Origin of the sequence: Streptomyces zaehneri (genome assembly GCF_032248645.1) — a bacterium.
In the GTDB taxonomy this organism is placed as follows: Bacteria; Actinomycetota; Actinomycetes; order Streptomycetales; family Streptomycetaceae; genus Streptomyces; species Streptomyces coriariae.
Genome location: NZ_JASTTJ010000038.1, coordinates 1 through 50,381, shown reverse-complemented (window position 1 = coordinate 50,381; position 50,381 = coordinate 1). Strand labels below are relative to the sequence as shown.

Annotated in this window: 37 protein-coding genes and 2 pseudogenes; 23 read left to right on the top strand and 16 right to left on the bottom strand. The window is 72.1% G+C overall.

What is annotated here, in order from left to right; genetic code table 11:
• Nucleotides 1-689: 689 nt before the first annotated feature.
• From QQM72_RS38535 to QQM72_RS38500, 8 genes and pseudogenes are all read left to right on the top strand, one after another.
• Nucleotides 690-947: a pentapeptide repeat-containing protein gene (locus QQM72_RS38535; protein ID WP_314225470.1), complete on the top strand. Its 258-nt coding sequence runs from the start codon at nt 690-692 to the stop codon at nt 945-947.
• A gap of 736 nt (nt 948-1,683) precedes the next feature.
• Nucleotides 1,684-2,841, top strand: a complete 1,158-nt coding sequence (locus QQM72_RS38530; RefSeq protein ID WP_399080204.1) for an inositol-3-phosphate synthase — start codon at nt 1,684-1,686, stop codon at nt 2,839-2,841.
• A complete protein-coding gene (locus QQM72_RS38525; RefSeq protein ID WP_314225469.1) occupies nt 2,838-3,941 on the top strand; it encodes an SCO3242 family prenyltransferase in 1,104 nt (367 codons plus the stop codon). Before QQM72_RS38530 ends, QQM72_RS38525 begins: the two co-directional genes overlap by 4 nt.
• Nucleotides 3,938-4,777 (top strand): annotated as a pseudogene (locus tag QQM72_RS38520) (sugar phosphate isomerase/epimerase family protein); the annotation flags it as partial. The gene QQM72_RS38525 and the pseudogene QQM72_RS38520, both read left to right, overlap by 4 nt.
• Nucleotides 4,778-5,108: 331 nt before the next feature.
• Complete coding sequence (locus QQM72_RS38515) at nt 5,109-5,870, top strand: EboA domain-containing protein (protein ID WP_314225468.1); 762 nt, start codon at nt 5,109-5,111, stop codon at nt 5,868-5,870.
• Nucleotides 5,870-6,718, top strand: a complete 849-nt coding sequence (locus QQM72_RS38510) for a TatD family hydrolase (protein WP_314225467.1) — start codon at nt 5,870-5,872, stop codon at nt 6,716-6,718. Before QQM72_RS38515 ends, QQM72_RS38510 begins: the two co-directional genes overlap by 1 nt.
• Before the next feature lie 3 nt (nt 6,719-6,721).
• Complete coding sequence (gene eboE / locus QQM72_RS38505) at nt 6,722-7,891, top strand: metabolite traffic protein EboE (protein ID WP_314225466.1); 1,170 nt, start codon at nt 6,722-6,724, stop codon at nt 7,889-7,891.
• Nucleotides 7,888-9,270 carry a nucleotide pyrophosphatase/phosphodiesterase family protein gene (locus tag QQM72_RS38500; protein ID WP_314225465.1) on the top strand — a complete coding sequence of 461 codons (1,383 nt, stop codon included), beginning with the start codon at nt 7,888-7,890 and terminating at the stop codon, nt 9,268-9,270. The genes eboE and QQM72_RS38500 overlap by 4 nt, the downstream gene beginning before the upstream one ends.
• A 49-nt stretch (nt 9,271-9,319) precedes the next feature.
• Here the strand turns inward: QQM72_RS38500 and QQM72_RS38495 are convergent, their stop codons facing one another.
• The 4 genes from QQM72_RS38495 to QQM72_RS38480 form a co-directional block, all read right to left on the bottom strand.
• Complete coding sequence (locus tag QQM72_RS38495) at nt 9,320-9,631, bottom strand: STAS domain-containing protein (RefSeq protein WP_314225464.1); 312 nt, start codon at nt 9,629-9,631, stop codon at nt 9,320-9,322.
• The gene (locus tag QQM72_RS38490; protein ID WP_314225473.1) at nt 9,631-13,599 is read right to left on the bottom strand and encodes a SpoIIE family protein phosphatase; all 3,969 of its coding nucleotides are present in this window, start codon (nt 13,597-13,599) and stop codon (nt 9,631-9,633) included. The genes QQM72_RS38495 and QQM72_RS38490 overlap by 1 nt, the downstream gene beginning before the upstream one ends.
• Nucleotides 13,600-14,205: 606 nt before the next feature.
• A complete protein-coding gene (gene glpK / locus QQM72_RS38485) occupies nt 14,206-15,723 on the bottom strand; it encodes a glycerol kinase GlpK (RefSeq protein ID WP_314225463.1) in 1,518 nt (505 codons plus the stop codon).
• 24 nt (nt 15,724-15,747) lie between these two features.
• Nucleotides 15,748-16,593, bottom strand: a complete 846-nt coding sequence (locus QQM72_RS38480; protein ID WP_314225462.1) for an MIP/aquaporin family protein — start codon at nt 16,591-16,593, stop codon at nt 15,748-15,750.
• Between the two features lie 482 nt (nt 16,594-17,075).
• Between QQM72_RS38480 and QQM72_RS38475 the strand changes: the two genes are divergently transcribed.
• Nucleotides 17,076-17,642 carry a DUF4760 domain-containing protein gene (locus QQM72_RS38475; RefSeq protein ID WP_314225461.1) on the top strand — a complete coding sequence of 189 codons (567 nt, stop codon included), beginning with the start codon at nt 17,076-17,078 and terminating at the stop codon, nt 17,640-17,642.
• Nucleotides 17,643-17,991: 349 nt separating this feature from the next.
• Nucleotides 17,992-18,282, top strand: a complete 291-nt coding sequence (locus tag QQM72_RS38470) for a hypothetical protein (RefSeq protein WP_314225460.1) — start codon at nt 17,992-17,994, stop codon at nt 18,280-18,282.
• Nucleotides 18,283-18,375: 93 nt separating this feature from the next.
• Here the strand turns inward: QQM72_RS38470 and QQM72_RS38465 are convergent, their stop codons facing one another.
• From QQM72_RS38465 to QQM72_RS38435, 7 genes are all read right to left on the bottom strand, one after another.
• Nucleotides 18,376-18,549 (bottom strand): hypothetical protein, encoded by a 174-nt coding sequence (locus QQM72_RS38465; RefSeq protein WP_314225459.1) that lies wholly within the window; start codon nt 18,547-18,549, stop codon nt 18,376-18,378.
• Nucleotides 18,550-18,800: 251 nt separating this feature from the next.
• Nucleotides 18,801-22,196, bottom strand: a complete 3,396-nt coding sequence (locus QQM72_RS38460; protein ID WP_314225458.1) for a hypothetical protein — start codon at nt 22,194-22,196, stop codon at nt 18,801-18,803.
• A 340-nt stretch (nt 22,197-22,536) separates the two neighbouring features.
• A complete protein-coding gene (locus QQM72_RS38455; protein WP_314225457.1) occupies nt 22,537-23,688 on the bottom strand; it encodes a PP2C family protein-serine/threonine phosphatase in 1,152 nt (383 codons plus the stop codon).
• 174 nt (nt 23,689-23,862) lie between these two features.
• Complete coding sequence (locus QQM72_RS38450) at nt 23,863-24,798, bottom strand: alpha/beta hydrolase family protein (protein WP_314225456.1); 936 nt, start codon at nt 24,796-24,798, stop codon at nt 23,863-23,865.
• 223 nt (nt 24,799-25,021) lie between these two features.
• Nucleotides 25,022-25,633, bottom strand: coding sequence for an acetoacetate decarboxylase family protein (locus tag QQM72_RS38445; RefSeq protein WP_314225472.1), 612 nt, complete (start codon nt 25,631-25,633; stop codon nt 25,022-25,024).
• On the bottom strand, nt 25,633-27,342 hold the full coding sequence (locus QQM72_RS38440; RefSeq protein WP_314225455.1) for a GMC family oxidoreductase: 1,710 nt from the start codon (nt 27,340-27,342) through the stop codon (nt 25,633-25,635). The genes QQM72_RS38445 and QQM72_RS38440 overlap by 1 nt, the downstream gene beginning before the upstream one ends.
• Nucleotides 27,339-27,992 carry a TetR/AcrR family transcriptional regulator gene (locus QQM72_RS38435; RefSeq protein WP_314225454.1) on the bottom strand — a complete coding sequence of 218 codons (654 nt, stop codon included), beginning with the start codon at nt 27,990-27,992 and terminating at the stop codon, nt 27,339-27,341. Before QQM72_RS38435 ends, QQM72_RS38440 begins: the two co-directional genes overlap by 4 nt.
• 189 nt (nt 27,993-28,181) lie before the next feature.
• Here QQM72_RS38435 and QQM72_RS38430 point away from each other — a divergent pair, with 189 nt between their 5' ends.
• Nucleotides 28,182-29,495: a flavin-containing monooxygenase gene (locus QQM72_RS38430; protein WP_314225453.1), complete on the top strand. Its 1,314-nt coding sequence runs from the start codon at nt 28,182-28,184 to the stop codon at nt 29,493-29,495.
• Between the two features lie 309 nt (nt 29,496-29,804).
• Here QQM72_RS38430 and QQM72_RS38425 read toward each other — a convergent pair whose 3' ends face one another.
• Nucleotides 29,805-31,856 carry a PA14 domain-containing protein gene (locus QQM72_RS38425; RefSeq protein ID WP_314225452.1) on the bottom strand — a complete coding sequence of 684 codons (2,052 nt, stop codon included), beginning with the start codon at nt 31,854-31,856 and terminating at the stop codon, nt 29,805-29,807.
• 342 nt (nt 31,857-32,198) lie between these two features.
• The gene (locus QQM72_RS38420) at nt 32,199-33,113 is read right to left on the bottom strand and encodes a LysR family transcriptional regulator (protein WP_314225451.1); all 915 of its coding nucleotides are present in this window, start codon (nt 33,111-33,113) and stop codon (nt 32,199-32,201) included.
• 25 nt (nt 33,114-33,138) lie between these two features.
• Here QQM72_RS38420 and QQM72_RS38415 point away from each other — a divergent pair.
• Both QQM72_RS38415 and QQM72_RS38410 read left to right on the top strand, forming a co-directional pair.
• Nucleotides 33,139-33,996: pseudogene (locus QQM72_RS38415) on the top strand (inositol monophosphatase family protein); the annotation flags it as partial.
• A complete protein-coding gene (locus tag QQM72_RS38410) occupies nt 33,902-34,741 on the top strand; it encodes an NAD(P)-binding domain-containing protein (RefSeq protein WP_399080192.1) in 840 nt (279 codons plus the stop codon). The pseudogene QQM72_RS38415 and the gene QQM72_RS38410, both read left to right, overlap by 95 nt.
• 192 nt (nt 34,742-34,933) lie before the next feature.
• On the opposite strand, the gene QQM72_RS38405 is transcribed toward QQM72_RS38410, so the two are convergent.
• Nucleotides 34,934-37,267: a M4 family metallopeptidase gene (locus tag QQM72_RS38405; protein WP_314225448.1), complete on the bottom strand. Its 2,334-nt coding sequence runs from the start codon at nt 37,265-37,267 to the stop codon at nt 34,934-34,936.
• A 985-nt stretch (nt 37,268-38,252) separates the two neighbouring features.
• On the opposite strand from QQM72_RS38405, the gene QQM72_RS38400 reads away from it, so the two are divergent.
• The 7 genes from QQM72_RS38400 (at nt 38,253) to QQM72_RS38370 (ending at nt 43,867) form a co-directional block, all read left to right on the top strand.
• Nucleotides 38,253-39,836, top strand: a complete 1,584-nt coding sequence (locus QQM72_RS38400; protein ID WP_314225447.1) for an ATP-binding protein — start codon at nt 38,253-38,255, stop codon at nt 39,834-39,836.
• Complete coding sequence (locus QQM72_RS38395) at nt 39,833-40,240, top strand: roadblock/LC7 domain-containing protein (protein WP_020126464.1); 408 nt, start codon at nt 39,833-39,835, stop codon at nt 40,238-40,240. Before QQM72_RS38400 ends, QQM72_RS38395 begins: the two co-directional genes overlap by 4 nt.
• Complete coding sequence (locus QQM72_RS38390; protein WP_314225445.1) at nt 40,237-40,584, top strand: DUF742 domain-containing protein; 348 nt, start codon at nt 40,237-40,239, stop codon at nt 40,582-40,584. Before QQM72_RS38395 ends, QQM72_RS38390 begins: the two co-directional genes overlap by 4 nt.
• The gene (locus tag QQM72_RS38385; protein ID WP_399080187.1) at nt 40,565-41,191 is read left to right on the top strand and encodes an ATP/GTP-binding protein; all 627 of its coding nucleotides are present in this window, start codon (nt 40,565-40,567) and stop codon (nt 41,189-41,191) included. Before QQM72_RS38390 ends, QQM72_RS38385 begins: the two co-directional genes overlap by 20 nt.
• Nucleotides 41,188-42,405 (top strand): cytochrome P450, encoded by a 1,218-nt coding sequence (locus QQM72_RS38380; protein ID WP_314225444.1) that lies wholly within the window; start codon nt 41,188-41,190, stop codon nt 42,403-42,405. Before QQM72_RS38385 ends, QQM72_RS38380 begins: the two co-directional genes overlap by 4 nt.
• 2 nt (nt 42,406-42,407) lie before the next feature.
• Nucleotides 42,408-43,643, top strand: a complete 1,236-nt coding sequence (locus tag QQM72_RS38375; protein WP_314225443.1) for a cytochrome P450 family protein — start codon at nt 42,408-42,410, stop codon at nt 43,641-43,643.
• A 62-nt stretch (nt 43,644-43,705) separates the two neighbouring features.
• Entirely contained in the window at nt 43,706-43,867 is a 162-nt protein-coding gene (locus QQM72_RS38370) for a hypothetical protein (RefSeq protein ID WP_314225442.1), read from the top strand.
• Here the strand turns inward: QQM72_RS38370 and QQM72_RS38365 are convergent.
• Nucleotides 43,864-44,409: a GNAT family N-acetyltransferase gene (locus QQM72_RS38365; protein WP_314225441.1), complete on the bottom strand. Its 546-nt coding sequence runs from the start codon at nt 44,407-44,409 to the stop codon at nt 43,864-43,866. The two genes, QQM72_RS38370 and QQM72_RS38365, sit on opposite strands and share 4 nt — an antisense overlap.
• A gap of 455 nt (nt 44,410-44,864) precedes the next feature.
• On the opposite strand from QQM72_RS38365, the gene QQM72_RS38360 reads away from it, so the two are divergent.
• From QQM72_RS38360 to QQM72_RS38350, 3 genes are all read left to right on the top strand, one after another.
• Nucleotides 44,865-45,818: a Ppx/GppA phosphatase family protein gene (locus QQM72_RS38360; RefSeq protein ID WP_314225439.1), complete on the top strand. Its 954-nt coding sequence runs from the start codon at nt 44,865-44,867 to the stop codon at nt 45,816-45,818.
• A gap of 264 nt (nt 45,819-46,082) precedes the next feature.
• Nucleotides 46,083-46,442, top strand: coding sequence for a BTAD domain-containing putative transcriptional regulator (locus QQM72_RS38355; RefSeq protein WP_314225437.1), 360 nt, complete (start codon nt 46,083-46,085; stop codon nt 46,440-46,442).
• Between the two features lie 246 nt (nt 46,443-46,688).
• Entirely contained in the window at nt 46,689-47,873 is a 1,185-nt protein-coding gene (locus tag QQM72_RS38350) for a type III polyketide synthase (RefSeq protein WP_314225435.1), read from the top strand.
• Nucleotides 47,874-47,928: 55 nt separating this feature from the next.
• Here QQM72_RS38350 and QQM72_RS38345 read toward each other — a convergent pair whose 3' ends face one another.
• Nucleotides 47,929-50,091 carry an ATP-binding SpoIIE family protein phosphatase gene (locus QQM72_RS38345; RefSeq protein WP_314225434.1) on the bottom strand — a complete coding sequence of 721 codons (2,163 nt, stop codon included), beginning with the start codon at nt 50,089-50,091 and terminating at the stop codon, nt 47,929-47,931.
• Nucleotides 50,092-50,381: the final 290 nt, after the last annotated feature.

Genomic DNA, 50,381 nt, shown 5'->3' with positions numbered 1-50,381 from the left:
GGCCGACGCTTCGCGCCGACGGGTGGTGAGGTCGGGTTCGGGGCGGCTCGGGTGCCCCGCGGCGGCCCAGCCCGCCGTGTCCGGGACACCGGCGTGTCGCGCGGCGCGAGAACCTCCGGGGCGGGGCGGGGTGGTCGGTGTGCGCGGACCACCGCGGCCGCGCCGCACTCGGCGGCCGGCCACCGATCAGCCGTGTCGACAACCCTGCGGGTCAATACAGCCGGCCGGTTCGCGCCCGAGCGCCCGGACTCTCCCGGGTCCGGTGAGTCCTGGCGGCGATCACGGTGTTGCCGGTCGGAACCGCCCGATGCTCACCGCTGCTCAGGTGATGGAGCCAGGACATGCCGGATCAGCGCTCCCTGCTGGGCTTGACGTAGCGGCTCGGTCGGTGTCGTCGTCGGGCAGGGCCGCACCCCTGCGCGGCGCGCCCGGAACAGACGCGGACTCCGGTTCCGGTGCGGACGGCTCACCCGCACAGGTGATGCTGTAGTTCGTGATACCGAACGTTGGTCGACTCTTCGGCAAGCAGGGATGATAGACGCCCGAACGAGTCGGTCAACACCCTTCGTGCCGTGATTTCAGCGGATCACTGTCAACTCGATCGTCGGTCGGGCACCGGGTGACCGCGGCCGTGCTGGCCGGGGCGGCGGGGCCGGCCGTGCTGGGCGCGGTGCTCGTCCTCCTGCCGGGTGTGGTGGTCGACCACGACCTCGCCGGGGCGAGCCCTGCGCCTGGCCGACCTGCGCGGCTCCGACCTGAGCACGGCCGACCTTCACCAGGCCCGTCTCACCGGCGCGTTGGCCAGCGGGCACACGCGCTGGCCGGCTGGATTCGACCACTCGGCCGCGGGCGTCGTCGTCACCGAGGATCCCGGCCCCGAACCTCCGCCGCTGCTCCAGCCTCCGGGGATCACGACACGGCACCCGCGGCTGCGGTCCCTGCCGTGACCGAGGCCCGGACGCGGGTGTGTCCGGTGGAGTTCGCCGACCGGGTGTCATGGGGTGCGGAGGATTTCCTTTCCGTTGAATTCGGCGTCGAGTGCACCTTGGAACTCTTGTGTGCATTACCTCTCCGTACCGTTTGTGTGGTGCGTGGCGGTCGCCGAGTGGTTCTCCAGCGGTATTCCAGCAAGGCCCCGGAAGGGAACCGGACCGAAGCCCGGCGTGGCATGTGCGAGCTGGTGACGGGCGCGGACGTGGGGCGGGCGGATGGGGGCTGACGCTGTCGGCCGTTTCGGGCCATGGCGGCGGAATGGGGGAGTCCGGCCCGCCGTCGTGGTGAGGACCCCCCTCGTCGCGGGGCCGCCGCGGCCCGATCGCGGGCGGGGCGGCTTCCCGTCCGGGCTGTCCGAGGCCGGAAAGCGCTCGCCCTTCGGGCCGCTGCCGTCGTGTCAGGTCGCCACGGGTTCAGGCGTCGCCCGGCCTTCGGCGGACTGCCGGGCGGACTTGAATTCTCCTGGAGAGCTGGTCCACGAAGGCCCGGGGTGAGCGGGCCGAGCCCTGCGTTCCGTAAGGCACGCGGTCTAGCATGCCGCGAAATGCCACGTATTCCGGCACCCGCTCGCGAACTCATTCTCCGACTTTCCGCCGCCCTCTTTACGTGGCGGCGTGCCGAGAGTGCTGCGTGGTCTGTGTCCCGGGTGGTTCTCGTTTGTCGTCGCTGACGTAGTTTCGGGAGGTTGTCGTGTCTGAGTTCGCCGAGTCGCCCGCTGCTGGCGCCGCTGCTGTCGGCGGTGGGGCGGGGGGTACGGGTGTCTGGTTGGTCGGGGCGCGTGGGTCGGTCGCCACGACGGTGATCGCGGGGTGTGCCGGGCTGGTGGCGGGGCTGTATCCGGCCACGGGGTTGGTCACGGAGACCGAGGAGTTCGCCGCTGCGGGGCTGCCCGCGTTGTCGTCTCTGGTGTTCGGCGGGCATGACACGGTGGACTGGCCGTTGGTCAAGCGTGCCGAGGTGCTGGGGGAGCAGGGCGTGCTGCCGTACGGGCTGGTGCGCGCGGTGCGTGGTGAACTCGCCGCGGCCGACGAGGAGATACGGCCGGGAGGACCGGCGGCGGGTGACGACCGCGGTGACGAGGAGCTGACAGCCGCGTTCGCCGCGGACATCGAGGGTTTCACCCGGCGCCGGGGGCTCGCGCGGACGGTGGTGGTCAACGTCGCTTCCACCGAGCCGGTCCCGGTTGCGGACGGGCGGCTGCCGGCGAGCTCCCTGTATGCCGCGGCGGCGCTGCGGACGGGTTGTGCGTACGTGAACTTCACCCCCTCGACGGGAGTGGGGCATCCGGCGCTGGAGGAGTTGCGCGGGCGGGCGGGCGTGCCGTGGGCGGGCCGGGACGGCAAGACCGGGCAGACCTTGTTGCGGGCGGTGCTGGCGCCGATGTTCCGCCAGCGTGCCCTGGGCGTGCGGGCATGGTCGGGGACGAACCTGCTGGGCGGCGGAGATGGGGCGGCGCTGGCCGATCCGGCGGCGGCCGCGGCGAAGAACGCCGGCAAGAACCGGGTCCTCGAGGACAACCTGGGCGCGCTGCCCGAGGGGGAGGTGCACATCGACGAGGTGCCCGCCCTGGGCGAGTGGAAGACCGCCTGGGACCATGTGGCCTTCGAGGGGTTCCTCGGCTCGCGGATGGTGCTCCAGACGATCTGGCAGGGCTGCGACTCGGCGCTGGCCGCACCGCTCGTGCTCGACCTGGCCCGGCTGACCGCCCGCGCGCAGGAGGCGGGGATCACCGGGGGTCTCGCGGAGCTGGGCTTCTACTTCAAGGATCCCGACGGCGGCTCCGCGGCGCTGGCCGAACAGTACGACGCCCTGGTCGCGTTCGCCGCACGGCTGGCGGACGCCCGATGAGCGAGCTCCGGGACTGGGCCGAACTGCTGCGGGTATCGGCGCTGTTCACCGTTCCCGGGGACGCGCTGGCGGGGGCTGCGGCGACCGGCCGGCGTCCGGGTGCCGCCACCGCTCTGGCCGCCGGTGCCTCGCTGTGCCTGTACGAGGCGGGGATGGCCCTCAACGACTGGGCCGACCGGGACGAGGACGCCGCCGAGCGTCCACACCGGCCTGTTCCCTCGGGCCGTATAGCTCCCGGGCAGGCGCTGGCGGCGGCCGCCGTGCTGACGGGCGCGGGCCTGGGTCTGGGCTTCGCCGCGGGCCGGCCCACCGGATGGTGCGCGACGGCTCTCGCGGGCACCGTCTGGGCCTACGACCTGAGGTTGAAGCACACTGCGGCGGGCCCGGCGGCGATGGCCTCGGCCCGCGGACTGGACCTGCTCATGGGCGCCGTGGCCACCGCCGGACCGCGCACGGCCCGGCAGAGCCCGTCCGCCGGACGCTCGCCGGCAGGCTCCTCCGCGGACGCCACGGTGGCTGCCCCGGCGGGCAGCGGGGCAGGCGTCCTGGCGCGTCTCTCCAGCGCCGCGGTGGGCGCCTGGGCGGGCCCGTCGGCGGGTGGTACCGCCGGGGCGGTCCGCCGAGCGCTGCTGCCCGCTGCCGTGCTCGGCGCGCACACCTACGCGCTCACCACCGTCTCGCGGGCCGAGACGCGGGGCGGTGCGCGGGGCGGACCGCTCGCCGCGCTCGGTGTGACGGCCGTCCTCGGCGCCCTGGTCGGCACCGACGGGCAGCCCGGCCCGGCCGCCCGATGGCGCCGGAGCGGGCGCGCCGGTGAACCCGGCCCGCCCGGTGCACCGGGTGTACTGGGCACGCCGGGCGGGCTCGGCCGGGCAGTTCTGGCCGGTGGCTATGCGGTCACGGCCGGACGGCCCTTGGTGCATGCCGTGCTCAATCCGTCGCCGCAGCTGACCCAGCGGGCCGTGGGCGGCGGAATCCGTGCGCTGATCCCGCTCCAGGCGGCTCTCGCGGCACGCTCCGGCTCGCCCGTCTCCGCCGCGCTGCTCGCCGGGCTCGTGCCGGTGGCACGCCGGCTGGCCCGGAAGGTGAGCCCCACATGAGTGTCCGTCTGGGCTACGGCACGAACGGCCTGACCGATCTGCGGCTCGACGACGCCCTGGGGGTACTGGCCGAACTCGGCTACGACGGCGTCGGGCTGACGCTGGACCACATGCACCTCGACCCGCTGGGCCCCGGCCTGGCCGGGCGCGTCGCGCGGGTCGCCGACCGGCTCGGCGCGCTCGGCCTGTCCGTCACGGTCGAGACCGGGGGCCGCTACGTCCTCGACCCCCGCCGCAAGCACGGTCCCACCCTGCTGGACGCGGAGCCCGAGGGGCGGGCCGCGCGGAGTGCGCTGCTGATCACCGCCGTGCAGGTCGCCGCGGACCTCGGCGCTCACGCGGTGCACTGTTTCAGCGGTGTCCGTCCCGCGGGCACGGGCGAGGACGCCGCCTGGGAACTGCTCGGCGCTTCCCTGGCCCCGGTCCTGGACGCCGCGGCGCAGGCGGGCGTTCCGCTGGCCATCGAGCCGGAGCCCGGTCACCTGCTGGAGACGCTCGCCGGTTTCCACCGGCTGCGCGGGCAGCTCGACGACCATCCGCTGCTCGGTCTCACGCTCGACATCGGCCACTGCCAGTGCCTGGAGCCGCTGCCGCCGGCGGACTGTGTCACCGCGGCGGGACCCTGGCTGCGGCACGTGCAGATCGAGGACATGCGCCGGGGCGTGCACGAACATCTGCCCTTCGGCGACGGCGAGATCGACTTCCCGCCCGTCCTGGCCGCGCTGGACGCCACCGGATACCAGGGGCTGACCGTGGTCGAGCTGCCCCGCCACTCCCACGCCGGCCCCGAACTCGCACGCTCCTCCATGGCGTTCCTCCGCACCCGGCTCGCCGCACTCGAGAAACGGCCCCCCGCCGTCGGCCCGACGCCCACCGGCCCGACGCCCACCGCGCCCTCCACCGACAGCGCCTACGCCTCGGCACTCGCCGTCGTGGTCCCGACCTCCCTTGGCCGCAGCTCTGTTGGGATGACCTCCGCAGCGTCGCCCGGCCCGTCCGTCGCGTCGCTCAGCCCGTCTGCCGCGTTGCCCGGCCCGCCAGCCGCACCACCGTCCGCCGCACCACCGTCCGTCGTGCGTCCGGCCGCGAGCGCGGGCGCTGTTCCCGGTCCGGCTTCCGCCGCGCTCCCCACCGTCTCCCCGCCGCCGTCCGCGTAAGGAAACCCGCATGTCGGTCATCCGAGAGGAACTGTCCGCCCGCCTCGGCTCCGAGGCCGCCGCCTGGCTCGACGGCGCGCTCGCCGACGCACGCGCCGCCGCGCCCCCCGACCAGGACCTTGCCGAGCCTTACACAAGGGACACGGCGTCTCCCGACCAGGTCACCGCCGATCCTCCCGCGAGGGATACCCCGTCCCCCGACGCCCTGGCCTCCGAGCCCCCCGCCGGAAAGGCCGTGCCGCCCGCCCGGGACGCCATGTCGCGCCGGGGCGTGCCCGCGTGGGAGCTGCGGTTCGCCGCGGCGGGCCGGGTGTGCGCAGGCCCGGAGGCGGCGGAGGCGGCCCGGGTGCTGCTGCTGCGCACCGCCCGCCCGGACGCGGCCGCCGTGGCCCGCCTCTACGACCACGGCAGCGGCGCCGAACGCCGCGCCGTCCTGCTCGCCCTGCCGGACCTGCCCCTCACGCCCGGCCAGGGTGTGGCGCTGGTCGAGGACGCGCTGCGCGCCAACGACACCCGGCTCGTGGCGGCGGCCGTCGGCCCCTATGCCGCCGCCCACCTCCCCACCCACGCCTGGCGGCACGCCGTACTGAAGTGCCTGTTCACCCAGGTACCGCTGGCCGCCGTGGCCGGGCTCGCCGACCGGGCCCGCGGTGACGGCGAACTCGCCCGCATGCTGGCCGACTTCGCCGCGGAGCGCACCGCCGCCGCCCGGCCCGTCCCCGACGACCTGCACCACGCCCTCGCTCTCGCCCTCGCCGCCAAGGAAGCCTGATGCGCATCTTCGACCCGCACATCCACATGACCTCGCGCACCACCGACGACTACCGGGCGATGCACGAAGCCGGGGTGCGCGCGGTGGTCGAACCCTCCTTCTGGCTCGGCCAGCCGCGCACCTCGCCGGAGAGCTTCCTCGACTACTTCGACGCGCTGCTGGGCTTCGAACCCTTCCGCGCCGCCCAGTACGGCATCGCCCACCACTGCACCATCGGCCTCAACCCCAAGGAGGCCAACGACCCGCGCTGCCGGCCCGTCCTGGAGGAGCTGCCGCGCTACCTCGTCAAGGACGGTGTCGTGGCGGTCGGCGAGATCGGCTACGACTCGATGACGGCGGCCGAGGACACCGCCCTCGCCGCCCAGCTCGAACTCGCCGCCGAACACGCCCTGCCCGCCCTGGTGCACACCCCGCACCGCGACAAGCTCGCCGGACTGCGCCGCACCCTGGACGCCGTGGCCGAGTCCCGACTGCCCGCCGAGCGGGTCCTGCTCGACCACCTCAACGAGACGACCGTGAAGGAGGCCAAGGACTCCGGAGCCTGGCTGGGCTTCTCCGTCTACCCGGACACCAAGATGGACGAGCACCGCATGGTCGCCGTCCTCGACGAGTACGGACTCGACCGGGTGCTCGTCAACTCCGCCGCGGACTGGGGCAACAGCGACCCGCTGAAGACCCGCAAGGTCGCCGACGCGATGCTCGCCGCGGGCTTCGGCGAGGACGACGTGGACCAGGTGCTGTGGCGCAACCCCGTCGCGTTCTACGGGCTCAGCGGCCGCCTCGTCCTCGAGCCCGCCGCACCGGCGGCCCTGCACGAGGGCAACTCCCTGCTCCGCGGCGGAGAGTGAACCGTGCGCTTCAGCCACCCCGACGGCTCGACCGTCCACCTCGCCTACTGCACCAACGTCCACCCCGCCGAAACCCTCGACGGGGTCATCGCCCAGCTCGGCGCCCACTGCGAACCGGTCCGGCGCCGACTGGGCGTCGAACGCCTGGGCATTGGACTGTGGTTGGCCCGCGACGCCGTCCGCGCCCTCACCGCGGACCCGGCCGCACCGGGCAGGCTGCGCACCGAACTCGACCGGCGAGGCCTGGAAGTGGTCACCCTCAACGGTTTCCCCTACGAGGGCTTCGGCGCGGAAGAGGTCAAGTACCGGGTCTACCGGCCCGACTGGGGCGACCCGGAGCGGCTCGCGTACACCACCGACCTGGCCCGGCTGCTGGCCGCTCTGCTGCCCGACGACGTCACCGAGGGCACCATCTCCACCCTTCCGCTGGCCTGGCGCACCGCCTACGACGAAAGTGCCGCACACCGCGCCCACAGCGCGCTGAACGAACTCGCCGGCCGCCTGGACGACCTGTACGAAGCCACCGGACGCCAGATCCGCATCGCCCTGGAGCCGGAACCGGGCTGCGTGGTGGAGTCCACCGCCGACGCGCTCACCCCGCTCGCCGCACTGCCCGCCGACCGCATCGGGCTGTGCCTGGACACCTGCCACCTCGCCACCGGCTTCGAGGAGCCCGTCGGCGCGCTGGCCGCCCTGGACCGGGCCGGCATCACGGTGTTCAAGACCCAGCTGTCCGCGGCCCTGCACGCCGCCGACCCCCGCGACCCGGCCGTACGCGCGGCGCTCGCGGCCTTCGACGAACCGCGCTTCCTGCACCAGACCCGGGCCCACGTCCTCGGGACCCTGCACGGCACCGACGACCTCGGCCAGGCACTGACCGAGGGCGCGCTGCCGGACACCGTGCCCTGGCGCGCCCACTTCCACGTCCCGCTGCACGCGCCCCCCGCCCCACCGCTGACCTCCACCCTGGACGTGCTGCGCGACACCCTGAGCGTCCTGCTCGGCGGCCCGCACCCGCGCACCCGCCACCTCGAGGTCGAGACCTACACCTGGCAGGCCCTGCCCGCCCGCTCCCGCCCCACCACCGACGCAGCCCTCGCCGACGGCATCGCCGCCGAACTCCGCCTCGCGGCCGACCTGCTGGCCGACCTCGGACTCAAGGAGCAGCAGTGACCACCAGCCCCACCCCCCTGCTCGTCCTGGATGTGGTGGGCCTGACCCCCGCGCTCCTGGACCACATGCCCCATCTCAAGGCGCTGGCGGGCCGCGGTTCGCAGGCCGAGCTGGGCACGGTGCTGCCGGCTGTCACCTGCGCCGCGCAGTCCACCTTCCTCACCGGCACGCTTCCCGCGGAGCACGGCATCGTGGGCAACGGCTGGTACTTCCGCGAGCTCGGCGACGTCCTGCTGTGGCGTCAGCACAACGCTCTCGTGGCCGGCGACAAGCTGTGGGACGCAGCCCGGCGGGCGTACCCCGGTTACACGGTCGCCAACATCTGCTGGTGGTACGCCATGGGCGCCGACACCGACTACACCGTCACCCCCCGGCCGATCTACTACGCCGACGGCCGCAAGGAGCCCGACTGCTACACCCGCCCCGCGGCCCTGCACGACGAACTCACCGAGAAGCTCGGCACCTTCCCCCTCTTCCACTTCTGGGGACCGGGCGCGGACCTGGTCTCCAGCCGGTGGATCGTCGACGCGACCCGCCACATCCTGCTCACCCGCAATCCCGACCTGACCCTGTGCTACGTGCCCCACCTGGACTACGACCTCCAGCGCTTCGGCCCCCGCGACCCGCGCTCGCTCAAGGCCGCCGCCGACCTCGACACCGAACTGGCCCCGCTGCTGGAGGAGGCGGTGGCCCAGGGCCGTACGGTCGTCGTGCTGTCCGAGTACGGCATCAGCGAGGTGAGCAGGCCCGTCGACATCAACCGCGCTCTGCGCCGTGCGGGCCTGCTCGAGGTGCACACCCAGGACGGCATGGAGTATCTCGACCCGATGGCGTCCCGTGCCTTCGCGGTCGCCGATCACCAGCTGGCCCACGTCTACGTGCGCCGTCCCGAGGACCTGCCCCGCGTGCGGGAGGTGCTGGAGGGACTGCCCGGTGTCGGTGAACTCCTCGGTGACGAGGGCAAGAAGAGCCACGGTCTGGACCACCCGCGCTCCGGCGAACTCGTCGCCGTGGCGGAGCCGGACGCCTGGTTCACGTACTACTACTGGCTCGACGACGCCCGCGCGCCCGACTTCGCGCAACTGGTGGAGATCCATCGCAAGCCCGGCTACGACCCGGCCGAGCTGTTCATGGATCCGCTCGACCCGTACGTGAAGGTCAAGGCGGCGGGCGCGCTGGCCCGCAAGAAGCTCGGCCTGCGCTACCGCATGGCGGTGGTCCCGCTGGATCCCTCCCCGGTGCGCGGCAGCCACGGCAGGCTGCCGCAGAGTGCCGAGGAGGGTCCCGTGCTGCTGTGTTCACGCCCCGGTCAGGTCGCCGGCTCTCTTGCCGCGACGGAGGTCAAGCCCTTGCTGCTGCGACTGGCGGGCATCGGCTGACCGCTGAAACCCGGGGCCGCGCACGTCGGCCGTCCGGCCCCCGCCGCCTTCAAGCGGTGGCGGGGCCGCCCGACCGCGAGGGCCGGATCGTGACGAGACGGGCGAGGCCGGAAACCGACAGGACCCGTTCGAGCAGCGGGCCGGCGATGAGTTCGATGCGGTCGGCGTGGGCGAACAGGACGCCGAGACCCGCGCTGTCGAGGTACTCCACATCCGTCAGGTCGACGACGACCTGCCCCGGTACGCCGTCGATCGCGTCGGCGAGGGTCCCGCTGTTGCTCATGTCGATCTCGCCCGCGACGGTCAGCAGGGTGCCGCCTTCGGGGTGTCCGCCCTGCGTGAGGGTCAGCTGAGTGGGCATCACAGGATCCTCGTGTGCATCTCGACGGTGGTGCCCAGTGGGCCGGGACTGATGGTCACATGGTGCGACAGAGCCTTCATGATGCTGATCCCCCGGCCCCGGTGGGGTGAGCCGGCCGGATCGCCTGGCTTCCAGATTCCGCTGTCCGCCACGATCACCCGGACGGTGTCGGAGAAGGCGTCGGCGTGCAGGCGGATGGTCCCGTCGGGGGAGGCCCGGTGGCCGTGTTCCACGGCGTTGGCACAGGCCTCACCGGCGGCGATCAGCACGTCCTGTGCCGTTCGCCGGGGCAGGTCGCACCGGGTGAGCCACTCGCGCAAGGTGTGACGCGCGACGGCGAGCTGGCCGGACTCCGCCGGGAACGAGAACCGCAGCGGGCCCGGATGCCGGTAGAGCAGGAGGGCCACGTCGTCGTCGTAGCCGCCGGCGGGCGCCAGCTCGGACATGAGAAGGTCGGCCAGTTCACGGGCGGCGAGGTCGCGGCCGTCCCGCAGCACCTCGCCGGCCCGGGCGATACCCACGTCCAGCGACTGCCGCCGCCGCTCGACGAGACCGTCGGTGTAGACCAGGAGCGAGGAGCGGGCGGGGAGCGGACAGACGTGCTCGGGGCGTTCGTGGGAGGGACGGATGCCGAGAGGGAGCGCGTGTCCGCCTTCGAGCAGGTGGGTGCCGCCGTCCGGGAGAGCGAGGACGCTCGGCGGATGGCCGGCGCTCGAGTAGGTCAGGTTTCCCGTCCGAGGGTCGAGAACGCCGCAGAAGACGGTCGTGCACATGGCGCCGGGAATGCCCTTGGCGAAGTGGTCGAGAGCCATGAGTGTGCTGGCGGGCCCGAGATCCTGGAGGAACAGGGCACGGCAGGCACTGCGCAGCTGGCCCATCACGGTGGCCGCCTGCAGGCCGCGTCCGACGCAGTCGCCGACCACGATGCCGATCCGGTCGTCCGGCAGCGCTATGACGTCGTACCAGTCGCCGCCGATCTCCAGCGGCGGGGTGGCCGGCTCGTAGCGCGCCGCGAAGCCCTCGGGCAGCAGGGAGGGGCCGAGGATCGCGCGCTGGAGGGCGAGAGCGGTCTCGCGCTGCTGGTCGATCTGGTGGGCACGGGTGAGCGCCTGGGCCAGATGTCCGCCGAGCAGCGCCAGCAGCAGTTCGTCCTCGCGGCCGAAGCGGCGCGCCGGCTCCAGCTCGATCCACAGGGCCATCGGGCCCTCGGGGTGTTCGAGCAGGATCCCGGCCCCGCTCTCGCCGACGACGGGGGTGAGCAGGGGGTGGTTCTGCAGGTCGCTGATGGCCTGCCGGCGCTCGGCCGGGATGTCCTGCCAGGTCAGTGGGCGGGTGGCGGTGAGGTGCGGGTGGCCGTCCGTGGTGAAGACCGCCGACAGGACGTGTTCGGCGTGCCACAGCTCCCCGAGTCGGTCCAGAGCCACCGTGAGCGCCTGGTGGAGTCCGGCCGTCTCGGCGAGGCGGGTGCTGAGAGAGGCGAGGGCGCTCTCGCGCTGGACGGCATGCCGTTCGGCCGTGACGTCGCGGAACGTCCCCACGATCATCCGGCGTCCGCTGTCGGGATCGCGGGCGTCGTTGAAGGCGGCTCTGACGTACAGCCGGTGCCCGTCCCGGTGGGTGAGGGGAAGGGTGTGGTTGCCGTGGCCGTGGGTGAGCAGGTGGGCGAAGGCGTCGGCCACCGTCCGGTGGGCCCCGGGGTCGGTCGTGGCATCCGGCCACCAGGGGTGCTCCGGTGCGTAGGGCAACCCGTCGGGGCCGTGGCCGAGCATGGTGGCGAACGCGGCGTTGACCTCGAGGACGGTGCCGGTGTCGTCCATGACGAGCAGGGCTTCCTGGAGCGAGTCCACCAGGGCGGCGCGCCACCGTACGTGGTGGGTGCGCAGCCGTGCCAGTTCCACGTTGGCGCGCACCCGGGCCAGCAGTTCGGCCGCCGCGAAGGGCTTGACGAGGTAGTCGTCCGCGCCCGCCGACAGTCCCTCGATGGACGCCTCCTGGCCCGCCCGGGCGGAGAGCAGCAGAACGGGGACCGAGGCGGTCCGGGTGTCCGATCGCAGGGCGCCGACCAGGGCGAGGCCGTCCATCAGCGGCATCATCACATCGCTGACTATCAGGTCCGGAGCCTCGGAGCGTGCGGCGGTCAGGGCCGCCAGACCGTCGCTCACCGCGTCGGCGCGGTAGCCGGCGCCGGTGAGGATGCGGACCAGGTACTCGCGCATGTCGGCGTTGTCGTCGGCCACCAGGACGCGTGCGCGCACGGCCGATCCGGAGGCGGTGGAAGGGGACGAGTCGTCGTGCGTCGCCCTGTCCCGCAGGGCGGTGCCGCTGCCGGCCGGGAGCCAGCGCAGGGCCTCCTGCACGTAGGGGACGGCGCCGGCCGACGCGGGGCGGGTCCGGGACGACTCGTGGACGGAGTCCGCGGGCAGGTGCGCGGACCCGAACGGCAGCCGGACGGTGAAACACGTACCCCGGTCCGGGGTGCTGTCCGCCGTGATGGTGCCGCCGTGCAGCAGGACCAGTTCCCGGACGAGGGCCAGGCCGATGCCGCTGCCCTCGTGGGAGCGGGCACGGACGCCGCTGATGCGGTGGAAGCGTTCGAACAGGTGCGGCATCTCGTGCGCCGCGATGCCGACGCCGGTGTCGGAGACCGTCACCACCGCCGCGTCGTCCTCCTCACGGACCGTAACGCGGAGAGAACCGTCGAAGGTGAACTTGAGCGCGTTGCTCAGCAGGTTCAGCATCACCTTCTCCCACATGTCCTGGTCGACGTGGACCGGCCGGTCCAGCGGGGGGCAGTCGACGACGAGGTCGAGGCCGGCCCGGTCGACGGCGGACCGGAAGACGCTGGTGAGTTCGGCGGTCAGCGCGGCCAGCTCCACCGGTTCGTAGCAGGCCTGGACCCGGCCGGCTTCGATGCGGGAGAAGTCCAGCAGGGTGTTGACCAGTTTCCCCAGGCGCAGTGCGTTGCGGTGGATCGCGTCCAGTTCCTGGCGCACCTCCACGTCGGCGTCCGCGAGCTGCCTCTGCAATTCCTCGACCGGCCCGGAGATCAGCGCGAGAGGGGTGCGGAACTCGTGGCTGATGTTGGAGAAGAACGTGGTCTTCGCACGGTCGAGTTCGGCCAGTTCCTCCGCTCGCCGCTGCTGCGCACGGTAACTGCGGGCGGAGGCGATCCCCGCGGCGAGGTATCCGGCGACGAGTTCGACGAACCCCCGGTGCTCGTCGTCGAGGGCACGGTATCTGTTCAGCGCGGCGACGAGGAACCCGTGAGGGGCGCCGCCCGGTTGCACCAGCGGTACGACCAGGGCCTGTTCGGGCGGCTGTGCCCAGGCGCCGGCGGGCAGGCCGCCGAAGAGGTCGGCGTCCAGCGGCACGCACACGGACGCGCCGTCCGCGAGGGCTGCCACGGGCCATGGGCCGGAGTCCTTCGGCGACAGCAGTTCCGCAGCCGCCGGGCGGTCCGTCGGCCATCCCGTCGTGCAGGCCAGACGGGGGCCGTCCTCGTGCAGGAGGTAGGTGAGGGTGAACGGCAGGTCCGCGAGGTTGCGTTCGAGCTGACGGCCGAGGAAGGCGAGCGTCTCCGCCTCCGTACGTACGACACTGGGGTCGGAGCCCAGATCGCGCAGGGTCGCCATCCGGCGTGCGCCCACGACGCGTTGGGTCTCCTCGCTGACGACACACAGCATGCCCACCACGGCGCCCGCGTCGTCTCGCAGCGGGCTGTAGGAGAACGTGTGGTAGGTCTCCTCCCGGTATCCGGACCGCTCCAGGAACAGCAGCAGCGCCTCGTCCCATGTCGCTTCGCCCGAGGCGAGGACGTGGTCGATACGGGGGCCGACGTCGGACCAGATCTCCGACCAGACCTCGCGGGCCGGGCGCCCCAGTGCCCACGGGTACTTGCGCCCCAGTGTGTTGCGGCGGTAGGCGGCGTTGCAGAGGAACGTGAGATCCGGCCCCCAGGCCATCCACATGGAAAAGCGCGACGACAGCAGGATGCGTACCGCCGTCAGCAGGCTCTGGGACCACTCGGCCGGCGGTCCGAGGGAAGTGGACGCCCAGTCGACGGTGGCGAGGTCGTCGCCGATGTCCGGATCGGCGGCGAAGGCCTCCGTCCAGTCGGCTCTGCCCGGATCATCCACACCTCTGTCCGCGTACGCCACCTGATACCCGCTTCTCGTCTGTGATCGCTTCGCAAGCCGCACACGACCCGTACCGAAGCCGTGCCGGCTTCCCCTGCTGATCCTTGTTGCCACTACACCGCGTTTGTCCCCCAGGACGCCGACAAATCTATTCCGCCAGGTCGGCGGATCCGGATGCATCGCCGATTTCCGATCAACGTCCGTTCGTTCCGTGGCCTGCGCGGCACGGTCGGGAGCGGCCTACGGCGCGGTGCGTGGACGTCGCGCAGGCCAGGACCGCCGACGGCACCGGGCTCCGGATAGGGGACTGCGTCGGGCTCCGGATACGGGACTGCACCGGAGCCGACGACCAGAAGCGGAGCAAGGGCTGAGAAGACGGCAAGGAGACGGCGAAAGGGGCGGACCCTCGGGTCCGCCCCTTTCGCCGTCTTCCTCGGGCTACTCGACCTTGGCCCAGTCGAGCGTGCGTTCCACCGCCTTCTTCCAGCCCGCGTACCCTTCGGTGCGCTGGTCGTCCGACCACTGGGGCTCCCAGCGCTTGGACTCCTGCCAGTGGGTGCGCAGCTCGTCGGTGTCGCGCCAGAAGCCGGTGGCCAGACCCGCCGCGTAGGCGGCGCCGAGCGCGGTGGTCTCGGCGACGACCGGACGGCTGACCGGTACGCCGAGGACGTCGGCCTGGATCTGCATGCACAGGTCGTTGGCCGTGACGCCGCCGTCGACCTTGAGCACGTCGAGGTGGACTCCGGAGTCCTGCTCCATGGCCTCGACCACGTCGCGGCTCTGGTAGCAGATGGACTCCAGGGTCGCCCGGGCCAGGTGGCCGTTGTCGTTGTAGCGGGCCAGACCGACGATCGCGCCGCGGGCGTCGGAGCGCCAGTACGGAGCGAACAGGCCCGAGAAGGCGGGAACGAAGTACATCCCGCCGTTGTCCTCGACGGTGCGCGCCAGCGTCTCGCTCTCCGCCGCGTTCTTGATGATCTTCATCTGGTCGCGCAGCCACTGCACCGCCGACCCGGTGACGGCGATGGAGCCCTCCAGGGCGTAGATCGCCGGGCTGTCGCCGAACTGGTACGCCACGGTGGTCAGCAGACCGTGCTGCGAACGGACCAGCTCCGTACCGGTGTTGAGGACCAGGAAGTTGCCCGTGCCGTAGGTGTTCTTGGCCTCGCCCGGCGCGTAGCAGACCTGTCCCACGGTGGCCGCCTGCTGGTCGCCGAGCACCCCCGTGATGGGGATGGCGGCGCGCAGTGGCCGGGAGGAGCGGGTCACCCCGAACGCCTCGCGGTGGGAGGACGGGTTGATGGTGGGAAGCATCTGCCGGGGGATGCCGAAGAAGCCCAGCAGCTCGTCGTCCCAGTCGAGGGTCTCCAGGTCCATCAGCATGGTGCGGCTGGCGTTGGTCACGTCGGTGGCGTGGACGCCGCCGTCGGGGCCGCCGGTCAGGTTCCACAGCACCCAGGCGTCCGTGTTGCCGAACAGGGCGTGCCCCTGTTCCGCCGCCTGGCGGACACCGTCGACGTTCTCCAGGATCCACTGGATCTTGCCGCCGGAGAAGTAGGTCGCCGGCGGCAGCCCCGCCTTGCGGCGGATGACGTCGCCCTGGCCCGAGCGTTCCAGGGCCGCCGCGATGGAGTCGGTGCGGGTGTCCTGCCAGACGATGGCGTTGTAGTAGGGACGCCCGTTGCGCGGGTCCCACACGACGGTGGTCTCCCGCTGGTTGGTGATGCCGATCGCGGCCAGATCCTCGGGGGAGAGGTTGCCGTGTCGCAGCGCGTTCTGCATCACCGAGTTGGTGCGCTCCCAGATCTCCACCGGGTCGTGCTCGACCCACCCTGAGCGCGGAAGGATCTGGGCGTGCTCCAGCTGGTGCTTCGCCACCTCGTTGCCGGAGTGGTCGAAGATCATGAATCGGGTGCTGGTGGTGCCTTGGTCCACCGCGCCCACGAAGTCAGCCATGGGTTGCCGCCTCTGCTGTGGGTGTCATTCCTCGGGGGCCGGAACTCGGCCGGGAGGCTCGGGCTCCGCCGTCGGCAGGAACCGACCGATGAAGGCCTTGTAGATGCCCGCACCGAGCAGGCCGCCGATCAGGGGACCGACGATCGGCACCCAGAAGTAGAGATTCCCGTACTGATCTCGCCATGCTGTGCCGTAGCCCGTGATGAAGCTCGCCAACCGGGGCCCGAAGTCACGTGCCGGGTTGATCGCGTAACCCGCGTTGGTGCCCCACGCCATACCGATGGCCACGACGATCAGACCGACGATGAACGGGGCCAGATTGGCACCCGGCGGCGTGTTCAGCAGGTCCGTGACCGCCAGGATCAGCAGGAGCAGGATGGCCGTGCCGATGACCTGGTCACGGAACGCGCCCCACTCGTGGACCGGCAGGTTCGGGTTGCCGTTGGCGGGGAGCGTGGAGAACACGCCCTGCGTCTTGATGGTGTGCCCGGGGTCGGCCTTCGCCAGTGCCTCGGTGTAGTTCCACCGCACGATGAGGGCCGCCACGAAGGCTCCCGCGGTCTGGGCCAGCGCGTAGGGCGCCACCTTGCTCCACGGGAAGCCCTTGAACGTGGCCAGGGCGACCGTCACCGCCGGATTGAGATGGGCGCCGCTCAGTCGCGCCGCGACGTAGACACCCAGGGTGACGCCAAGGCCCCAGGCCCAGGCGATGCTGTCGTGGTTTCCGAGTCCTCCCGGCGGCGTCGTGAGCGCTCCACCGGCGACCACCTGGGCCACCACGCCACAGCCGAAGAGAATGAGGACCATCGTGCCGACGAACTCGGCCGACACTTCGCCGACCAACCCCAACCTTTTGAATCGCTCAGCCATGGAAGCCCGCTTCCCGCCGGCGCTGAGCCGGCACGTCGACTGCTCGAGCTCTCCCGGACAACAGCATAGGGCGATCATGGACCAAGCGCACAAATAGGGCATCTCTCTGTTTTCTGGCCTTCCTGTCACCGTGGGTGCGGCACCGTCGGTGACGGACCGATCGTCATCCGTGATCGGCCCGTAGCCGACGGTGCCGACAGTGGCGGAACGCCCCGCCGAGGGCCGACGACCTGCCTGGCGAAAGCGCGCAGGAAGGATCGACCCGTCCGGCCGTCCGCCCGTCCGGCCGTCCGCCCGTCCGGCCGGCCGTCCGTACGGCCCGCCGACGGCGATGTCGCGCGTCCGACAGCAACCGAGTCGGTCCGAACGCGTCCGGACTCGAGATGATCTCTTGGGTGGCGAAGTCCGGCACAGTATGACGAAAAGACTCCGAACGTGCTCATCCCGCCTGTCGGCGGCGGCTCAGGCATAGCGTTGCCCGGATGCTCAAGGCTTTCCTGGTCAACGTCCTTCCGGTGGTCATCGCGGTGACCGCCATCGCCGTTCCCACCTGGCTCGGCGTGCGGCAGACCCGCGTCAGCCGGCAGGCGAACAACATCCAGCCCATGATCGATCTGCTCGCCGAGTTCCGGTCGGCCGCATTCCACGACCAACACGACTACGTGTGTGCCCGACTCCAGCAGGAGCACGCCGCGGACGCCGGGGTGCGTGGGCTTCCGCACGACGCCAAAGCGGCCTTCTGCAACGTCGTGTACTACTACCAGACGCTCGCCAACCTGACCGTCTTCAGGATCGTCGACGAGAAGGTGTTCCTGCCGCTCCTGCGGCACCGGATCGTCAGCGTCTGGCAGGCGGCCCGGCCCTACGTGGAACGGGAACGCGAACTGCGAGGCAGTGACGGCTCCTACCTGTCGGCGTTGGAGGAACTCGCCTCCCGGACGGCCGAGCTGCCGCACACGTACCTCCGTGACCGCATCGCGGACAGCCGGTCCGGCCGACGGTGGTGGACGCGGCGGCTCCGCTGGGGTCGTTCGCGCCGGACCGCCTGAGACCGGGCGGGCGTTCGCCGGCCTGCGGGGGCGGGTGATCGGTTCGAACGGCAGCCGCGTGCGTTGCCGTCGGCACCCGACGGGACGCGTCTTCCGGCTCCGGCGCTCGTGCCGGTGCTGTCGGGCCGGGGCGGCGGTGCATGTGCGGTGATCGGGGCGACCATTTCCGACTACCCGTCAGCCTCCGCTGACAGCAGCGCCGTCATCGGGACCCAGGACGTGCGTGCTCTGCTCGCCTAGCCGAGGCTGTCGGCTCGTGGGGGGAGCATTTCCTGCGGCCATGTGCCCCTGTGAAGCTGAGGAGTTGCTGATTTCGTGGGTACGCGCGTGACTGTTTATGATCTTGGTCATGTCTGTGCAGAGCTTTGACAAGAACCTCTCCCGTAAGCAGAGACTTCAGGAGAAGCAGCGCCGTCAGCTGGCGGTGGTGGACACCGTGGACAAGGCCGAGACCAAGGTCCGCAAGGCAGAGGTCGAACTGGCGTTGGCTGTCACCGAGGCGGTGCAGGTGTTCGGCGACGAGCAGTCCGCGTCCGAGGGGCTCGACATGCCGGTCGAAGTGATCCGGCGCTTCCTCGGCATGGCCCAGGACGAAGCGTCCAGTGTCGACAACGTCGTCGAAGTCGCCGACAAGACCTGAGGTCGGTCTTCGATAGCCCCGAACGGTCACGGTCGTACGGGCCGCACGGGCCGCACGGGCCGCGCGGCCGTCTGGACGCGTGAGCCAGGGCCGTCAATGCATCGGCGCGAGGATGTATCGGTCGAAGTGGTTGATCTGATCGCTCGTCGTGGGGCTGGTGGCCTGCCGCTGCCCCGGACTCGGCAGACGTGTGCGCGCGGCCAGGCGGCGCAGGGCGGCGACGGCGCCTTCGTCGAGTTGCGCCCCGCTGTAGCCGATGTACGCCACAACACCGGTGCGTCGGCAGTGAGGTGCGGACCGCCGTCGGCGCGCTGAGCACCAGGCGTCGGCCGATGGCCCGAGCCACGAGCCCGACGAGTGCTTCGGCTCCCACGACCAGAGGGAGCGGGAAGTCGAGCTCGAAGCGTCCGCCGACGTCGTGACCCGCGTCGCAGTATGCGCGCGCCCAGACGGTCAGCGACCAGGCGACGCAGCCCGTAGCAGCGCGGAGCCGGGCCGGGCGGCCCGGTGCTCAGCGGTCATTCGTTTGCCGTCATGGTTCTGTACGCCTCGTGGCGTACGTCGGGGTTCCTGTGCCTGCGGAGCAGGCGCAGCAGTGACCGCCACTCCTCGGGCCAGTCGAGCGGGCCGCCCGTTCCCTTCGCGAGGCCGACCGCCAGCAGGCCCGTCGCGGTGCCGCCGTCGCGGGCGAACCGGTCGGCCACGGTCAGCAGGGTCGCGGCGCGCTGCGGAACAGCGCGATACGCCGAGGACGACCGCAACCGGTCGGACGTGTCGACCGCGACGGTCGTCCCCGCGCCTTCGAGAGCGTCCGCGAGGTTCCGCAGTCGTTCGGGCAGCGCGGACGGCTCCACGGTGCGATCGACCAACTGAGCGAGCAGGTGGGCGCGTTCGGCGATCAGAAGGGGTTCCGACGCCAACTGCTCCGCGACCGCTTCGAGCAACTCGGGTCGCACTTCGTCGACGTAGCCGAACGAGGTCAGGTTCCGGAGCCGCTGGAGGGCCGGCAGGTCCCGGCCCTCCAGCGCGTCACAGCCGCCCTGCGTCGTGCGCATCGCCGTCAGCAACTCGGCCACCGCGCCGTGGAACATGCTGCCCGGCGCGGCCCCGCCCACGGGATGCGGCAGCTCGGACACGGCCAGATCGCGAATCACCCACCCTGCGAACTGCCAGTGCGTACGCTCGCCGAGGTCGCAGACGGTACGAGTGATACGGACGGCAAGTTCGGTCGAGTAGCGGCACCACACCCCCATGGCGCGCAGCAGGGCATAGCCGCCTCCGAAGCCCTCCGTGAGCGCGAGCGACGTGTCGTACGCCGCGACGACCACCGCGGCGTAGGCGCGGCGGTGCGGCTCGGCCAACTCCCAGGGGGTGACGGCCAGGAGGGCTTCGTGCACGGGCTGGGCGTCGTCGCGCGCGACGTCCTCGAGCAGGTGCCAGGCCTCGGGCTCGCCGAGCAGTGGCGGCAGTGCGCGGACGACGGCGGCCCGCACGTCGGGGTGGCGGTCGGGAGCCTGGAAGGCGCTCGCCAGCAGGGACACCGCCCGCCGGGGCGGCAGGAAGCTTGCGGCGAGGCGTACGGCCTCCTTGCGTGAGGTGACCTTCGCGGGCCGCTCCCCGGTGAGCAACGCGCCCAGGGAGAGCGCGAGTTCGGATGGAGCGGTGAAACGGGCGGCGCGGGACGCCGCGTACACGGCTACCCGGGCCCGGTCGCTGCCCGCCTGTTCCAGCAGAGCCGGCAGAGTGTCCTGGGGCCGGTCGGTCCAGGGCAGGGCGCCGAGCGCGGCCTCGGCGACGACCACCTCCGGGTCGTCCTTGTGCGCGAGCGCCAGCGCCCGCCCGAACTCGGGCACCGGGGCCGCGGCCCGGATCAGGGCGGCCCGCTCGTCGAGCGCAAGGGCATCGTCCGCGACCGCCTCTCCGGCCAGCAGTACGGCCGCGCGCTGCTGGCGGGGCAGCCAGCGGTCGCCGTCGCCGAGGTCCGGCAGCGGGCGCCGAGCCCCGTGCACCAGGAATCGCCCGTAGGGCGCAGACGCGTCGAGCAGGGAGTCGAGCAGATCCGTGCGCCGCCGGGTCAGCACCCGCCGTACGGGAGGGAGGACCACCGACGACGGTTCGAGCGCGACGATCCTGGCGACCCGTTCGCCGCGGGTCGCCGGTGCGTCCAGCCACAGTTCGGCCGCCGCCCGGAACGTCTCGTCGTCGCCGCGTTCCAGGGCTGTGACCAGCCTCGCCTGGAGCTCGGGCAGCCGCCGGGCGCGTGGTCCCAGTGCGGCGGCCAGGCCCAGCAGCAGCCGGAAGTCGGCCCGGTCGGCCCCGGCGTCGAGCCAGGGGCGCAGGGCCTCGAACACCTGGTGTTCCTGGCCCCGCCGCAGGACGCGGTGCAACGGGCCGAAGTCGGGTACGCCGACGCGGCTCGTGATGCGCTCCAGGGTGCGCAGCGCCCAGTGCCGCAGGTCCGACGCCTCCTTGGTGGCGTGCTCGACGAGCAGACGTACGGCGAGGGTGCGCAGCGCCCTCAGGGTGCCGGCGGATGTGTCCCGTGCCTCGAGTGCGCCGGCGGCGATCACGTCCAGCAGCGGGACGTCGTCGGCGGCGAAGAGCCGCGGGTGCGTGTCGGCGAGCGCGCCGAGCGCCTCGGCGCGTACCGGGTCCCGTTCGTTGCGCAGCCGGCGTCCCGCCGTGGTCAGCAGCTCGGTGATCGCCTCCCGGCTGCCGTCCCGGGCGGCGCAGGCCACGAACAGCGGCCAGGCGTTGGCCCGGTCGTCGGCGTCGGACCGTCCGATCGCCGCGAGCAGCGCGGGACGTGCCTCGTCGATCGGGCCGTGGGCGAGGGTGTCCAGGTCGTCCCACCAGTAGCCGGTGCCGTCGAACTCGGCCGCCGCACGCCGGACTTCCGCCCAGCGGCGCTCGCGCGGCAGCAGGCCGAGGACGCTCAGCGCCGGATCCCGCTGCGTCCCTCCGTCGGCGATCGCGTCCACGAACGCTGGGCGCAGGCCGGGCGCGAGGGCCTTCACCAGGGCGGTGAAGTGGTCGCCGCGGTTCAGCCAGTGACGGCCCAGCGCGGTCAGCGCCGCGGGATCGGCCCGCACGAGCCGGTGCATCACTCCGGGCGGCGGTGTCGGTTCATGGCGCTGTTGGCGGCGGTCGGGGGAGGTGATCCAGCGGATCACCCGTTCGGCGTCGACGGTGGCGAGGGGGCCGAGTCCGTTGTTCAGCGCGGGCGGCAGACTGCCGGGACCGTGCCGCTCCAGCAGGCTCAGAACCCGTTCGGGGCGCAGCGGCGCGAGTGCCGCGACCGTGGTGGCGTGCAGGCGCCACCAGTCGTCCCGCTGCTGTCCGCCTGCCCGGTCGGCCAGGGTCTGCTCGGCGTGGTCCAGCACCGGATCGGGATGCCGGCACGCGAGCCGCGTCCAGCCGTCGACGGCGTGTGCCAGCCCCGGCAACTCCCGCGCCACGAAAGCGGGAGAGCAGGCCGGCAGCAGCCGCGCTGCCTCGGCGTCGCCCCATTCCGCGCGCAGTCGCACCACCAGCCGCTCGGCGAGCGCGGTGCGGCCTCCCGCGGCGAGCAGCCGGGCCAGCCGCTGCCGCAGGACGGCCGGCGCGTCGTCGAACGCCGCCTCCACCGCCCGGTCCGGTACGGGCAGGTCACGTGCGCCGCGCCGCGCGTACCCGGCGACGACCGGGTCCGGATCGGCCAGCCGCTCCGCCAGGAACCCCGCGTCCCGTCCGACGAGGGCAGCCAACGCCGCGAGCCGCCGCTCGTACGGTCCGCGCCCGTCCAGCTCGGTCAGCAGCGGGGCGAGCGTCCCGTCGTCCGCAAGGCTGCGTGCGGTCCGTGCCGTCAGGGTCAGGCGTGCGGGGAACGGCAGCGGTGCGAGGGCGGAGAGCAGTTGCTCCGCGTTGATCGGCATCCGCCGATTGTGCCCGGCAGCAGGTATTCACGCGATCGAATAAGGGGGCCCGCAGGCTACGGCCGTGGCCGGCAGGCCCTTCGTGATCCTGCTGCCCCGGGAGCCGACGCCACGACGGCGTCTGCGCACGCCGCCCACTCCTGAGACACCTCCGGGTCCGGTCCCACGCATCTGCCCCGAGCACCGGCCCCGGCCGGCGTCCAGCAGGCGACCGGCACGCCTCAGATGTCGTCAACGCCACGTCGTCGAGGGCTGTTTCCCTCGCCGTAAGGGCGTTCGAGGCGTCGGCACCGGATACGACAGGACCGCCACTTCGTACGAGGCAGCTGCCGGTCCCGCGTCATTCCTGCTCCGGGGAGGATCGGTGGGAGGACGGACCCTGGTGCTCCTGAGCCGGGAGGTGCCGGCAGCGCACGGCGAGGGCCGCGATGTCGTCGTCGAGCCTTCCGCCGGCATAGCGGAGCAAGTCCTTGCGAAGCTCGGTCAGCAGCTCACGGGGCGGGGCCGCGCGGTGTCGGCTCATCCACTCCGGCAGCGGGAAGAACGTGCCGCTGCGGTCGCGGGTTTCCGTCACGCCGTCGGTGTAGAGCAGCATCTGATCGCCGGGGACGAAGGCGACGGTGTCCACGTGGTAGTGGTCGCCGAGCAGCGCCGCGAGATTGAGGGGTGTGGAGGGGCGGGTGGGCTCGAGCACGTGGATTTCGCCGCTCTGCACGAACACCGGTGGCGGATGACCGCAGTTGAGGACCTTGACGTGCCCGCCGCCGTGGGGGATCTCGGTGATCAGGGCGGTGGCGAAGTGCTCCTGCTGATCGTCGGCGGGGATCGCGGCGCTGTAGCGGGTCATGGTGATCTGAAGGCGACGGACCAGCCCCTTCAGGTCGGGCTGGTCGTACGCGTTCTCGCGGAAACAGTTGATCACTGCCGCGGCCGCCCCCACCGCTGACAGCCCCTTGCCGCGTACGTCGCCGATGAGCAGGCGGACGCCGTACGGTGTGTCGGCCACCTCGTAGAAGTCGCCACCGATCCGGGCCTGCTCCTGGGCCGCCCGGTACAGCGACTCGATCTCGAGGCCCTGGACAAGGTGCGGCAGCGGGCGGAGCAGCACCTTCTGGGCCGCGTCTGCGACGAGCCGGACCTGGAAGAGTGTCTCCTCGCGCTGGAGCCGGAGATGGCTCGCGTAGGCGGCCGCCAAGGTGACCGCAGCGATCGCGGCGACCGTGTACGGCGTCCCCAGATCGGAGTAGACGAAGCTGATGCCGATCATGATCAGAAGGCAGAACGCCCCCAGCAGGACCGTCGGGAGCACGGGCCACAGCGCGGCTGCGAGGGCGGGTGCCGCGGGCAGGAGGCGGCTGAAGGCGATCTCTCGCGGAGTGGAGAAGGCCAGGCCGGCGATGACGACGGTGACGAGCACCGGTGACAGCAGTACGGCCTGCCGCTGGCCGCCGTAGGGACGGTGGCGGCGCCGGAGCTGCACTGGCCTGATCACAATTCCGATCTTATCGGGACGAAGTGAGTGACGAACGGATCCGCCACTCTGCGATCACCCTTGGTCGGGCCCGGCCGAACCACGATCAGGCTGCCGGGGAAGGGGAACGGCACGCGCTGCGTGGCCGTGCGGGCAGCCGTGAAGCCCTCTGCGGCCGCCCGCACGACGACGTGCTCAGGGCTTGGCGGTGTACACGACACCGGCCAGGCTCTGGGCCGCGGAGCCCCACACCTGGTCGTACAGGGAGGAGTCGACGCCGAGTGTGTAGAGGAGCCAGGCGGTCGTGACGCCGTAGGTCAGTTTGAGCTGGGCGGCCCGGGTGATGGTTCCGCTGTCGCAGCCGATGCCCGAGCTGTCCTCGAATCCGCAGTGGAACCCACCGGTGATGACGCGCAGTTGGGTGGCGGCCGGCTTGGCGTCGTACATCTTCTGCTGGTTGCCGGCGACACCGGCGATGCTGTCGGCGCTACCGCCGACGTACTGGACGGGGATGCCCAGCGCGCCGGAAGCGCTGACGGCGGACGGGTTCGTCTCCGCGGCCGCGAGGGTGGAGACGGACCTCACGGCCGGGTTCCGGCTCGCGGCGACCAGTGCCGCGCCCCCGCCCATCGAGTGCCCCGAGACGGCGAGCCGGCTGGTGCTGACCGCGCCGGCGAACCGTGAGCCGGTGGTGCTGTTCTGGGTGGTGAGCCAGGTGAGTGCCGCGTTCAGGTCGTCGGCGAACGCCGAATGGCTCGGGAACAGGCCGCCCTGGGACTTGGGTGCGACGGTGATGACTCCCCAGGAGGCGTAGTGCTTGAGCAGGCTCTCGTACTGGGTGATCGCCTGGAAGAAGCCGTGCCCGAAGGCGAGGCCGGGGTGGGCGCCGGAGGCGACCGGCGCGTTCGCCCCGGCCGTCGTGCCGGGGTACCAGACGCGTGCGCTGTACGAGCGGCCCGAGGCCGAGACCGTGAGATCCGTGTAGGCGACGGGGAACGACCCTGTGGTGGAGGGGTCCGCCGCGCGCACCGAGGCCGACGCCTCCGACGCCTGGGCGGCTGGTGCGAGGGTGAAGGCGGCTGCCGCGGTCAGCAGCAGCGCGGTCATGGACCGCAGGAGTATACGGAACACGAGATCACCTTTTCTGTGGGGAGGAAGCAGTGATTTCCGGTGGTACGTCTCCGTGCTGTCCGGGCGTTCTCCGGCCGTGGGCCGGAGGTTCTCGCCGCCGCGGGCACGCCCGTGGAGCCCGAGCGGTGGATCGGGGGGAGTGCACCGAGCTGAACCGGGGTGCGAGTCCTGGAGCCGGTGGCCGTGGTGGAACGCGACCGCGGCTCCCCGTCGCGGGTGACGCTCAGCCGCCGAAGCGCAGGGTGAAGTCGCGCAGCGTGAGGCTGACCAAGGGGGCACGGCGGCCGAGTGCGCCGAGCCGGCTGTCAGCCGGCGCCGTCCACTCGGCACGCGTCAGGCGCACGGCGGCGCTGCCGCGGACCCGGCTGGTCTTGATCCGGCCGTTCAGCGTCTGCGCCAGCCTGAAGGCCACCGGCCAGCGGCCGGGAAGGCTTCCCCGCTCGGTGTACCGGCCGGCCGCGAGCGTGCCTCGGCCCGTCTTGGCGGCGCACGAAATGCCGTCCGACCGCTGGACCTCGAAGATCGACATCTCCTTGGGGATGCCCCACAGCGCGCGACCGCCGGCCATGGAGGTCTCGCTGTCGACCCAGATGTCGGTGATGCATACGCGGGGCCGCGCTCCGTCCCGCACCAGCACCGCCCGTAGCAGTTCGTTGTAGTGCAGGACGCTGTCGTTCTCGTAGACGACCCAGGCCGCGCCGACCAGGCCGCGGCCGGCGACGGTGAGGTGGCGCGTGCCGGGCGCGCCGGGGGGAAGTTCCGCGCGCGGCACCAGCCAGAGAGACAGGTACATCTGACCTGCCAGGTGCCAGGGCTCATCCGGGTAGGGAGTCATCACGCGTCCGTTCCGTGGGGAGGGTGGAGGCGCCAGGCACCTGGGGCGGTGGCCGGGACGGCCGGCCGGTGCGGTGGGACGGGTGTGACCCGGCGGTACGGAAGTCCGGGGCCGGGGCGGGGGTCGGACTCTCCTTTGTTGGGCCACAGGGCGGTCGCCCGCTCGGCGAAGGCGGTGATGGTCAGTGAAGGGTTGACGCCGAGGTTGGCGGAGATCGTGGAGCCGTCGATGACGTGCAGTCCTGGGTAGCCGTGGAGACGATGGTAGGGGTCGATGACACCGGTGCCGGAGCTGTCGCCGACGGTGCATCCGCCGATCAGGTGACCGGTGGTGGGGATGTCGAAGAGGTCTGCCCAGGTGCCGCAGGCCTGACCGCCGATCCGGTCGGCGGCCGTGCGGGCGGCTCGGTGTCCCGCCGGGATCCAGGTCGGGTTGGGTGCGCCTTCGCCGGGCCGGCTGCCGAGGCGACGCCGGCCGGTCCGGGTGCGCCGCAGACAGGTGGTCACCGAGTTGTCGACCGACTGCATGACCAGCAGCACCACGGACTGCTGGGACCAGCGGCGAGGGTTGTGGAGCGCGGGAAGGCGCCGGGCGTTGCGTGCCATGGCGGCGAGTCCCACGAGGAAGCGGGACCGTCCCGGCACCGGGTCGACGAGCATCGCGCCGAGCAGCCCGAGCAGGTTGCTGCCGCGGCCGTAGCGGACCGGCTCGACGTGGGTGGTGTCGTCCAGGTGGACGGAGGAGGTGATGGCCACGCCGTGGGAGTAGTCCGCGTCGCGTGCCCGGGCGCGGACTCCGAGGATGGCCTCCGAGTTGGTGCGGGTCAGCCGTCCGAGCCGGGGGGAGATGTCGGCGAGTGAGCCGTCGTCCTTGAGGGTGTGCAGCAGGCGCTGGGTGCCCAGCGCGCCGGCCGCGAAGATCACGTGGCGTGCGGTGAGCGTCTGCCGTCGCCTGCGCGGGACAGCCCCGGTGCGGACCGAGGTGACGGCCCAGCCGTCGCCGGCGCGAGTGACTCCCGTGACGGTGCGGCGCTCCATGACGTGCGCGCCGGCCCGTTCGGCCAGGCCGAGATAGTTCTTGGGCAGGGTGTTCTTCGCGTTGTTCCGACAACCGGTCATGCACGCGCCGCAGTTGACGCAGGCGTTGCGTGTGGGCCCGGCGCCGCCGAAGTACGGGTCGGGCACCGCCGCGCCTGGGACGGCGTCGGCCGGACCGAAGTGGACTCCGACCGGGGTGGGGCGAAACGTGTCGTCACAGCCGAGGTCTCGTGCGGTGTCCCTCAGCAGCAGGTCGGCTTCGGTGAACACGGGGTTGGGCGTGACGCCGAGCATGCGACGGGCCTGTGCGAAGTAGGGGGCCAGTTCACGGCGCCAGTCGGTGAGGGACGCCCAGTGCGAGCCCTCGTAGAAGGCGGCCGGTGGTTCGTAGAGCGTGTTGGCGTAGCCGAGGGATCCGCCGCCGACACCGGCGCCGCTCAGCACGAGGATGTCGCCGAGCAGGGAGGTGCGGAGGATGCCCGTGCATCCGAGCCGGGGCGCGAACAGGTACTTCCGCACCTGCCAGGACGTCCGCGGGAAGTCGGTGTCGGCGAAGCGGCGGCCGGCTTCCAGGACGCCGACCCGGTAGCCCTTCTCGGTGAGGCGCAGCGCGCTGACGCTGCCGCCGAACCCCGACCCGACGACGAGTACGTCGTAGTCGAAGGCGTTCACGCGTCGTCTCGCACGCTGAAGTCGGCCAGCAGCGGGGTGACGAGGCGTTCGAGGTTCACGCGCCGTACCTGGGGGTGGACCGCGGTGAGCGGGAGGGGGCTGTCGAGGCCGGGGACGTGCGGGAGGAGCGCGAGGTGGGGAAGCAGCACGAGCAGGAGCGACAGCAGCGCGTCCAGGTCGGCGTCCTTGCGCAGGCTCCCGGCGGCGACGGCCCGTTCCAGGAGGGGGCGGAGACCGGCCAGGTATATGGCGTTCACGGGTACCCGGACCGCGTCCCGTACAGCGGGGTTCATCTCCATGTTGGTGGCCGCGGTCACCCCGCGTTCGAGCGGCTGCCCGGCGAAGTAGTCGAGCCAGGCCTCCAGCGCGTCGACGAGATGGGCGGAGAAGTCCGTGGTCCCGTCGTAGCCGTCGAGCCACGGCTGCATGTGCGCGTAGATCCGGAGCGAGGTCTGTTCGGCGACGTAGGTGAAAAGGTCGAGCTTGCCCGAGAAGTACTGGAAGAGCGAGCCCTTGGCGACCCCGGCCTCGCGGGCGATGACGTTCAGGCTGCCCGTGGAGTAGCCGTGGGTGCCGAACTCGTCCATCGCCGCGACCAGTACACGCTCGCGGCGGGCCGGCGAGAGCCGGGTCCAGGTGGGCGTGGGCATGGGCACTCCTCCGTGTGACCGGGCGGTCATGTGACCGCCCGGTCATGGTGGACGCCCCGGTCACCGGATGTCAACGAGTCTGACAGCCAAGGCTGTTGAGGGCTTTCGCGCACCCATTGACAGGAGGGGCCGCGCCGTCCAGCCTGTGGTCGGCCAGTGATATGACCGGCTGGTCACAAGGAGGTCGGCATGCAGAAGGTGTGTGTGATCGGGGCGGGTTCGTCCGGGATCGCCGCCTGTCAGGTTCTCGCCGAACGGGGCATCGCCTACGACTGCTTCGAGCTGGGATCCGACGTGGGCGGCAACTGGCGCTACCTGAACGACAACGGACAGTCGTCGGCGTATCGCTCGCTCCACATCAACACGTCCCGCCAGATCATGGAATACGCCAGTTTTCCCATGTCGGACGAGTATCCGGTCTATCCGGGCCACGCCCACATAGCGCGCTACTTCGACACGTTCGTGGACCACTTCGGGCTGCGCCCGTCGATCAGCTTCCGCACCGAGGTGGTCGAGGTCGTCCCGGCCGGGGACAAGTGGGCGGTCACCTCACGCCCCCGCGGCACGAACGACCACGAGACCGGTACGTACGACGCCGTCCTCGTCGCCAACGGCCACCACTGGAAGCCGCGTTGGCCGCGACCCGGCATCGCGGGGGCCTCGGACTTCGAAGGCACCCAGATCCACTCGCACGACTACCGCGTACCCGAGCCGTTCGCCGACCGGCGGGTCCTCGTACTGGGCATCGGCAACTCGGCCTGCGACATCGCCGTGGAGACCTCGCGCGTCTCCCGGCGGACGTACCTCGCCATGCGCCGGGGCGCGCACATTCTGCCCAAGCACCTGTTCGGCACGCCCACCGATCATCTGACCCACTCATGGCTGGCCAAGGCGCCCCTCGCCGTTCAGGACCGCGGGCTGCAGCTCCTGCTGCGACTGAGTCGTGGCCGGCTGGCGGACTACGGGCTGCCCACCCCCGCCCACCGCGTGCTGGCCGCCCATCCGACCATCTCCGACGATCTGCTGTCCCGGCTCAGCCACGGCGACATCACCGTGAAACCCGCGCCGCGAAAGGCCGACGCCGACCACGTGTTCTTCGACGACGGAAGCGTCGAGGAGATCGACACGATCATCTACTGCACGGGGTACGACATCGCGTTCCCCTTCCTCGAGGACGAGCTGACCGGCTCCGGGGACAACGATCCGCGGCTCTACCGCCGGGTTGCCGCGCCGGACCGACCCGGGCTGTACTTCATCGGTCTGGTCCAGCCGCTCGGTGCCGTCATGCCGCTCGCGGAGGCCCAGTCGCACTGGGTCGCCGACCTGCTGGAGGGCCGCTGCGCGCTGCCCGGACGGGAGGAGATGCTCGACGAGATCCGCACGTACCGCGCCCGGACGGCCCGGCGTTACGTCGCGTCGACCCGGCACACCATCCAGGTGGACGCGCGGGCGTATCTGAGGGAACTGGCCAGGGAGCGCAGGCGCAGGGCGGTGCCGCGGTAGCGGCAGGACGTGGCCTGCGCTACGTCAACTGGTCCCGGGCGCGGGGGCATTGTCTGGGACCTGGTGGCCCTCGCGCGATCCCGTGCTCGCGAACCGGCGGACCTGCTCGTCGGTCGGTGGCCACTGCGCGGGGTCGAACGCGGTGGGCCCCGGGGCGGTGAAGGCATCCATGCGGTGGCCGGTGTCGATACGTTCGGGACAGCAGCCGACGAGGCCGTCCCCGCGCCCGCGGGAGTCGTCCGGGGCGGCAACGACCGTCCCGGCGGGAGCGGGGGCGACGACCTCACCGGGCCGCCGGACCCGAAGGGGCTAGACGCGGTCCTGGAAGACGCAGTTCCACACGTATGTGCCCGCGACACCGCCGTCGGCGCGCACCGCTTCCAGCGTGTAGAAGTGCGTGGTCCCCCGCGCGGCCGTGGTGTCCGTGTAGGCGCGGGTCTGCGCCGGCAGGAGGCCGGCGTGCAGCGGCTCGTACGCCTGCGTGACCGCGTTCCACCTGCTGACCCGGTAGCCCGCGACGGTGTCGCACTCGGCCGTCCTGTCGCACCGCCAGCTGATGGACGGACCGTCCTCGTCGGGCCCGCCGATCACGGTGCCGTGGCCCAGGCTGCCGAGGTCCCAGTCCCGGGTGACCGTGACCGACGGCCGGACATCCAGCTCGGTGGCCTCGACGACCGTGACCTTCGGGTCGCTCGGGGGCAGCGCGTTGCCCCAGAGGTCCCTGGCGACGACCGCGTACACGTACGTCTCGCCGTCCGGCAGGTCGCCGCAGAGGACCGCGAGCGGGTCGCTGGTGCCCTCGCGGCAGGAGGTGGAGCTGAGCCACTTGACCGTGCCGTCGGCCTGCCGGACGCCGGTCCAGACCGCGTAGCGCTCGACGTCGTCCTCCGTCGAGGCCGCCCAGCTCAGGAGGACGCCGTCGGCGCGCGGGGTGGCCGTCACGCCGGTGACCGGCCCGGGTGCGACGCGGTCGCCGGTGCGGACGACGAGCGGGGCGGACAGCGCCGACTCGTTGCCGGCCGGGTCCACGGCCGCGACCGCGTACGTCACGTACGTGCCCGCGGGCATGTCCAGGTCGTGGCAGAGGCCGCCGGTGCTGGTCTCGTCGCTCTCCTCGGCGCAGGTCACGCGGGTGAGCGCGGCGGGGTCGAGGGTCTTGCCGGGCGAGCGGTAGACGCGGTAGGTCCCGCCGTTGTCGAAGTCCTCGTAGAAGCCGTCGGGCTGCTTCCAGTACACGTCGGTGTAGCCGACGCGGACGACGGAGCCGAGGGAGGCCGGGGACTTCGGCGGCGTACGGTCGACGCCGTCGCCGGTGACGGCGGCGTACGCCGACGGGTTGCCGAGCGCGTCGAGGGCGCGGACCCGGTAGAACCGGGCGGTGTTCACGGGTGCGTCGGTGCGGTACGACGTCGTGGTCGTCGTGCCCAGCGGCTCGAACGGGCCGGTGGCCGCGGAGGCGGCATACACCTCGTACGTCGCGGCGTCGGCTGCCCCCTGCCAGGCCAGGGTGGCCCACCACGCGTCGCCGGTGACCGTGAGAGCGGTCGGCGCCGCCGGGCCCGTGCGGTCCACGGTCACAGCCGTGGCGTCGAGGCTGCCGACGGACTCGCGGCCCGCCTTGTCGACGGCGCGGACCTCGTACAGGAAGGTCTGGCCCGTGGCGGGCGTCGCGTCCACGAAGGACGGGGAGGTCAGCAGCGCCGAGCCGCCGGCCCTCACCCACTGGGTGGTGCCCAGCCGGCGGTAGACGCGGTAACCGGCGAGGTCCATCTCCTTGTTCGCGGCCCAGCGCAGGGTGGTCTTCGCGGTGTCCCGGTCGTACGCGGCGGTGAGGCCGGTCGGGGCGAGCGGCTTGACCGTGTCGACGGCGGCCTCCGTGCGCGGGGCGTACGTGAACGCGGCCTGGGCGAGGCCGGTCCAGGCGACGTGGTCCACGCGGAGCGTGTGCCTGCCGGCCGGGACGGTCAGGTCGACGGTCTTGCGGGCGGTGGTGGAGACGTTCTTCCACAGGCTGATCTTCCGCACCCCGTCGACGTAGACACGCATGCCGTCCTGTGTGGCGGCGGAGAGCCGGAAGGGGCCGCCGGAGCCGAAGTCCCGCGTGAGGGACCAGCGGACGGAGAAGTTGTCCTTGGGCAGCGTGACGCCGGTCGGGTCGCCGTACCCGTAGTTCTCGTTGACGGCGGCGTCGCAGGCGGTGAGCTTCGGCGTGCCGCTGAAGGTGGAGTTGCCGAAGTACTGCGCCTTCCAGACGGGAGAGGCGCAGGTGACGGCCGCGGAGGCCGGGGCGGCGATCATCAGATCGCCGGTGGCGGCGAGGACGGCCGTCGCGGCGAGCGCGGTCAGCCGGGTACGAGTCATCACAGAAGGTGGGGCCCTTTCCGGACCAATGGAAATCAGGTGGCGCGTGTGTGACTCATGAGGAGGGGGCAGGGTTGCCCCGCCCCCTCACCTTCTTCGCGGACGCCGGCCGCGCGACGGCTTCACCGGTGCAGGTCAGCGGTGGTGGCGCGGCGTCCGGGTGATGGTCCGGCGGCCCCGCTCGACGGCGCGGAGCGGACATCGGGGCCGTCTGCGCCGACCCGGTCGCCGTCGCCGTGTCCGGGGCCGTGAAGGCGGCGGAGGCCGGACGTGCGGGCAGGGAGCCACCGGACGAAGTCACCCCGCGTGTCGTCACCGCCCGCCTTGGAAAGTGACGGCCTGTCAGGAGGCGGGCGTCGGGGCGAACAGCGCCCGGACGGCTTCGGTGGCCAGGTCGAGCAGCCAGGTGTGGGCGCGGTCGTCGTCGTAGCGCTGGTGCCACAACAGGTACAGCGGAATGGCGGGCATCTGGAGCGGCAGGGGCAGTGTGATCAGGCCGAGTCGGTCCCGGGCCGCGCGGGTGACCGCGTCCGGAAGAGTGAGCACCAGGTCGGTTGCGGGGGTGAGTTGCAGCGCGAAGGCGGCGGTGGGTCCGGCGGCGACGACGCGGCGTTCGTGCCCGAGGGCGGCCAAGGCGTCGTCGACCGGGTCGCGCAGACGTCCACGCCGCGAGACGGTGAGGTGTTCGGCGGCCGCGTAGCGTTCGAGGCTGAGCGTGCCTTCGGTGAGCGGGTGGCCGGGCCGGACGGCGACGACGAGTCGATCGCGGCCGACGAGACGGTGGCGGATGTCCGGAAGCGCCGGCCGACCGGAGCTGGATTCCAGGTCCACCTCACCCCGTCGGAGCTCGGGGGTGTCCGTCCCGGACTCGGCGGGCAGGCGCAACCGGACGCCGGGGGCCTGACGGTGGACGGCGGTGATCAGGGCCGTGCCGCAAGCGGCGATCAGGGCGTCGTGCCAGCGCACGGTGAACACCCGCTCCAGAGCTGCCAGATCGAGTTCCTGCTGCGCGGACAGAAGTCGGTGGGCCTGCTGCACGAGCGTGTGGACCTGGGCGCGGAGGGCCAGGGCGCGAGGGGTGGGGACCATGCTGCGGCCGGTGCGGACCAGGATCTGGTCACCGGTGGCTTTGCGGATACGGCCCAGGGAGCGGCTCATCGCCGGTGCGGTGACGTGGAGGCGGGCCGCGGCGCCGGCCACACTGCCCTCTTCGAGCAGCGCGTCCAGAGCCGTGAGCAGGTTCAGATCCAATTGCATCTGAGTAACTCTACAAGTGAATAGCATGCACTTGTTGTTAATGGTCGGGCGGCCTACCTTCGAAGTGCGGGTGCGAGACAACCCCCCGCAGACGATCGATTCCCAGGAGCCCGCCATGAACACAGCCATGCCTTTCGACGCCGGCACGACGCTCGTGTCCGATGTGACCGCCGCGGTGCGGACCGCCGGCCGCACGCTGCGCGACCGCTACACCCCGCACGCCCGTGGCGTGAGCCTGAACGAGGTCGTCGAGGAGATCCACGCCAACGACGACGCCGTGCTGGACGTGCTGCGGGAACCGCTGCTGCGGGCCCGGCCCGGATCGCGGTGGGCCGAGGACGAGCTGGCCGGCGGCGCACTCCCGCCCGGGGAGTGGTGGGTCGTCGATCCCGCAGAGGGAAACATCAACCACGTCCACGCCATGCCGGACTGGGCCGTCACCGCCACCCTGGTCAGCGACAACCGGCCGGTACTCACCGTCGTCCATCTGCCGCTGACCGGCGACACCTACACCGCGGTCGCGGGCGGCGGCGCCCGCCTCAACGACCGGCCCCTGAAGGTGTCCGCCAAGACCGACCTGGGCGCCGCGCTCGTCGGCACCGGTCAGGCCAGGCCCGGCGAGGACAAGCACACCTTCCGGCGGATCGGCGACTCGGTCACCGCCATGCTCACCGACGCACTGGTGGTGCGCGTGTCCGTTCCGGCCACGATGCAGCTCATCCACGTCGCCGCCGGGCACATGGACGTGTTCTGGCAGTTCTCCGACGTCCGCTCCGGCCTGGTCGCCGGTGCCCTGCTCGTCTCCGAGGCCGGAGGCACCGTCACCGACCTGGCGGGCGAGCCCTGGAGCACGGCCGCCGGGGACTTCCTGGCAGCAGCCCCCGGCATCCACGCCGCCGCCCGCGAGGTCCTGTCGCCGATCGTCTGACCGCGAAGCGAACCGCTCCCGTTCCTCCCGCCCGACACGCAAGGAGCATCACCTCATGACCCGCATCGGCATCCTGGGCGCCGGTCGCGTCGGCGCCAACCTCGCCGACAGGCTCGCCTCGGCCGGACACGACGTCATCCTCGGCCGCCGGGACCCGAAGGCGCAGTCGGCGGCGCCCGACGAAGCCCTCCACCCCCACATCCCCTGCTCCGACCAGCGCACCGCTGCCCGCACCGCCGACATCGTGATCAACGCGACGCCCGGCGACAGCGCGCTGGACCGCCTCACCGACCTGCGCGGCGAACTCGCCGGAAAGATCCTCGTCGACGTCTCCAACGCCACCCGCGACGCCGGCGGACTGCCCGGCGACCTGTGCTACCCCGGCAGCAGCCTCGCCGAACGACTCCAGGCCGCCCTTCCCGACACCCATGTGGTCAAGACTCTCAACACCATGCTGTTCATGGTCATGACCGCCCCGGACATGCTGGCCACCCCGCCGACCGCCTATGTCTCGGGCGACGACGAGCATGCCAAGAAGACCGTCACCGGCCTCCTCGGCGACCTGGGCTGGCAGCCCGCGTGGATCGAGGACCTCGGGGACATCACCACGGCCCGCGCCACCGAGGCCATGATCCTGGTCGTGCCCCACATCCTGCGCCGACACGGCTTCAAGCCGTTCGCCGTCTCCCTCGCCCGCTGACCCCACCGCCCACCTGCCCGTCTGCGGTCGACCTCCCCGGCCCCGTGGTCCTCGCCCCCGCTCCGCAGCCGGACACGACCGGCCCACCCGTCGCAGTCATGTGACGGGTGGGCCGCCGGCCTGTGCCGGGTGGCCGGGCAGGCCCTGTTCTGTGCGGGCCCGCCCCGGATTCACCCTGGCGCAGGCGCAGAGTCAGAAGGTCATGCTCCAGCGGTCCAGGTAGCCCGGGTCGACGGTGAAGATCCCCGGGGTGTTGTCGGTGACGCGCAGTTTCCACACGCCGTTGGCAGACAGCGCGGAGGCGTCGACCGTGAACGTGGCGTGCAGTTCGGTGCCGGTGTCCCAGACGAAGTCCTTGACCAGGATCACGGTGCCGTCCTCGGCGACGAGTTCGATGATCTGGCCTCCGATGAAGTCGTGGACCAGGTCGACGGTGAGCTTGAGGTCCGCGGGAGCGGCGCCGGTGCGGCCGGTGACGCGCAGCGGTGACTCGATCGTCCGCCAGTTGGGGATGTCGTAGCGGTCGGGGTTGACGAAGTGGTCGCCGCCGGAGGCGAGGACGGTCCAGGTGTAGGGCAGGCCGAGCTTCTCCGCCGCGGAGTTGGTGACGGTGACGGTGACCGTGAAGGTGCCGGCGCGGGTGGGCGTGCCGGTGATACGGCCGTCGGCCGCCCCGAGGGTCACGCCGTCGGGCAGTCCGGCGGCCGCGTAGGTGAGCGCGCCGGGCCGGGTGGACGTGGCGGTGATCTGCCGGCTGACCGGCTGGCCGACGGCCGCGTCGCGGGTGGAGGGGGCGTCGGCCGCGATGTGGTTGACGTAGCGGGGACCGACGTTGACCGCCGCCCACGCGTTGCCGACCGCCTCGTAGGCGTCGCTGGTGGTGCCGAACAGGTCGGCGGCCGCCTCCAGGGTGGCGGTGCGGGCGCCGGCGTAGTCGGTGGTGCTGGTCATGTAGCGGGTCAGTGCCCGGTACCAGACGTCGGTGGCGTTCGCCAGGCCCAGGGCGGCGACGGGCCCGCCGTCGTAGGTGGGGCTGTCGTAGGCCACTCCGTTGACGGTCGACCGGCCGCTGCCCTCGGCCAGCAGGTAGAAGAAGTGGTTGGCCGGCCCGGAGCTGAAGTGCGGGTCCAGCTTCTTCGTCCCGGCGGTCCAGTAGTCCTGTGACGTTCCCTTCGCGGAGGCGTCCTTGGAGGGCCGGTCCATGTAGCGCAGGGGCTTGCCGGTGCCGCGGACGTCCGCGAGCTCCCCGAGCAGGAAGTCGGGCGTGTCCTGGGCGTTGGCCGCGAAGAACTCCACCGCGGTGCCCATGATGTCGCTGGTGGCCTCGTTGAGCCCGCCGGATTCGCCGGTGTAGATCAGGCCTGCGGTGGCGGAGGTGACGCCGTGGGTCATCTCGTGTGCGGCGATGTCCAGTTCGGTCAGCGGGCGCTGACCGTCCAGGCCGTCGCCGTACGTCATGCAGAAGCACAGGTCGTCCCAGAACGCGTTGGCGTACTTGGTGCCGTAGTGCACGTTGGAGACGGCGCCGACACCGTCGTCGGCTATGCCGTTGCGGCCGAAACGGTCGTGGTAGAAGTCCCAGGTCCGCTGTGCCCCGTAGGCGGCGTCGACCGCCGCCGTCTGCGCCGTGGCAGGGCTGCCGTCGCCCCACACGTCGTCGGTGTCCGTCACCAGTGTGCGGACGCCGCCGGTGACGTCGTAGGTGCGGTGGTTGCCGCGCTGGAGGTCGGCGAGCCGGAAGACGTCCGCGTCGCGCAGTGACGCCAGCGGGACCGTGCCGCTGTACTGGCTGTGGCCCTCGCCTGCCTGGATGTCCTCGTAGGAGGCGAGGCGGGCGCCGGTCACGGCATCGGTGATCACATGGACACGGCTGGGCGTCTGATCCTCACGCACACCTGTGACAACGTTGTCCCATGCGATTCGGGGGGAGCTGTCGGCCGCCCAGACGACCTGCCGCGCCGAGGCCGCACGCTCGGACGCGAGGGATCCCTGTTCGTCGGCTGCCGCCAGCGCTGCCTTCTTCGCCGCGGCCGAGGAGACCACGGCCTTGGTCACCGGCACCGAGAGCGCCTGTGGTGTCGTGCGTGTGACGCTCTGCTCGCCCGCGCGCTCGTGGACGATCACGTCGGCGCCGATCACCGGGAGTCCGGCGTAGGTGCGGGAGTAGCGCGTGTGCACGGTGCCGTCTGCGTCCTTCGCGACATCCTCGGCAACCAGCGCTTCCTTGCCGCCCATACGGAGGTCACGGGCCGTGTCGGGAGCGGACTCGGCGGCGCGGTCGAGCAGTTGGTCGCGCTGCGCGCGGGACAGGGTCACGCCCCGCGCCCCGGGTCTGGGCTCGGCGTCGATGTGCCGGGACGCCGATGTTCTGGAGCCGTTCTCCACAGCCGAGGCCGACTGGGCTGTCGGAGCGGTGATCGCGAGCACCGCCATTCCGGTGGCGAGCGCGGTCGCCAACCGGCCGTGCCGTCGTGCCGTGTACGGGAGCGCGGACGAACGCCGTACTCCCAGGGGCGATCTGGTCATGCGGGCAGCTCCTTTCGCCGGCTGTCGGCGGACAGCGGCGGAAAGACGTGGAAAGACGCGGAAAGACGTGGCGAGACGGGGGCAGGCAAGGGAAGACCGCGGGCTGTCGGCCTGCGGTGGGAAGCGAGGCGGGTGCCGCTCGACTGCGGACAGATCGTTTCAGGGCGTCCGGATACTGTCACCACTGCGGAGATCGATGTCCGAAAATCGGTCAACTGGGCCTGTCTGCACGGTGATCGGGAGGGGCACCGCCACGTGTGGCTTTACGAGCCGGCAATACGGTGCTAACCAGCAAGGTTGGCCGTATCCGACTGCCGGTGCGTCCGTCCTGCCCGGCCCGGTGAACCGGGGTCACCTCTACGGTCTGCTGCATCGCGGCGCTGCTGGACCGCACCGAACGCCTGGCCGTCGGTGGCTGGTCAGACCGGTTCGACCACCTCGCGGATCCCGCTGCGGCACTGGATGTTCCCGCGGACACCCGCACCGCGTACACCCGAGCCGTGGACGCGCGAGCCGCGGAGCCCGAGCCGCGGGCGAACTCCGTTGGTTGCGAACGCTCTCCTGCCGGACCTGCGTCAACAGGACCGAGTCCCTTACCCGTAGGCGTTCGCACGGCGCGTACCTCCCGCGTATGGACCCGGTCCGTGTCGCCCCCGGGGCACGGGGCACGGGGCACGCGCCCTGTCGGGCAACGCCGTCGGCGAGGATTCCGGTCGCGTCCCCGGCCGCGCAACTCGCACAGCCCGTGCAAAGAATCTCTGGTCAGCGGGGGGAGGAAGCCGTCGAGTCGGGCCGTTCCGCTCCGGCATCCGGCGCCCTTTGACGGCGAGTTTACGAACCGTGCTGGTCGAACACTGTTCGGGGTGATCGAAACTCTCGTATAGTGACGCCCGGTTGATCACCGACTACAGACTTCTGTGCACTATCTGCCCCTTAGGACAACACAAGGGTCGCGTTCCCGAGCGGCCACCCGAGGACCTGAGCGATGACCGCGCCCGCCCCATCCGGCGACCGATCCACCATCCGTTCGCTGCTGCCCCTACCCCTGCTGACCGCCGCCCTGTCCGCCCTTGCCGTCGTATGGACCGTCACGTCCGTACCCGAGTCGGCACAGGCGCTCGTGGGCTTTGGCGGCGCCGTCGCCGCGGTCGTGCTGTGCGTGGCCGTCACCGTCGCCGTACACGCGCGACGCGCCGCGCGTTCCGTACGTGTCGCGCTGCGGACGGCGACCGCCGAGGCCGAGCGGGCCGCGCAGGAGCGCGACCTCCAGGCGGAACGATGGCGCCGCGAACACCAACGGCACACCGACGCCACCGCACACGAACGCGCCCGGCTCGCCGAGGAGTTCACCAGGGAACGCGCCGTGCGCGCCCAGGAGGCCGAGGCCGAACGGGCCCGGCTCGCGGCCGAGGTGCGCAGGCTCTCCGGGGAACTCGACCGCGCCCTCGGCGACCGCGACACCGCGATCGCCGCGACCGCCAACGCCGCGGCCCGGATGCAGGCACTGGCCACCGGCACCCTGGCCGACCTGCGCGCCATGGAGGAACGGCACAGCGACGAGGACGTCCTGGCCGACCTCCTGCACCTGGACCACCGCACCGCCCAGGCCGGCCGTCTCGCCGACTCCGTCGCCGTCCTCACCGGCGCGCGTTCGGGACGCCGTTGGGCGCGCCCCATCTCCATGGAGTCCGTTCTGCGCGGCGCCATGGGCCGGATCAGCGGTTACCAGCGCATCCGCCTGCACTCCGTCAGTGACACCGCGGTGGCCGGACACGCGGCCGAAGGCGTGATGCACGCGCTCGCCGAAGTGCTGGACAACGCCGCCAACTTCTCGCCTCCCAACGCCGAGGTGCACGTCTACGTGGAGGAAGTGCCGGCCGGCGCCATCGTCTCGGTGGAGGACAGCGGGCTCGTCATGAGCGACGTCCAGCTGCGCCGCGCGGAGCAGGCCGTCTCCGGCGACGCGGGCGGACTCGGCGGGCTCACCGGCACCCGGCTCGGCCTCGCCGTGGTGGGACGCCTCTCGCGCAAGCACGGCATGAAGGTGTCCTTCCGGCCCTCCGCGCGGGGCGGCACCGGTGTGCTCATGCTGATTCCCCAGGACATCCTCACCGCGGCGCCGTCCCCCGTACGACGTCCGGCGGACCCGCCCGCGCGCAGCACCCCGACGCGTGCTGCGCAGCCGGACCTCGGCGCGCCCGCCGCTCCCGCCGAAGCCGCCACGCCCCCGGAGCAGGTCCCACCGCAGGAGAGCGGCGCCGACACCCCGCAGACCGGTGACGGACTGCCCAAGCGCCGGCGCGGCCGCACCCTGGCCGCCGCCGAGAGCGCACGCGCCGCCGCCCAGGGCGCCGAGCGCCGCACGGACCCGCCCGAGGACATCCGCGTGCGCGCCAACCGCTTCGGCGCCTTCCGCCAGGCGGTGCGCGCCGCAGGCCCGGCGGAGCGCACGGGCGGGCACCCGCTGCCGGCCGTCCCCGACGACTCGCACACCACGCCGTCCCCGCCGACCGAGACGGCGCCCGGCAGTCCCACCCCCTCGCACCCGGAAGGCGACACCACCTCATGACCGGCACGACGACCGCCGACGAGAAGCTCACCTGGCTCATAGAAGGACTCCTCGAGCGCACCCCGGGGGCTCGGCACGCCCTCGTGCTCTCCCGCGACGGGCTGAAGCTGTGCCGTACCCCGGAACTGACGGTCGACCAGGCCGACCAGCTCGCCGCCATCGCCGCCGGCATCCAGTCGCTGTCGCACGGCGCCTCGGTCGAGTTCGGCGACGGCAGCGGAGGCGTGCGTTCCTCGATGACCGAGTTCTACGGCGGAACGCTGTTCATCGTGGAGGCCGGTGAAGGCGCGCACCTCGCCGTGGTCACCACCGAGGAGGCCGAACCCGGGCTCGTCGGGCACAACATGAGCGAGCTGGTGGAACAGCTCGGCGAGCACCTGACGGCCCCGCCTCGCACGGCGTGAAGCGCCCAGGCAGGGACGACGCCCCCGACCGGCTCTACACCCTCACGGGGGGACGCAGCCGCTCGGGGCCCGACAGCCCCTTCGACCTGGTGACGCTGGTGGTGGCCGAGAGCGACCCCACCGTCGGCATGCAGTCCGAGCACGCGGCGGTCCTCAGGCTGACGCAGGCGCCCACCGCCGTGGTGGAGGTCGCCGCCGAACTGGGGCTTCCCGTGAGCATCACCAAGATCCTGCTGTCCGACCTGCTCGCCGCCGGCCGGGTCAGCGCCCGTCACCCCCGCAACTCAGCCCTTCCCGATCCCGACGTCTTGGAGCAGGTGCTCGTTGGACTCCGCAACCTCTGACGTGCGCACCCCCCTGGGTGCCACCGCCGACAACGGTCTGAAGATCGTCGTCGTGGGCGGCTTCGGCGTCGGAAAGACGACCATGGTCCGCTCCGTCAGCGAGATCCGTCCCCTCAACACCGAGGAGACGATGACGAGGGCCGGCGAGACGGTCGACGACATCAGCGAGATCCGCGGGAAGACCGCGACCACCGTGGCCTTCGACTTCGGCCGGATCACCCTCGACGCGCGCAACGTGCTGTACCTGTTCGGCGCGCCCGGCCAGGAGCGCTTCTGGTTCCTGTGGGACCGGCTGTTCTCCGGCACCCTCGGCGCGGTCGTCCTGGTCGACACCCGGCGCATCGACGACTCCTGGTACGCCATCGACCGTCTGGAGCGCCACGGCACGCCGTTCATCGTGGCCTGCAACGACTTCGGCGGCGCCCGCCACGCGCACAGCGACGTCCGCGAGGCCCTCGACCTCGATCCGCAGGTACCCCTGATCGACTGCGACGCCCGTACCCGGGAGTCCAGCAAGCAGGTCCTCATCACGCTCGTCCAGCACATCCAGAGCCGGTACGCCGGGCAGAGGGCCCACGCCGCCGCTTCACCACGGGAGTTCGTGTGAGCACCGACGCCGTTCCGCTCAGCGGTCCGCGCTTCCAGACCGACCCCGCCCGGCTGTACCGGGAGATGCGCACGCAGCACGGCGCCGTCACCCCCGTCCTGCTGGACGGCGCGGTCCCGGCCTGGCTCGTCCTCGGCTACCGCGAACTGCACCAGGTCACGGGCGACCCCGTCCTGTTCAGCCGCGACTCGGAGTTGTGGAACCAGTGGGACACGATCCCCGGCGACTGGCCCCTGCTGCCGATGATCGGCCGCAAGCAGCCGTCGATCCTCTACACGGTCGGTGAGCGGCACCGCGAGCGGGCCGCCATGATCAGCAACGCGCTGGAGGCGAGCGACCCGACCCGGCTGCGCCGCCACGCCGAGCGGTTCGCCGACGAGCTGATCGACGCCCTGTGCGCCGAGGGCACCGCCGACCTCGTCGGCCAGTACGCCATGCTGCTGCCCGTACGCGTCCTGGCGCGGCTGTACGGCTTCTCCGACGAGGACGGACCAGGCCTGGTCACCGCGCTCAACGACATGATCGACGGCCGGGAGCGAGCTCTCGCCGGACAGAGCCATCTGGCCTCCTCCATGGCCGAGTTGCTCGCCGCGCGCCGGGCCGCGCCCGCCGACGACGTCGTCTCGCGCATGCTGACGGACCCCGGTGGCTTCACCGACGAGGAGATCGCCCAGGACCTGATGGTGATGATGGCGGCCGGACACCAGCCCACCGCCGACTGGATCGGCAACTCGCTGCGGCTGATGCTCACCGACGGTCGTTTCGCCGCCTCGCTCTTCGGCGGCCGCAACAGCGTCGCGGAGGCGATGAACGAGGTGCTCTGGGAGGACACGCCCACCCAGAACGTCGCCGGCCGCTGGGCGTCGCGGGACACCCACCTCGGCGGCCGGCACATCCGGGCCGGAGACCTGCTCCTCCTCGGCCTCCAGGCAGCCAACTCCGACCCCCAGGTGCGTCCCGTCGGAAACGAGCTCACCGGCGGTAACAACGCCCACTTCTCCTTCGGCCACGGCGAGCACCGCTGCCCGTTCCCGGCCCAGGAGGTCGCCGAGGTCATCGCCCGGACGGGGATCGAGGTCGTCCTGGACCGGCTGCCCGACATCGACCTCGACGTTCCGGCCGAGTCCCTGACCCGTCGCCCGTCGCCCTGGCTGCGCGGGCTGACGGAACTGCCCGTGCGGTTCACACCCACCCCTGCCCTGGGAGGCAACTGATCATGACGTCCGGAACCGAAGAGCTGCGGATTCCCCTGGATCCGTTCGTCACCGACCTGGACGGGGAGAGCGCCAAGCTGCGGGCGGCGGGACCGCTGGCCGCGGTCGAGCTGCCCGGCGGGGTCCCGGTGTGGGCGGTCACCCGGCACGCCGAGGCCAAGGCGCTGCTGACGGACCCCCGGCTGGTCAAGGACATCAACGTGTGGGGCGCCTGGCAGCGCGGTGAGATCCCGTCCGACTGGCCCCTGATCGGTCTGGCCAACCCCGGCCGCTCCATGCTGACCGTGGACGGCGCCGACCACCGCAGGATGCGCGGCCTCGTCGCCCAGGCCCTCACCCCGCGCCGGGTGGAGGCGATGCGGGAGCGGATCACGGAACTCACCGGACGACTGCTGGACCGGCTGCCCACCGACGCCGAAGTCGTCGACCTCAAGGCGGAGTTCGCCTACCCCCTGCCGATGTACGTCGTCGCCGACCTCATGGGCATCGAGGAGAGCCGGCTGCCGCGGCTGAAGGTGCTGTTCGAGAAGTTCTTCTCCACCCAGACCCCGCCCGCGGAGGTCGTCGCCACCCTCGTCGAACTGGCCGGGATCATGGCCGAGACCGTCGCCGCCAAGCGTGCCGAGCCCGGTGACGACCTGACCAGCGCGCTCGTCCTGGCCTCGGAGGACGGTGACCGGCTCACCGACGAGGAGATCGTCTCCACCCTCCAGCTCATGGTCGCCGCCGGCCACGAGACCACCATCTCCCTGATCGTCAACGCCGTCGTCAACCTCTCCGCCCACCCCGACCAGCGGGCACTGGTCCTGTCGGGCGCGGCGGACTGGTCCGCGGTGATCGAGGAGACCCTCCGCTGGTCGACGCCGACGTCGCACGTGCTGATCCGGTTCGCGACCGAGGACGTGCCGGTCGGCGACCGGGTCATCCCGGCGGGCGACGCGCTCATCGTGTCCTACGGCGCGATAGGCCGCGACGAAGAGGCGCACGGCCCCTCGGCCGGTGACTTCGACATCACCCGCGAGACCCGCACCCGCCACATATCGTTCGGCCACGGCCCGCACGTCTGCCCCGGCGCCGCCCTGTCCCGCCTGGAGGCGGGCGTGGCGCTGCCCGCGCTGTACGCCCGATTCCCCGGGCTGGACCTGGCGGTCGACCCGTCGGCCCTGCGCAACAAGCCGGTGGTGACCCAGAACGACCTCTTCGAACTGCCCGTACGGCTCACCTCCTCGACACCCTGACGCGCCCTCGCGCCACTTCCACACCCGTGCATCCGTAGGACCGTGATGCGAGGAAGAACCGGGTGACGCGCTCCCGTCCCGTGATCCCCCGAGCCGGGACGGGAGCCGTCCCGGCTCGGGAGGTCACCGTCGACGAACGCTTCGGCGAGGTGCGTCGGCCGACGACGGCGGAGCTCCGCCCGGCGAACATCGGGCCCGCACCCGACGCTCGTACGGCGATCTAGGCCTTCGACTCCTGCTTCCCGTATTCCTGGGCGAGGAGCCCGAGCAGCACCTCGTCCAGGAACCCGCCCATCACCCAGGCCGAGGAGCGCAGCACGCCCTCGCGGACGAAGCCGTTGCGCTCGGCCGAGCGCAGCATCGCGGTGTTGTCCGACAGCGTCTCGATCTGCAGCCGCTGCAGGCCCCGCACGACGAAACCGTAGTGGCACAGCACCGCGACCACATCGGTGCCGTAGCCCTTGCCGCGGGAGGACGGCAGCAGTCCGAGGCCGATGTGCGCGGCCCGGTTGTGGTTGTCGATGCCCCACAGCGTCGCGGTGCCGACCAGCGTGCCGCCCTCGAGCTCCACCACGGAGAACTGGACGAGCCCCTGCGCCGTGTCGTCCACCACGAGCCGCGGATCCTTCGAGCCGGGCGTGATCGGCCGCCACGGACCGCCTTCGGCCCGTGCGGAGTTGACCACGTCGTCGTAGAGCTCGGTGCGCAGGATCGGTATGTCGTCCTCGTGCCGGGCCCTGAGCCCGATCTTGTTGCCTTTGAGCATACGAGCTTCCTATCCGGCCGGACCGGCCGGCGGCAAACCAATATGCATGCCGAGGCCGTCATCCGGTGGGAGCCGCCCGCCTCGGGCATCGAGGTGCACACGACGGTACCCGCGGGGACCACAGCAAGGATCGAGTGGCGATGCCGACCCCGACCCCGACCCCGACCCCGACCCCGGAGCCGGAGCCGGAGCCGTGCGCGGCGACGCGGATTCCCGGAGCCGGGACATCAGTCCCGCACGCTCACCCTGCGGTCCTCGGGGCGGTGGCCGCGGTCCCGGTGAGGAGCCGTCCGGACCGGGCCCGGTCGTCCCCGAAAGCCTGGGGCAGAGGGTGCACGGGTGGTGACGGTATGCTTACGCGGTGGGCCGGAATTCCCGTCGCGACGGCGAAGGGGCTGTCGGAGGATCGGAGAAGGCCGGTCCGGCCGGGCGCGGGGCCAGAAGGAGGCGATGGGATGCGGCAGGCGAGTGTGCTCGACGTCGGGTGCCACAGTGCCCTGCTGACCGTCGTGCGGGGGCGCCCGGGGGCGGAGCTGGAGCCGGTGTTCTCCCGCAAGGTGCGCCTGAGCCTGCACGAGACCCTCGACCGCAAGGGGCGGCTGGACAAGGCCGGGGTGAAGAGCGTCGAGCGGGCCGTGGCCGAGGCTGTCGACGCCGACCCGCGGCTGCGCGGCCAGGACGTGTTCGCGTTCGCGACCTCCGTCATCCGGGACGCGCCCAACTGCGACGAGATCATCGCGCGTGTGGCACGGACCACGGGCACCCGGCTGCGCGTGCTGGCCGGCGAGGAGGAGGCGCGGCTGGCCTACGTGGCCGCCCGCCGTTGGGCAGGCCCGACGGCCGGACAGCTGCTGGTCCTGGACATCGGGGGCGGCACCGTGGAGATCGCCTCCGGCACCGGAGAGCAGCCCGGAGTCGTCCACTCGCTGCCGCTGGGCGCCCGCAGGATCACCCGGGACTGGCTTCCCGGCGGCACCGCGCCGTCCCGGGGCCGCCTGGCCGAGATCCGGCAGCACCTGCGCCGGTCACTGGAAGACGTCCCCGGCCTGCCGCAGGCCGAACCGGGCGGGCGGGTGCTGGCCTGCTCCAAGACCTTCGAACAGCTCGCCCGGCTCGCAGCCGCACGGAGCAAGACACCGCGAGCCGGACGGCGGCTGGCGTTGCCTCAACTGCGTACGTCGGTCTCCCTGCTGGCCGACGCGGGACCGGCCCGTCGTGCCAAGCTGCCGGGCATCTCCCGGCACCGCGCCGAACAGTCCCTGGCCGGAGCCCTGATCGCCCAGGCCCTCATGGAAGCCTGCGGGGTCAAGAACGTCGAGATCTGCCCCTGGTCCACCCGCGAAGGAGTGCTGCTCGAACGCCTCGGCGTGCCTTCCACGCCCGCCGGGCGCCCCCGCGTCGTCGTCTGACCACCCGTTCCCGTCCCGGCCGGCCGAGGGCCGGGATCTCCTGCCGAGCCTTCGACGGCAGCCGTGCACGAGCCGGGCCGGTGATCCGAGGGCCGGTAGGCCGCCGCCTCGACGGGGGACGACCGGGCACGACCGACACGGCCCGTCCGCGCGGCTGCGCGTTGCGCCTTCGCTTTACCGGGGGCGTCAGTCGGGTGATGCCGACCCGGCGTTGGGGGGTGATCGACACGGTAGGAGCGGGTCGGTCCGCAGGGGGAGACCGCCGTGGCGCGTGTAGTGCTGCTTGGACCGATTCAGGCGTACGCCGACGATGTGACGCCGGTCGGGGTGGGTGGCCCCCGGCTGCGGATGCTCCTCGCCAGGCTCGCCCTGGCAGCGGGCGATGATCTGCTGACCGCGGCGGCCGAGGACCGTTGCGATGCCGAGCTACGGCTCGGACGGCACGCAGAGGTGCCGGCGGACCTCGAAGCGGCCGGTGCGGAGCGGCCGTTGAGCGCGCGTGTCGCCGGACTGCGGATGCGCGCGCTGTCCACACACGGCGGCCAGTGCGAGGGGCGGACCACCAGCCTGCCTCGGGTACGTGTCGACCTCCGCGTGCGACCGGCCTCCGGCCTCCCTGGCTGACGGTGGCTCAGGCGGGACAAGCGGAGCTGCTTCGAGGGTTCCTGTTTGGGTGATGTGTGGCGTATCACGCCATCAAAAGCCGCCCAAGTTGTCTTAATCACAGCGGAAATGTCCATTTGGCGTCCATGCTCGATGGCGACAGCGACTCCCGGAAGGGAGCCCATCGGCATGGGTGCGAAGTTCCAAAGTGGCCCATGGCGCAGCCTTCGTGACGTTCCTCCTCGTTCCCTTGGAAAGGTGCCCATCATGGCCGCATACCTCTGTCCCCCTGCCGTGATACACGGCGAGCACGCCGTGGAGACCAGCCAGATCGTTTCGGAGGTGCGCGGCCGGCATCCGCACGCGGCGTGGGCGCCGCGGATCGACGGCATCGCGGCCAGTACGGGCATCGCGACCCGCGGGTGGATGCTGCCGCTGGAGACCGCCGTCGCGCCCGGCGACGGCGGCGGCCTGCGGGACGTCGGCACCGGGCCCGCCCAAGAGGCGCTGGCACGCGACGGGTTCAGCCGGCAGGACGTGGACCGCGTGATCGCCGCCCTCGAATCGATACCCGCGCCGCAGACCGTCCAGGAGCGCACCGCGCCGGCCTGGGAGGCCGTGCAGTCCTACGGGGAGCGTGCCGCGCGCGGCGCCCTGCAGATCGCCGGGCTGGACGCCTCGGACATCGACTGTCTGATCACCAGTCACTCCACCACCCCGGCACTGCCGGGTCTGGACGTCGCCCTGTCCAACAAGCTCGAGCTCCGCGACGACGTGATGCTGCTGCCCGCCACGCAGTGGGCCTGTGTCGCGGGGACCCGCTCCCTGGCCCTGGCGGCGGATCTCGTGGCCGCGGACCCCGACAGGGTGGTCCTGGTCGTCATCGCGGAGGCGCTGAGCACGACCTACCAGCCCGCGGACGACACCATCGAGTCCCTGATCGTCCGGTTGCTGTTCGCGGACACCGCGGTCGCCGCGGTGGTCACGGGCCGTCCGAGGAGCGAGTCGGTGCTGCGGCTGGACGCCGCCTGGCACCACACCCTGCCCGGTACCCAGGACCTGCACCGCCTGGACACGCGGGCGGACGGCACCCACTTCGTGATGGACCGGCGCGGGCCGCGCGCCGTACAGGAGACGGTCACCGCGATGTGGGAGTGGCTGCGCGTCCGTTACCAGGACGACCCGGGCTCCTGGCACCCCGACGTGCTGCTCGCGCACCCCGGCGGGACCCGGGTGCTGGAGTACATGGAGCAGACCATGCCCGACGGGTGGCCGTCAGGACTGCTGGACTACAGCCGGGACAGCTACACCAGTGGCAACCGTGGAGGCGCCGCCGTGTTCGACATTCTGCGCCGGGCGCACGACGCCGGGCAGAAGCCGGGCAGTCGCGCCGTCCTGTACGCGGCGGCACCGGGCCTCACCGCCACCGCCCTGGAAGGGGAGTGGCTGTAGAGCGAGCCCGTGCCGCGCCCGCGTCCCTGGGCCGCGCCCCGCAGCCGCAGCCGCGTCACCTTGCGACCTCCGCCCAGACCACCTTGCCGGTGTCCGTCCACCGCACCCCCCACCGGGTGGTGAGCCGGTGCACGACGTGCAGGCCACGCCCCGCGTCGTCGAGGAGGCCGCCCCGGCCCAGACGTGGCCTGCCGTTGCCGGTGTCGCCCACCTCGCACAGCAGGCCTCGGCCCGCCCTGATCAGTCGTACGGTGACGGGACCTGTGGCAAAGCGCACCGCGTTCGTCACCAGCTCGCTGACCAGCAGCGTCACGTCGTCCCGGGTCTCGCTCCTGCTGTCCCATCGCCGCAGCAGCGCGGAGACGTGCGCGCGGGCACGGGCGGGCGCGTCCGCGCGGGCGGGCAGCCGCCAGGTCGCGGTGTCCCCCTTGCGGTAGCCGATCATGCGCGCGAGCAGCAGGGTCACGTCGTCGCGCTGGCGCACCGGCGCCAGCGTGGAGACGACATGCCGTGCGGCCTGCTGGAGGGTGTCCCAGGGGTGCACCGTGGCCACGGTGTCCGCCAGCCTGCCGATGCCCTCGTCGATCGACAGGGCCGGGTCCTCCACCAGGCCGTCGGTGTAGAGGGCGAGCAGGGAGCCCGGGGGAGCGTCGAACGTGTGCACGTCGAACGGCTCCCGCAGCGCGAACTCGGCGCCCAGTCCGGGGTGAGGGCGGACCGCGAGCGGGCCCGCGTGCCCGTCGGGAAGCACCAGGACCGGCGGGAGATGGCCGGCGCTGGCGAGCGTCACGTGGTGGCTGACCGGGTCGTAGAGGGCGATGCAGCAGGTGGAGCCGAGGGCGCTGTAGCCGGCCGTCAGCCCGGACTCCGCGTCGTCCAGCAGCGTCACGGTCTCGTCCAGGTGTTCGAGCACCTCGTCCGGTGCCAGCCCCGCGGACAGCAGCGCGCGGGCCTCCATGCTCAGCTGGCCCATGGTCGCCGCGGCTCCCAGTCCGTGCCCGACGACGTCACCGACCACCAGCGCGGTACGGCCGTCCGGCAGCGGAAAGCTGTTCACCCAGTCGCCGCCTACACCCGCGCTGTCGGGGGTGGCGGGCTGGTAGACGCTGGCGATCTCCATGGTGTGGCCGCCGGTCCGGGGCAGCAGCCGACGTTGCAACGCCAGCACCTGCGTGTGCTCGCGCTGGTGCTGACGGGCCAGGTCGACGTGATGGGCGGTCCTGGCCACCAGTTCCTGCAGGTCGAACAACTCGCCGTCGCGGAAGGGGTGATCCGCCCGTCGCCAGACCTCCGCGACGCCCAGGACGACGGGCGGCACGCTGTCCAGGACCAGAGGCATGCACGCCACACTCGCCGACCGGTCACCGGGCACCAGGGCACGGATCACCCGCGGACTGCCGAGCAGCCGCTCGACCGCCTTCCGGTCGGGTATGACGATGGCCTGCGGGGCATCGTCCCGCAGTACCGCCTGCGCCAGCAGGCGGCTCGCGTCGCTCGGAAGATCGCCGCCCGGCGTCACATAGCCCTCGGGCCACGCCCGGTCCGGCACCAGGGCGGCCCGCCGCAACCGGATGCGCCCCGGGGCCTGCTCGGTGACTCCCTCGCCCGTCCACACGGCGAAGTCGAGGTCGACGGCTGCCACGTCACCCCAGGCCAGCAGGGACTCCGCCAGCGACTGCGCGGTCTCGCCGATGTCCAGCGAGGTGCCGATCGCGGTCTCGGCGGCGTACAGGTGCAGCCTCCTGGCCATGGCGATCAGGGAGACGGTCAAGCCCTCCTGAGGCGCCGCCGCGGGCAGGATGCTCAGCGAGACCACCAACTCCGACCCGTCGGCGCGCCGCAGGCGCTGGATCCGGGCGACGTGTGCCTCACCGACCTCCAGCACCTGCCGCAGTCGCCGTGTGACCGTCGGCACGTCTCCCTGAGGCAGCAGGTCGGCGAATGGGCTCCCGACCACGGCGTCCAGACCCGCGAATACGGCGGCGTCCAGATTGGAGCGGGTGATTCTCAGCTCCCGGTCCAGGTTCACCACGCCGAGAATCTGGTCGTGAGGGTCGGCTGCCGGGCTGTCGGCTGCGCGTCGGCCGGTGCCGCGCTCGCCCCGCGCGTTGTCAGGACCGGCGCCCGCTGCCGCTCCGCCGCGCGAACCGTAGCGCCCCAGGGCGCTGCTGACCAGGTCGAACGGCGATGAGGACGAGGACGACGGCGTGGAGTCCATGCGGCTCTCTCGGCAATCCCCGGCACAGCGCCGGGGCCGTACTCGGACCCGTGCGACGGGGCCCCGAGATCCCTGACCGCACACCTCATTGAATAACACCGGGGGGCGCTTCGCCCACCAGCGGATCTCAAAGGCGCACGCAAGAGCCACCGGCGGGCGGCACCGCGTTGCGGGATGGCCCTCGGGCCCGTGAGCGTCGCCCGACCCCGCGTTCCGTCGCCGTACGAGCGCTGATGTTGTCGCGTGACCCGTGGCGGGGGGGGGGGGGCGGCGGGGGGGGGGGGGGGGGG

Excerpts from the sequence above, each read along its gene's own strand:
- QQM72_RS38525 (WP_314225469.1), top strand. The coding sequence starts at position 2,838 with ATGAGCGAGCTCCGGGACTGGGCCGAACTGCTGCGGGTATCGGCGCTG.
- QQM72_RS38515 (WP_314225468.1), top strand. The coding sequence starts at position 5,109 with ATGTCGGTCATCCGAGAGGAACTGTCCGCCCGCCTCGGCTCCGAGGCC.
- QQM72_RS38510 (WP_314225467.1), top strand. The coding sequence starts at position 5,870 with ATGCGCATCTTCGACCCGCACATCCACATGACCTCGCGCACCACCGAC.
- QQM72_RS38495 (WP_314225464.1), bottom strand. The coding sequence starts at position 9,631 with ATGCCCACTCAGCTGACCCTCACGCAGGGCGGACACCCCGAAGGCGGC.
- QQM72_RS38490 (WP_314225473.1), bottom strand. The coding sequence starts at position 13,599 with ATGTGGATGGCCTGGGGGCCGGATCTCACGTTCCTCTGCAACGCCGCC.
- glpK (WP_314225463.1), bottom strand. The coding sequence starts at position 15,723 with ATGGCTGACTTCGTGGGCGCGGTGGACCAAGGCACCACCAGCACCCGA.
- QQM72_RS38480 (WP_314225462.1), bottom strand. The coding sequence starts at position 16,593 with ATGGCTGAGCGATTCAAAAGGTTGGGGTTGGTCGGCGAAGTGTCGGCC.
- QQM72_RS38475 (WP_314225461.1), top strand. The coding sequence starts at position 17,076 with ATGCTCAAGGCTTTCCTGGTCAACGTCCTTCCGGTGGTCATCGCGGTG.
- QQM72_RS38470 (WP_314225460.1), top strand. The coding sequence starts at position 17,992 with ATGTCTGTGCAGAGCTTTGACAAGAACCTCTCCCGTAAGCAGAGACTT.
- QQM72_RS38460 (WP_314225458.1), bottom strand. The coding sequence starts at position 22,196 with ATGCCGATCAACGCGGAGCAACTGCTCTCCGCCCTCGCACCGCTGCCG.
- QQM72_RS38445 (WP_314225472.1), bottom strand. The coding sequence starts at position 25,633 with ATGACTCCCTACCCGGATGAGCCCTGGCACCTGGCAGGTCAGATGTAC.
- QQM72_RS38435 (WP_314225454.1), bottom strand. The coding sequence starts at position 27,992 with ATGCCCACGCCCACCTGGACCCGGCTCTCGCCGGCCCGCCGCGAGCGT.
- QQM72_RS38430 (WP_314225453.1), top strand. The coding sequence starts at position 28,182 with ATGCAGAAGGTGTGTGTGATCGGGGCGGGTTCGTCCGGGATCGCCGCC.
- QQM72_RS38425 (WP_314225452.1), bottom strand. The coding sequence starts at position 31,856 with ATGACTCGTACCCGGCTGACCGCGCTCGCCGCGACGGCCGTCCTCGCC.
- QQM72_RS38420 (WP_314225451.1), bottom strand. The coding sequence starts at position 33,113 with ATGCAATTGGATCTGAACCTGCTCACGGCTCTGGACGCGCTGCTCGAA.
- QQM72_RS38405 (WP_314225448.1), bottom strand. The coding sequence starts at position 37,267 with ATGACCAGATCGCCCCTGGGAGTACGGCGTTCGTCCGCGCTCCCGTAC.
- QQM72_RS38400 (WP_314225447.1), top strand. The coding sequence starts at position 38,253 with ATGACCGCGCCCGCCCCATCCGGCGACCGATCCACCATCCGTTCGCTG.
- QQM72_RS38395 (WP_020126464.1), top strand. The coding sequence starts at position 39,833 with ATGACCGGCACGACGACCGCCGACGAGAAGCTCACCTGGCTCATAGAA.
- QQM72_RS38375 (WP_314225443.1), top strand. The coding sequence starts at position 42,408 with ATGACGTCCGGAACCGAAGAGCTGCGGATTCCCCTGGATCCGTTCGTC.
- QQM72_RS38365 (WP_314225441.1), bottom strand. The coding sequence starts at position 44,409 with ATGCTCAAAGGCAACAAGATCGGGCTCAGGGCCCGGCACGAGGACGAC.
- QQM72_RS38360 (WP_314225439.1), top strand. The coding sequence starts at position 44,865 with ATGCGGCAGGCGAGTGTGCTCGACGTCGGGTGCCACAGTGCCCTGCTG.
- QQM72_RS38350 (WP_314225435.1), top strand. The coding sequence starts at position 46,689 with ATGGCCGCATACCTCTGTCCCCCTGCCGTGATACACGGCGAGCACGCC.
- QQM72_RS38345 (WP_314225434.1), bottom strand. The coding sequence starts at position 50,091 with ATGGACTCCACGCCGTCGTCCTCGTCCTCATCGCCGTTCGACCTGGTC.